Source organism: Micromonospora sp. DH14 (genome assembly GCF_029809455.1).
In the GTDB taxonomy this organism is placed as follows: domain Bacteria; phylum Actinomycetota; class Actinomycetes; order Mycobacteriales; family Micromonosporaceae; genus Micromonospora; species Micromonospora parva.
Window position 1 is genome coordinate 1 of sequence record NZ_JARVKT010000038.1, and the last position, 57,671, is coordinate 57,671.

50 protein-coding genes, 1 tRNA gene, 1 pseudogene and 1 CRISPR repeat array (1 of these 53 running past the window's edge) are annotated in these 57,671 nt (G+C 70.6%); of the genes and pseudogenes, 21 read left to right on the top strand and 31 right to left on the bottom strand.

What is annotated here, in order from left to right:
• The first annotated feature begins 299 nt into the window (after positions 1-299).
• From QCZ28_RS30285 to QCZ28_RS30295, 3 genes and pseudogenes are all read left to right on the top strand, one after another.
• Positions 300-1,534, top strand: a pseudogene (locus QCZ28_RS30285) (IS701 family transposase).
• A 396-nt stretch (positions 1,535-1,930) separates the two neighbouring features.
• Complete coding sequence (locus QCZ28_RS30290; RefSeq protein WP_279519813.1) at positions 1,931-2,398, top strand: transposase; 468 nt, start codon at positions 1,931-1,933, stop codon at positions 2,396-2,398.
• A gap of 148 nt (positions 2,399-2,546) precedes the next feature.
• Entirely contained in the window at positions 2,547-2,969 is a 423-nt protein-coding gene (locus QCZ28_RS30295; RefSeq protein ID WP_279519814.1) for a hypothetical protein, read from the top strand.
• A 350-nt stretch (positions 2,970-3,319) separates the two neighbouring features.
• Here QCZ28_RS30295 and QCZ28_RS30300 read toward each other — a convergent pair whose 3' ends face one another.
• Positions 3,320-3,922 (bottom strand): TetR family transcriptional regulator, encoded by a 603-nt coding sequence (locus QCZ28_RS30300; RefSeq protein WP_279519815.1) that lies wholly within the window; start codon positions 3,920-3,922, stop codon positions 3,320-3,322.
• A 91-nt stretch (positions 3,923-4,013) separates the two neighbouring features.
• Between QCZ28_RS30300 and QCZ28_RS30305 the strand changes: the two genes are divergently transcribed.
• Together QCZ28_RS30305 and QCZ28_RS30310 are read left to right on the top strand one after the other, a co-directional pair.
• The gene (locus QCZ28_RS30305) at positions 4,014-4,847 is read left to right on the top strand and encodes an arylamine N-acetyltransferase (RefSeq protein ID WP_279519816.1); all 834 of its coding nucleotides are present in this window, start codon (positions 4,014-4,016) and stop codon (positions 4,845-4,847) included.
• A 384-nt stretch (positions 4,848-5,231) separates the two neighbouring features.
• A complete protein-coding gene (locus QCZ28_RS30310) occupies positions 5,232-6,338 on the top strand; it encodes an IS110 family transposase (protein WP_279519817.1) in 1,107 nt (368 codons plus the stop codon).
• 522 nt (positions 6,339-6,860) lie between these two features.
• A CRISPR array of direct repeats spans positions 6,861-7,923; the repeat unit is 28 nt; unit sequence CTGCTCCCCGCGCACGCGGGGGTGATCC.
• 79 nt (positions 7,924-8,002) lie between these two features.
• On the opposite strand, the gene QCZ28_RS30315 is transcribed toward QCZ28_RS30310, so the two are convergent.
• Together QCZ28_RS30315 and QCZ28_RS30320 are read right to left on the bottom strand one after the other, a co-directional pair.
• Positions 8,003-8,248, bottom strand: a complete 246-nt coding sequence (locus QCZ28_RS30315; RefSeq protein WP_210864675.1) for a helix-turn-helix domain-containing protein — start codon at positions 8,246-8,248, stop codon at positions 8,003-8,005.
• Between the two features lie 240 nt (positions 8,249-8,488).
• The gene (locus QCZ28_RS30320; RefSeq protein WP_279519818.1) at positions 8,489-9,634 is read right to left on the bottom strand and encodes a site-specific integrase; all 1,146 of its coding nucleotides are present in this window, start codon (positions 9,632-9,634) and stop codon (positions 8,489-8,491) included.
• 577 nt (positions 9,635-10,211) lie between these two features.
• On the opposite strand from QCZ28_RS30320, the gene QCZ28_RS30325 reads away from it, so the two are divergent.
• Positions 10,212-11,261, top strand: a complete 1,050-nt coding sequence (locus QCZ28_RS30325; RefSeq protein ID WP_279519819.1) for a hypothetical protein — start codon at positions 10,212-10,214, stop codon at positions 11,259-11,261.
• 114 nt (positions 11,262-11,375) lie between these two features.
• On the opposite strand, the gene QCZ28_RS30330 is transcribed toward QCZ28_RS30325, so the two are convergent.
• From QCZ28_RS30330 to QCZ28_RS30345, 4 genes are all read right to left on the bottom strand, one after another.
• Entirely contained in the window at positions 11,376-13,877 is a 2,502-nt protein-coding gene (locus QCZ28_RS30330; RefSeq protein WP_279519820.1) for a hypothetical protein, read from the bottom strand.
• Between the two features lie 103 nt (positions 13,878-13,980).
• On the bottom strand, positions 13,981-14,922 hold the full coding sequence (locus tag QCZ28_RS30335) for an NAD-dependent epimerase/dehydratase family protein (RefSeq protein WP_279519821.1): 942 nt from the start codon (positions 14,920-14,922) through the stop codon (positions 13,981-13,983).
• Position 14,923: 1 nt separating this feature from the next.
• Positions 14,924-16,411, bottom strand: coding sequence for a helix-turn-helix transcriptional regulator (locus QCZ28_RS30340; protein WP_279519822.1), 1,488 nt, complete (start codon positions 16,409-16,411; stop codon positions 14,924-14,926).
• Between the two features lie 74 nt (positions 16,412-16,485).
• Entirely contained in the window at positions 16,486-16,899 is a 414-nt protein-coding gene (locus tag QCZ28_RS30345) for a helix-turn-helix transcriptional regulator (protein WP_279519823.1), read from the bottom strand.
• 320 nt (positions 16,900-17,219) lie between these two features.
• Between QCZ28_RS30345 and QCZ28_RS30350 the strand changes: the two genes are divergently transcribed.
• The 12 genes from QCZ28_RS30350 (at position 17,220) to QCZ28_RS30405 (ending at position 26,736) form a co-directional block, all read left to right on the top strand.
• Positions 17,220-17,465 carry a DUF6284 family protein gene (locus QCZ28_RS30350; protein ID WP_279519824.1) on the top strand — a complete coding sequence of 82 codons (246 nt, stop codon included), beginning with the start codon at positions 17,220-17,222 and terminating at the stop codon, positions 17,463-17,465.
• On the top strand, positions 17,465-17,839 hold the full coding sequence (locus QCZ28_RS30355) for an RRQRL motif-containing zinc-binding protein (protein WP_279519825.1): 375 nt from the start codon (positions 17,465-17,467) through the stop codon (positions 17,837-17,839). Before QCZ28_RS30350 ends, QCZ28_RS30355 begins: the two co-directional genes overlap by 1 nt.
• Positions 17,836-18,627 (top strand): ABC transporter permease, encoded by a 792-nt coding sequence (locus QCZ28_RS30360; RefSeq protein ID WP_279519826.1) that lies wholly within the window; start codon positions 17,836-17,838, stop codon positions 18,625-18,627. Before QCZ28_RS30355 ends, QCZ28_RS30360 begins: the two co-directional genes overlap by 4 nt.
• A 93-nt stretch (positions 18,628-18,720) precedes the next feature.
• Positions 18,721-19,050 (top strand): hypothetical protein, encoded by a 330-nt coding sequence (locus QCZ28_RS30365; protein WP_279519827.1) that lies wholly within the window; start codon positions 18,721-18,723, stop codon positions 19,048-19,050.
• Positions 19,047-21,278 carry a cell division protein FtsK gene (locus tag QCZ28_RS30370; RefSeq protein ID WP_279519828.1) on the top strand — a complete coding sequence of 744 codons (2,232 nt, stop codon included), beginning with the start codon at positions 19,047-19,049 and terminating at the stop codon, positions 21,276-21,278. Before QCZ28_RS30365 ends, QCZ28_RS30370 begins: the two co-directional genes overlap by 4 nt.
• Positions 21,279-21,419: 141 nt before the next feature.
• Entirely contained in the window at positions 21,420-21,668 is a 249-nt protein-coding gene (locus tag QCZ28_RS30375; RefSeq protein WP_279519829.1) for a hypothetical protein, read from the top strand.
• A complete protein-coding gene (locus QCZ28_RS30380; protein WP_279519830.1) occupies positions 21,665-21,961 on the top strand; it encodes a hypothetical protein in 297 nt (98 codons plus the stop codon). Before QCZ28_RS30375 ends, QCZ28_RS30380 begins: the two co-directional genes overlap by 4 nt.
• Positions 21,961-22,260, top strand: a complete 300-nt coding sequence (locus tag QCZ28_RS30385; protein WP_279519831.1) for a hypothetical protein — start codon at positions 21,961-21,963, stop codon at positions 22,258-22,260. Before QCZ28_RS30380 ends, QCZ28_RS30385 begins: the two co-directional genes overlap by 1 nt.
• A gap of 30 nt (positions 22,261-22,290) precedes the next feature.
• A complete protein-coding gene (locus QCZ28_RS30390) occupies positions 22,291-23,265 on the top strand; it encodes a bifunctional DNA primase/polymerase (protein ID WP_279519832.1) in 975 nt (324 codons plus the stop codon).
• The gene (locus QCZ28_RS30395) at positions 23,262-24,818 is read left to right on the top strand and encodes a hypothetical protein (RefSeq protein ID WP_279519833.1); all 1,557 of its coding nucleotides are present in this window, start codon (positions 23,262-23,264) and stop codon (positions 24,816-24,818) included. Before QCZ28_RS30390 ends, QCZ28_RS30395 begins: the two co-directional genes overlap by 4 nt.
• 530 nt (positions 24,819-25,348) lie before the next feature.
• Positions 25,349-25,531 carry a helix-turn-helix domain-containing protein gene (locus tag QCZ28_RS30400; RefSeq protein ID WP_347815141.1) on the top strand — a complete coding sequence of 61 codons (183 nt, stop codon included), beginning with the start codon at positions 25,349-25,351 and terminating at the stop codon, positions 25,529-25,531.
• Positions 25,531-26,736, top strand: coding sequence for a site-specific integrase (locus QCZ28_RS30405; protein WP_279519835.1), 1,206 nt, complete (start codon positions 25,531-25,533; stop codon positions 26,734-26,736). The genes QCZ28_RS30400 and QCZ28_RS30405 overlap by 1 nt, the downstream gene beginning before the upstream one ends.
• 84 nt (positions 26,737-26,820) lie before the next feature.
• Here the strand turns inward: QCZ28_RS30405 and QCZ28_RS30410 are convergent.
• The 9 genes from QCZ28_RS30410 to ald form a co-directional block, all read right to left on the bottom strand.
• Positions 26,821-26,894, bottom strand: a tRNA-Pro gene (locus QCZ28_RS30410).
• 203 nt (positions 26,895-27,097) lie between these two features.
• Positions 27,098-28,498, bottom strand: a complete 1,401-nt coding sequence (gene der / locus QCZ28_RS30415) for a ribosome biogenesis GTPase Der (RefSeq protein WP_030334870.1) — start codon at positions 28,496-28,498, stop codon at positions 27,098-27,100.
• A gap of 49 nt (positions 28,499-28,547) precedes the next feature.
• The gene (gene cmk / locus QCZ28_RS30420; RefSeq protein WP_279519836.1) at positions 28,548-29,228 is read right to left on the bottom strand and encodes a (d)CMP kinase; all 681 of its coding nucleotides are present in this window, start codon (positions 29,226-29,228) and stop codon (positions 28,548-28,550) included.
• A 194-nt stretch (positions 29,229-29,422) separates the two neighbouring features.
• Positions 29,423-30,193 (bottom strand): pseudouridine synthase, encoded by a 771-nt coding sequence (locus QCZ28_RS30425; RefSeq protein WP_030334874.1) that lies wholly within the window; start codon positions 30,191-30,193, stop codon positions 29,423-29,425.
• Positions 30,180-31,136 carry an SMC-Scp complex subunit ScpB gene (scpB, locus tag QCZ28_RS30430; RefSeq protein WP_279519837.1) on the bottom strand — a complete coding sequence of 319 codons (957 nt, stop codon included), beginning with the start codon at positions 31,134-31,136 and terminating at the stop codon, positions 30,180-30,182. Before scpB ends, QCZ28_RS30425 begins: the two co-directional genes overlap by 14 nt.
• Positions 31,133-32,149 (bottom strand): segregation/condensation protein A, encoded by a 1,017-nt coding sequence (locus QCZ28_RS30435; protein ID WP_279519838.1) that lies wholly within the window; start codon positions 32,147-32,149, stop codon positions 31,133-31,135. The genes scpB and QCZ28_RS30435 overlap by 4 nt, the downstream gene beginning before the upstream one ends.
• Positions 32,150-32,190: 41 nt before the next feature.
• The gene (locus QCZ28_RS30440) at positions 32,191-33,114 is read right to left on the bottom strand and encodes an AAA family ATPase (RefSeq protein WP_030334877.1); all 924 of its coding nucleotides are present in this window, start codon (positions 33,112-33,114) and stop codon (positions 32,191-32,193) included.
• Positions 33,115-33,293: 179 nt separating this feature from the next.
• Entirely contained in the window at positions 33,294-34,292 is a 999-nt protein-coding gene (locus tag QCZ28_RS30445) for a site-specific tyrosine recombinase XerD (protein WP_279519839.1), read from the bottom strand.
• Positions 34,293-34,326: 34 nt separating this feature from the next.
• The gene (gene ald / locus QCZ28_RS30450; RefSeq protein WP_279519840.1) at positions 34,327-35,442 is read right to left on the bottom strand and encodes an alanine dehydrogenase; all 1,116 of its coding nucleotides are present in this window, start codon (positions 35,440-35,442) and stop codon (positions 34,327-34,329) included.
• Between the two features lie 226 nt (positions 35,443-35,668).
• Between ald and QCZ28_RS30455 the strand changes: the two genes are divergently transcribed.
• Positions 35,669-36,007, top strand: coding sequence for a TM2 domain-containing protein (locus QCZ28_RS30455; RefSeq protein WP_347815142.1), 339 nt, complete (start codon positions 35,669-35,671; stop codon positions 36,005-36,007).
• A gap of 88 nt (positions 36,008-36,095) precedes the next feature.
• Here QCZ28_RS30455 and QCZ28_RS30460 read toward each other — a convergent pair whose 3' ends face one another.
• The 9 genes from QCZ28_RS30460 to recN form a co-directional block, all read right to left on the bottom strand.
• Positions 36,096-36,701, bottom strand: a complete 606-nt coding sequence (locus QCZ28_RS30460) for an NUDIX hydrolase (RefSeq protein ID WP_279519841.1) — start codon at positions 36,699-36,701, stop codon at positions 36,096-36,098.
• Positions 36,702-36,774: 73 nt separating this feature from the next.
• Positions 36,775-38,526 (bottom strand): CTP synthase, encoded by a 1,752-nt coding sequence (locus QCZ28_RS30465; protein WP_279519842.1) that lies wholly within the window; start codon positions 38,524-38,526, stop codon positions 36,775-36,777.
• Between the two features lie 163 nt (positions 38,527-38,689).
• Positions 38,690-41,104 carry a hypothetical protein gene (locus QCZ28_RS30470; protein WP_279519843.1) on the bottom strand — a complete coding sequence of 805 codons (2,415 nt, stop codon included), beginning with the start codon at positions 41,102-41,104 and terminating at the stop codon, positions 38,690-38,692.
• Positions 41,104-42,273: a glycosyltransferase family 4 protein gene (locus QCZ28_RS30475; RefSeq protein WP_279519844.1), complete on the bottom strand. Its 1,170-nt coding sequence runs from the start codon at positions 42,271-42,273 to the stop codon at positions 41,104-41,106. Before QCZ28_RS30475 ends, QCZ28_RS30470 begins: the two co-directional genes overlap by 1 nt.
• Positions 42,270-43,955 (bottom strand): lipid II flippase MurJ, encoded by a 1,686-nt coding sequence (locus QCZ28_RS30480; RefSeq protein WP_279519845.1) that lies wholly within the window; start codon positions 43,953-43,955, stop codon positions 42,270-42,272. Before QCZ28_RS30480 ends, QCZ28_RS30475 begins: the two co-directional genes overlap by 4 nt.
• A gap of 1 nt (position 43,956) precedes the next feature.
• Positions 43,957-44,823, bottom strand: coding sequence for a hypothetical protein (locus QCZ28_RS30485; protein ID WP_279519846.1), 867 nt, complete (start codon positions 44,821-44,823; stop codon positions 43,957-43,959).
• A gap of 67 nt (positions 44,824-44,890) precedes the next feature.
• Positions 44,891-45,832, bottom strand: a complete 942-nt coding sequence (locus QCZ28_RS30490; protein WP_279519847.1) for a copper transporter — start codon at positions 45,830-45,832, stop codon at positions 44,891-44,893.
• A 27-nt stretch (positions 45,833-45,859) separates the two neighbouring features.
• On the bottom strand, positions 45,860-47,038 hold the full coding sequence (gene steA / locus QCZ28_RS30495; protein WP_030334899.1) for a putative cytokinetic ring protein SteA: 1,179 nt from the start codon (positions 47,036-47,038) through the stop codon (positions 45,860-45,862).
• Positions 47,039-47,157: 119 nt separating this feature from the next.
• Positions 47,158-48,915: a DNA repair protein RecN gene (recN, locus tag QCZ28_RS30500; RefSeq protein ID WP_030334901.1), complete on the bottom strand. Its 1,758-nt coding sequence runs from the start codon at positions 48,913-48,915 to the stop codon at positions 47,158-47,160.
• An 89-nt stretch (positions 48,916-49,004) separates the two neighbouring features.
• Between recN and QCZ28_RS30505 the strand changes: the two genes are divergently transcribed.
• Positions 49,005-50,024, top strand: a complete 1,020-nt coding sequence (locus QCZ28_RS30505) for a helix-turn-helix domain-containing protein (protein ID WP_279519848.1) — start codon at positions 49,005-49,007, stop codon at positions 50,022-50,024.
• Between the two features lie 73 nt (positions 50,025-50,097).
• On the opposite strand, the gene QCZ28_RS30510 is transcribed toward QCZ28_RS30505, so the two are convergent.
• The 5 genes from QCZ28_RS30510 to QCZ28_RS30530 form a co-directional block, all read right to left on the bottom strand.
• The gene (locus QCZ28_RS30510; RefSeq protein ID WP_279519849.1) at positions 50,098-53,820 is read right to left on the bottom strand and encodes a S8 family serine peptidase; all 3,723 of its coding nucleotides are present in this window, start codon (positions 53,818-53,820) and stop codon (positions 50,098-50,100) included.
• A gap of 158 nt (positions 53,821-53,978) precedes the next feature.
• Entirely contained in the window at positions 53,979-54,863 is an 885-nt protein-coding gene (locus tag QCZ28_RS30515) for an NAD kinase (RefSeq protein ID WP_279519850.1), read from the bottom strand.
• Positions 54,864-54,954: 91 nt separating this feature from the next.
• Positions 54,955-55,815, bottom strand: coding sequence for a TlyA family RNA methyltransferase (locus QCZ28_RS30520; RefSeq protein ID WP_279519851.1), 861 nt, complete (start codon positions 55,813-55,815; stop codon positions 54,955-54,957).
• A gap of 38 nt (positions 55,816-55,853) precedes the next feature.
• Positions 55,854-56,168 carry a hypothetical protein gene (locus QCZ28_RS30525; RefSeq protein WP_347815140.1) on the bottom strand — a complete coding sequence of 105 codons (315 nt, stop codon included), beginning with the start codon at positions 56,166-56,168 and terminating at the stop codon, positions 55,854-55,856.
• Complete coding sequence (locus QCZ28_RS30530) at positions 56,165-56,743, bottom strand: hypothetical protein (protein WP_279519852.1); 579 nt, start codon at positions 56,741-56,743, stop codon at positions 56,165-56,167. The genes QCZ28_RS30525 and QCZ28_RS30530 overlap by 4 nt, the downstream gene beginning before the upstream one ends.
• Before the next feature lie 111 nt (positions 56,744-56,854).
• On the opposite strand from QCZ28_RS30530, the gene QCZ28_RS30535 reads away from it, so the two are divergent.
• A complete protein-coding gene (locus QCZ28_RS30535; RefSeq protein ID WP_030334914.1) occupies positions 56,855-57,193 on the top strand; it encodes an SCP2 sterol-binding domain-containing protein in 339 nt (112 codons plus the stop codon).
• Between the two features lie 28 nt (positions 57,194-57,221).
• On the opposite strand, the gene QCZ28_RS30540 is transcribed toward QCZ28_RS30535, so the two are convergent.
• Positions 57,222-57,671, bottom strand: partial view of an HAD-IIA family hydrolase gene (locus tag QCZ28_RS30540; RefSeq protein WP_279519853.1) — the end only. Its footprint extends 582 nt past the window's final position; 450 of the gene's 1,032 nt are visible here — the last part of the coding sequence; its start codon lies off the right edge, out of view — the gene reads right to left on this strand; the stop codon is at positions 57,222-57,224.

The window sequence follows — 57,671 nt, forward strand, 5'->3', positions numbered from 1 at the left end:
TGATCAGCCAGCGGAGCTCCAGGTTCAAGGGCGTCTTAGAGTGACCACCCTCTATACCGGAGCTCCGCTGCTTTCCGTCTCAGACACGCCTTGACACCCACACCCGCCGCTTAACTGAACGGCGTTGCAACTAGTACTCCAGCAGGAGATCCGTTCTGACCTGCCGGGGCGGTGTGGTTTTGTCCGTGGGCGTGGAGCAGCCACCGCTGAGTCTCGTGGTTGTGTGGACCAAAGATACGGCGGTGGCTGCCGCCTACAGAGTAGACGCCCAGCGATGGTCTGGGCTGTTCGACGAGCTGATGGATGCTGTCGGGTCGCGTTTCAGGCGGCCTGAGCCTCGCCGGCGGGTGCGGGACTTCATGGCTGGGCTGCTGGCGCCGTTGCCGACCAAGAACTGCTGGACGATCGCCGAGCACGCCGGTGACGAGGGTCCGTCAGGGATGCAGGACCTGATCGGTCGGGCCAGCTGGGACGACGCGGAAGTCCGCGCTGACGTGCGGGACTTCGTCGCGGTCAAACTCGGGCATCCGGACGGTGTGCTGGTGATCGACGAGACCGGGGATCTGAAGAAGGGTGTGCACACCGTCGGGGTGCAGCGGCAGTACTCGGGCACTGCCGGGAAGATCGAGAATTGCCAGCTCGCGGTGCATCTGTCGTATGCCTCACCGGCCGGGCACACCCTGGTCGACGTCGCCCTCTACCTGCCGAAATCCTGGACCGATGATCCCGCACGACGGGCAGAGGCGGGAGTGCCCGACGCGATCGGGTTCGCCACGAAACCGCAGCTGGCACGACAGCTGATCGACACCGCCCTTGCGGGCGGGCTGCCATGCCGATGGGTCGCCGGCGACGAAGCCTACGGCGGTGACCCGCACCTGGCCACGGCGTTACGCGACCATCGACTCGGCTACGTCCTCGCCGTCGCCCGCTCGCACCGGGTCCCGACCGGCATCGGTGTCCAGCGGGCGGATCAGATCGCCGCCGGCCTGCCGACCCGGGCGTGGCAGCGGATCTCCGCCGGCCCGGGGGCGAAAGGCACCGCTACTACGACTGGGCGTTCGTCACCCTGCCCCAGGCCGCCGACCAGCGCGGCGGTCACCACTGGCTGCTGATCCGCCGCAACCGCACCACCGGTGAGCTGGCGTTCTACCGCTGCTGGTCACCCGAATCGGTTCCGCTGCGCCATCTGGTCGCCGTCGCCGGCCGACGATGGAGCATCGAGGAATCGTTCCAAGCCACTAAGACCGGCCTCGGCCTGGACCAACACCAACACCGCCGCTGGCGGGCCTGGCACCGCTGGACCGCCCTCGTCATCGCCGCTCACGCGTTCCTCGCCGCCGCAGCGGCCAGCACCACCAGCCCACAGGACCTGGCCCCGATCACCGTCAACGAACTCCGACGGCTGTTCCACGCCCTGATCATCGAACCCACCCGACGCGTCGGCGACGTCATCGCCTGGTCCATCTTCCGACGGCGGCATCAAGCCGAAGCCAAGCTCAGCCACTACGCCCGGCAAGCCCTGACGGAGCCCTGAAAATGATCTCCTGCTGGAGTATTAGGTCAGCCGCGGCAATGTTGGAACGTAGGTGATGGACGCTGGTGGTGCCGGGGATTGGGATGACCCGCACGCCGTGTGCCTGCTGTCGGTGGTGCACCCAGGCGAGTGCAACTTGCCCGCTCGTGGCGTCGTGTCTACCTGCGATCTCGCCCAGTGCGGCGGGTAGGCCGCTCGCTACGTGCTCGTCGGCTGTGCTCGCAGGTTGGTGGAGCTGTCCATGACCGTTTGGGGAGTGGGCTACGACGATCACTCCGAGGTCGGCCGCGGTAGGCAGCAGCTCCCGCTCGATCAAGGCTGCCGAGAAGGACCTCAAGGAACTGGTGATCGCCCGCGGCTCCACCCTGATGGACCTGCACGGCATTGGCCCGTCAGGTGCAGCCCCAACTGCTGGCAGACGTCGGCGACATCCGCCGCTTCGCCGACCGCAACCGGTTCGCGTCCTGGAACGGCACCGCCCCGCTCGACGCCTCCTCCGGCGACCAGAAGCGTCACCGGCTCTCCCGCGCCGGCAACCAGCGGATCAACCGGGCACTGCACATCATGGCCGTGGTCCAACTGCGCAACCGCACCGAAGGCCGCGCCTACTTCGACACGAAGAAAGCCGCCGGGAAGACCTCCATGGAAGCCATGCGGGCGCTAAAGCGGCGACTGTCCAACGTCGTCTACGCCCGCATGCACGCAGACCAACAACGACGACAGGCGGCGGATCCGGGAGGGCACTCGGGGACGACTCTGCAATCCAGCGTGACCGACCTGACCCCGGACATCGGCCCTTCAGACAAGCCACTTCCCGGACCCGCCACCACCCAGCCTGAACCCGCCCTCCGAGCGGTGTCTTGACACAAAGGGGTGCCATGAGCGCGCACCCGATCAAGCGAGCACCCTCCCGCCACTGACAGCCTGAGCGTGCATCCTGGTCGTCACGAGGACGGCGCTCGTGACTGGCTCAGGGCGATGAGTACGGGTCGATGAGAGGCTCCGGCGCGCCATGAATGGCATTGAGAAGGCCGTCCCACACGTCTTCCGCGGCAGCGCGAACGGCTGGGTCAAGGTTACGGTGCACGATCCACTTGGCATCGGCCAGCCCTGTGCCGGTCGCGTCGGCAACAGCTCCGATCACGGCGATCGGCGGATCACCGCGCCGCAGCAGGTGCTGCGCCATCTCGTCCGGGCTCGCCCCACTGCGGCGGGGCAGGTGCCCGTCCTGCGGTTCCGGCACGCAGCGGAGGTCGACGCCGCTCGGGAGGCTGCGCCCGGCGTTGCCTGGTTGGCTGTCACCCAAGCCCAGGCGGTGATCGCCGCGGCGATCCTGCGGCACCTGCACGCCGTCATCACCACCGGCCAACGCTGGGACCCGGTCATCGCCGCCCACGGCACTACACATCCCGCGGCGATGCCCATCGCCGCCTGACATCAGCAGGCAGCCCGTCAAGCAGGGTTGGGCAAGCCCCACGCGGCATTGAGGAACCACGGTCACCTCGACGCACATCATGGGCAGCCCCGCCCGTCGTCTCACCAACCCGATTACACGCTGCAGGGACCACCCCATTACGGCTATTCAGGGACAGACGACGGACGAGGCACCGACCAACGCATGACCCAAACGTCTTACGCTGATGTGAGGACATTCGGCCTGGGATGGCCGTGGTCGGGACGTGGGGTCCGCATGCCAGGCCGACTCGCTGCCGAGGACGTGACGGCGGTGTCCTTGCCGTCCACGCCGGGGGATCCATCGTCGCAGGTCACTGCCCTTGCCTGTGGTCACTCCCGTTGCCGGGTTGCGATGTCGATGGCGCGCCGCATCGTGGTACCGAGGGGTTGGCTGGTGCGCAAGGCTGTTTGTCCGGCGGCGAGAACGGCTCCGGTGACGGCGCCGACGATCGCGGCGGCGCCGATGTCGTCGAGTTCGTCGGTGTAGGTCTGCCGGAGGGCGGCGGCCAGTTGTTGCTGGGCGTCGAACGCCCGCTGCAGCATCGTCGCTCGCAGCGCCGGAACCGAGGTGATCAGGTCAAGCCGGATCCTCTCCAGCTCGCCGGCCGGGTCGCGGAGTCCTGTCCCGGCCTCGGTCAGCATCTGATGCATCGCGCGCCGCAGGACGTCGAGCGCCGTCTCGCCGGAGTGACGCTCCGCGATCACGTTTAGTCCGGCGCGCAGGATGTGCTCGCCGTCCTCGGTGAGGACCAGGTCTTCTTTTGTCGCGAAGTGGTTGAAGAACGTCGCGTTGGACACCTCGGCGGCCGCGGCGATCTCGGCGGTGGTCGTCTGGTCGTACCCCTTCTGAGCGAAGAGTCGGTACGCCGTCTCGATCAACGCCCTCCGGGTGCGCTGCTTCTTCCGTTCTCGCAGTCCAACAGGCTCGGTCATGCGGACAGAGTACTAGAGGCACCTCAATGTTATAGTTACCTCAATTTTAGAGCTTGTGTAGTTATGTGCAGGGCGTGGGGAAGGAGCAACCATGACGATCGACGCGTTCCTCGAGCGACTGGAGTACCGGGAGCCCGTCCGGGCCGATCTGGCCACGCTGCGGGGGTTGCACCGGACGTGGCGATTGCGGGTTCCGTACGAGAACATCGACATCCAGCTCGGCAGGCCGGTCCTGCTCACACCGGACGCACTGGTGGACAAGTTCGCGCGCCGTAGGCGCGGAGGCCTCTGCTACGAGATGAACGGCGCACTCGCACTGCTGCTGCAGGCGGTCGGGTTCACGGTGACGATCGTGGAGGCAGGAGTGCTTCGCGCTACCCGCGGCGATCGGCAATGGGGCAACCACATCGCCCTGCTGGTGGATGTCGAGGGAGAGCACTGGCTGGCCGACACGGGAATCGGGGACGCGTTCCTCGAGCCGCTGCCGTTGCGGGAGGGTGCACATCGGCAGGGGAGGCTGACCTACCGGACGGAGCGCCTCGATACCGGAACTTGGCGAATGCACCATCATCCGGAGGGCACGGCGTCCTCCTACGATTTTCGTACCGTGCCGCGCGAACTCGCCGAGTTCGCCGACCGGGCGCGGAACAAGTCGGCAGACTCCCCGTTCGTCAGGGTGCTCGTGGCACAACACCACCACGACGACCACGAGCTGGCCCTCCGCGCGCGCACGATCACCCGCACCGGCCCTCACGGTGCCGACCGACGCACGTTGTCCACCCTCGACGAGTTCGCCGAGGCGCTGGCCGAGTTCCAGATATCGCTGGACGACATCGAACCCGAACAGCTGACCGCGCTGTGGGAGAAGACCGCCCACCAGCACGAGGCCTGGCTGGCCATCCAGGAACGAGCCGTGCAGACCTGAGCATGAAGAGCCGGGGCCCGCGCACCATCAGAGACCGGCCCAAACCATCGAGCCACCTGGCCATGACCTGAACATCCGCTCATCGGCTACTTGTTTCATTGACCTGCGACCGTGGCCCGGCCAGGCTTCGGTCGAGGCACCCGGGCTGTCGCTCTCACATCGGCTGCCCGCGCTGGTCGTGTGGCTCTCATTTGGCCTGCGCAGTTCCGGGTGCCGCCTTAGGGCGGGGAGAGGCTCAAGAGGGGTTTGCTCGGCTCGAAGTAGCGTTGCCCTCCCGGCTCGACAACCCAGGCGGATCGAGCATCGGAGGACGCGGTGAGTAGCACGTCAGATCGTGTGGTCATCGGGATGGACCCGCACAAGCGCTCTGCCACGATCGAGGTCATGGCCGGCGACGAGACGATTGTCGGCGGCGGCCGTTCCGACACCGGCCGGGACGGCTTCGCGGCGATGAGGAAGTACGCCATGCAGTGGCCGAACCGGGTTTGGGCGATCGAGGGCTGCCAGGGCATCGGCCGACACATCGCCAACCGGCTACTGGCCGATGGCGAGCATGTCGTCGACGTCCCGCCGAAGCTGTCCGCCCGGGCGCGGGTGTTCGCCACCGGGCAGGGCCGCAAGACCGACGCCACCGACGCCCACTCCATCGCGCTGGTCGGCACCCGCATGGCCGGCCTGCGCCCGGTGGTCAACGATGAGCAGCTGGCCCTGCTGCGGATCCTGGTCGACCGGCGCCGCTCCCTCGGCGAAGACCACACCCGGATGGTGTCCCAGCTGCACCAACTACTCCTCGAGCTGATCCCTGGTGGGGCGAAGAAGAGCCTGTCCGCCGCCCAGGCCAAGGCACTGCTGGCCACGGTCAGACCCCGTGACGCAGTCGGCAAAGCCCGCCGCGGGGTCGCCGCGGAGCTGATCAGCGACCTCGAACGGGTCTACCGGCGCTCCAAGGAGGCAGACAAGGAACTGAAGGAGCTGGTCGCCTCCACCGGCACCACGCTAATGGACCTGCACGGCATCGGGCCGTCCGGCGCCGCCCGGCTGCTGGTCGAGGTCGGTGCCATCACCCGCTTCCCGAACCGGGCCCACTTCGCCTCCTGGAACGGCACCGCCCCCATCGACGCCTCCTCTGGCGAGCAGGTACGACACCGGCTCTCCCGCGCCGGCAACCGGCAGATCAACCGCGTGCTGCACATCATGGCCACAGTCCAGCTGCGCAACCCCACCGAAGGACGCGCCTACTTCGACCGCAAGAAAGCCTCCGGCAAGACATCGATGGAAGCGATGCGCGCCCTGAAACGACGCCTGTCCGACATCGTCTACCGGCGAATGATCAGCGACGCGGTGGCCACGGCGGCGGGCCCGGGAGGACAACGGGGAACGGCAACTGGCTCCAGCGTGACCGGCTCTCATCCCCAAGCCGGCTCTTCGGAGAAGTCACTTCCCGGACCCGCCGAGACCCAGGATAGGACTCTCCTCCCGGCGGCGTCTTGACACAGAGGGGAGCCAGATCCGGATGCCTGCGCTGGCCCGTTTCGGCTACGGTCCGTGATGCGCTTCGGCAGTGGGCGGCCCCGGCGAAGAAGAACTCGCTCAGAACGAATACGCGCTCTTGCCAGTCAGGTTTCTACCCTGGTCGCACCGCAGTGATGGTTCGGCCCCCGCAGGACCCGACCGACCCGGGTTTCCGAGGTCGGCAGGGCGGCATCCGGGCGCCGGAGGTGTGATCCCGTCCGCCGGTGAGGGCGATGTTTGAAGGTGGCAATGCCCGAAGCGGCATCGATAGCCGCACACAATGCCCACGGCTTAATCTTCATCAGCGGGTGTTCGACCTTGCCCCCGTGCGGCGATGCCTGTTCGCCGTGCGCTCCACTTAAGCCTCATCATTTATCCTGTAGCGGAGTCCGCTCGCCCTCTACCTACCTACGACGCGAACGCGAAAAAAGTGAGACGGCCTTGCGGGACCTAGTGAATGAAAACTGCGAAGTCGATCTCTAACGCCCCAGGTCAAGAAGCCTGCTCCCCGCGCACGCGGGGGTGATCCCGCCCGCTCCGCGGCGTTCTGCGCTGCCGTTGCCTGCTCCCCGCGCACGCGGGGGTGATCCCAACTCAATATTGAAACCCCAGGAGGGTTCGATCTGCTCCCCGCACACGCGGGGGTGATCCTCAGAAGGACAACGGCGTCTACATCCTGTGGTACTGCTCCCCGCGCACGCGGGGGTGATCCCTGCGATGATCGTCCGCGCAGCCTCTTCCGCTTCTGCTCCCCGCGCACGCGGGGGTGATCCCAAGCCGAACAGCACCTCACCCACCTGATGTGGCTGCTCCCCGCGCACGCGGGGGTGATCCGAACCGCAACGGTCCGAAGGACACGGTGACAGTCTGCTCCCCGCGCACGCGGGGGTGATCCCGATGAGGGCCAGGTGGTGGCAGAGCGGTTCCCCTGCTCCCCGCGCACGCGGGGGTGATCCGGCCAAACCGACCGCCTCCAGACCCTGGGCCTGCTGCTCCCCGCGCACGCGGGGGTGATCCCGAGCCCGAGGACACCGACACCGATCGGGTGACCTGCTCCCCGCGCACGCGGGGGTGATCCGGTCCGCCAACTCGTGGCCCAGGAGCGGTACGCCTGCTCCCCGCGCACGCGGGGGTGATCCCCGGGCCGGCCGCGGGTTGGGTGTGCGCCGGTGCTGCTCCCCGCGCACGCGGGGGTGATCCGGACTTCGCCAACGAGCCGGAGATTGCCGCGCTCTGCTCCCCGCGCACGCGGGGGTGATCCCGTCCGGGCGGACGGGCCCGTTCCAGGGGCTCTGCTCCCCGCGCATGCGGGGTGATCCCCAGTGATTGACCTGTGGTCACACAGTGACCTACTGCTCCCCGCGCACGCGGGGGGTGATCCCGCGACCAGGCGCGAGCGGATCGGGACCAGGCGCTGCTCCCCGCGCACGCAGGGGTGATCGGGCCAGCCGGGTGGCGAGGTCGTGGACCTCGGGCTGCTCCCCGCGCACGCGGAGGTGATCCTCGTGGTACTCGGCCCGGAATTGCCACCCACCTCTGCTCCCCCGCGCACCCGGGGGCGATCCGTCGGCGGTCGAGAAACCGGTAGGTAACCGGGGGACGGCCCAGCCGTAAGAGCGATTTATCAGAACCTGCTCAGCCGACTACTCAACGCCAAGCAGCTTGAGGATCGCATGAACGGGCACCACGTACCGCCGGCCCACACGCAGAAGGCGCACCGGGAACTCGTTGGTTTTGGCGAGATCGTAGGCCTTCGTGCGTCCGATTCCCAAGATCGCTCCAGCGGTCTCAATATCGGTGGTGACGCCCAGGTCACGCACCGCATCGATCGTCCACACCTGATCTTGCAACCGACTCGACTGGCGTCCGTCGCTTGTGGTGGTTGCCATCGTCCGCGCCCCCTAAGGTCGTGAGCACGCCAAAGTCGGCGTCAGTCCTCACGATGCGGGCAACCGATTGCCTGGGGCGTTCCCAACGTAAGCAACCCAACCGGCAACGACATCAGCAATAGCAATCACGTGGTTAGAGCCCCTCCTGGAGGCCGGTACACCGGCCGACTCGAAGTCGGAAGACAGCAGGCTGTAAAGCTGGAGACGGAAGCCAGGTCTGAACAGGCGCTTCCAGCACGGCTACGCCCTGGGGGACCAACTTGCGGCGTCGCCGAGCACCGCTTCCATCAACTCAGCGGCCTTCCGTTCGCTCTCCGGCAACACGTGGGTGTAGACCTCTCGCGTCGTGCGGCTGTCGGCGTGACCGAGCCGCCGCTGCATCACGTGCTCGGGAACGCCAGCGTCAGCGCCGGTGGTAGCGGAGGTGTGCCGCGCATCGTGAAGGGAGATGACGGGAACGCCGGCGTCGGCACAGGCCTTCGCCCATTGATCGGTGAAGTACTTCGGGTAGTACGGCTCCCCGTCCTCCCGGCAGAACAGGTAGCCGCCGTCGTGGTACAGGACTCCGGCATCGACCTTCTCCGCATCCTGGCGCGTTCGGTGAGCGTCCAGCTCCGCTACCAGGGCCGGCCCGAGCGCTGCCGCCCGCTTGCTCTTGCCCTTGGGCGCCTTCTCCACGACTCCGTTGCTGGTAGTCGTGCGTTGCCAGTGCAAGAGCAAGACGCCTCGGTCGAGATCCACACGCGGCCACTTGAGACCGGCCAACTCTCCACGTCGGGTGCCGACGACGATCGCCAGGACCCAGGCGGCGCGCAGCCGATGATCGGCGTGGTGCTTGAGGAACTTCGCCGACTGCGCGGGTGTCCAGACGCCCTTACGGCCCATCGTTTCCCGCTCGGCCGGCCGGGGTTGCCGCACACCATCGACGTTGACCCCGAGGTCGCTCAACGCCTTCATCAGGACCCGGTGCACGATCCGGACGGTGGTCGACGAGAGCGGGCCGCCGTTCTTGCCACCGCTCTTCAGCAGCTTCTTGTACAGCTCGTGGATCACTCGCTTGTCGAGGGCGTAGAGCTGCCGCGCGCCGATGTGCGGCACCACGTAGCAGCGCATGATGTCCCGGTAGTTGCTGAGCGTCGTCTCTTGGACATCCAGCTCGCGCTCGTTGAGCCAGCTCTCCAACTCGGCAGCGACGGTGCCGTCGGCCCCGAGGTCCGCTCCCCCGTAGGCGGCGCGGGCGTCCTGCTCCGCCTTCAGGGCGGCAGCCTGGTTGGGGAACCCCTGCCGCTTGTGCTGGCGACGCCGCCCATTGGCGTCGGGTGGGAGGTCGATGATGAAGAACCAGCGGGTCTGGCCGTTGGCGAGGCGGTAGTTGTAGACAGCCATGCGGCTGCACCTCCGCAGTAACGGGATCGAGGGATGCAACCCACGTTAAGCGATCTCCGTTACCGCCAGTGTTACCGCAAGATCACACATGATCTTCTATATCCGCTGGTGAATACCAGTCGGGACGGCCGGATTCGAACCGACGACCCCTTGACCCCCAGGACGATTTGCTAAGCGGTCCCGCACGTCACGCACGCTGTCCCAACATCAGGCCGTGTAGTCGAGGGCATGTCGTCCACCATCACGCACGACGTGTGGTCCCCTCCTGGTCCCCGGTCGCATCTCCAGGAGCTGACCGCTGTTGACCCTCGCCAAACGCCCCATCGGGCACGGAGCGGGGGCGCCTCCCTCCCCTGCATTGCTAAGACCAAGACGCCTGTCGGCCGGCGTCTGCACGTGTCGCTGACTTGCTCGTCCCGTCGGCTCGCGTCCGGTGATGCCTGACTCGGTCGGCCAACTGGTCTGCACGAATGGCTATACAGCCCATATCGGGGCAGACGCCAGTGCGCGACGCGCCGAGGTCAAGTTGAGGTCAGTTAATCGATCAGCTGTGGTGCATGGTCTTAAGGTTGGCAGGGTGCTCACCTCCCTGCTTCCCGGAATCCGGCATTTGCGCGCCCCTCTGGCAGCGGGGTACATCCTGCTGGTTGCAGGCTGGATAGGTTTCGGCCCGTGGTTACGCGATCAGGGAGCCGCGTCACCGGTAATCGAGAACCTGATCGTAGTTGGCGGTTGGCTAGACAAAGCCGCAATCCTTGCTGCCGCGACCTTCTGTGCTTACCTCTTGGGCATCATCTCTACGACCACAAATGGGCTCTTCCGCCCAGATGTTGAGCAACATGCGTACTTTAGAGAGATCGGGTCAATGCTCGAAGGCGGAGGTGAACCGACGCATTGGCTCTGGCTCAAAGCGCACTACACCGGCCCTCCCACAGTAGTCGCCCCTATCGTGAATGCAGTGACCGGCGTCCTTGACGACCAATTCAAGGAGAATGACGAATACGCGGCCGAACTACGAAGGGAGTTCTGCCGAACATACGAAGCCTATCAACGCAGCCACCCTGAACTGACGCCAGTCCTTCCCCAAGATATCCCAATCATGGAGCATTTAGCCGAGCAGACCACTCTTCGATGGATACTGCCGAGCCTCGACCAGCAGGGGTTCAGTAACTCCCGACAGGTACTTGAAGACCTAGACCCCACGGCTCAACGACTCATAGGAGTCGACCAAGAGCTATATAATGAATTCGACAGAGTGCGCTCGGAAGCCGAATTCCGACTCAGTCTTATTCTCCCCCTTACCCTCCTCTTCGCTGTGACGGCCTGGCGATCATCGCAGTGGCTCCTGCTGGGTTTGGCGGTCTGCTTCCTTCTGGCCAGGATCGGTCGGCGGGAGTACGTCCATTCTTATGAGCTACTTACGCAGTGGATCCTTGCCGGAAGGATTAAGTCTCCGGCGCTGGAGCGTGCGCGTACCGAAATTGTCAGACCGGACGTGTCCATCGAGGGTCTCTACTTCATTGCAAACAATTTGTTCTACGAAGAGAATGCGAATCGGTTAAAGCGAATGCGGAATTGGCTTCGCCGGAAACGCTTTGGCCCTTTCCGGCACTACCAACTGCTCTAATTTGAGGTTAGGCGACTCGGGACAAGACGCCTTGCCGCCCCGGACCAGCCGAAACAGCATCGACTCCCTGCGGGCAGCTGTAACCGACGCCCAAAATGCTGCCCGACAGAGGCGCTAGTGAGGAGCCATCCGATCAGTCAAATGAATCTGCTTTAGATCGCGCCAGATCCATTGCACTACTCTTTTGGTCGCTGGCATTCGATCCAATGGAGAAAACGAACTCCCGTCGGCGAACGTCGTCATCGTCCACGAAGGCAGGCTCGGCCGGTACGCCCGACGTCGCTGGCGGAACTCGTCTAGGAACTCATCTGAGTAGCCGTCAAACTCGACCCCTTCGCGAGCAGGCGAAATCCGAACCAGATTTTCGGACCCGGCCGGCAACGGAAGGGTCGTGTACCGGACGTGCGCCCGCCTCGATACGACTCGCACCTGCCCAGTCAGTTCCACGGGCCTCAGGCCATCCAGGCTTAGCACGGGCCGCAGATCCGGGAAAAACTCGGATACGATTTCGTCATAGGCTTGAAGCGCCGATCTGTACACCTCTGAGATACGACGCGCCAACTGATCCGGGGAATAGCCGCTCCATCCCTCTAGGTCGACCAGGGGCATGTCTGAAGTCGGGTACGGACCGTCGATGGTGCTCGCCAACTCTTCGAGCGAGGAGCCGGCAAGTGCTTGGAGTTGTTCACGATCGTACCCCCTCCGACCCCCCACCTCGATAAAGTCACCACGGTGCTCGTCCAATACCTCAAGGAGACGAACGGCTTCGGATTTGACCTTCGCGGCCCACACGCGGGGCCCATCTATTAGCGGTGCAGCGAACCCCCCGGGAACCAATGAACATGCAAGGTCGTGCTGCCACTCTGCCCTGAGGGATGGAACATCAGGGTTACCCATAAGAGTCTTAAGAAAATCTTCGAACACATTAATTAAGACCGTCTGAATGAATCTCCACGGCCACGCTGGATGGGTCGCGCAAGCAACAGCGTAGTGCCACAGCATTCGAGTCGACTCACTTGAACGAGCGGAATCACCGGAGGGAGCCGCTACCCAGAGGGAGAAGTCAGCCATGTTCCCGGACACCGCTACTCTGACGTCAAGCTCTTCCCACGTATAACCGTACCGTGCAGCGAGTAGGTGAAAGGGTGCCGGAAGCGCTCTGCGCCACAACTCCAGTGATATCCGTATCCGCTCCGTCATGACCTCAGTGGGTGGCAGCGCTAACGGGTCGCCCCCGCTCGCTCCCCCGGAATGCCATTTCGGCACCGCCTCGCCGATCAACCACGATGCTGTACCCGGGTTGACGGATAACAAGGGCGCAATCAGAGCGAGCGTTTCATCCCAGCTTCCCACTGCCACCGAAAGCATCCACGCTAGCCGCCATCGCTCCCACAATGACAGCGATTCGATCTGCCTACTGACCGGGACCTCACCCCTTAGTAACGCCTGCGCAGCGAAATATTGTTCAATCGTCGGATTCGGAAAACTGAGCAAGCGGTTCCGACGAACAATCAGGCGCGTGGCGGTCAGGGCATCGCGAACCTCGGGTGGGCCCGCCTCTGATTCGGGCACTGGCCCCCCGTACTCAGTCGTCTTGCTCGCCAACTTGCGTAGAGACTGATAGACATCAACGCCGCTTCGACTCTCCCTAGCTAGAACGTCTTCCACCAGAATTGCAAGAAGACCAGCAGGGGTCACTGAGCGCGGACGGTCGAGAGCAAAGTAACGAGCTGCGAGGATTGCGAACAACGGCTTGTGCAGTTCAGAACGTAACGGTTCAGGGAAGTCGGTCGGAAATAGTCGCCTGTCCGCGACGATCTCTAAGATCCGAGAAGTCTGCATCTCGGATAATGGCGGCATTGCAACCGGATCGCGCCACCTGACGAAACCCGGACGCGAGAAGAGCACAGTTCGGGAACCTGGAAAACGATGAGCGAGAGACCGAGCCGATTTTGCAATTCCCTCTGCCGCGTCTCTGTCGACCTCATCCAGACCATCAACTACTAATGAGAAGGTTCGGCAACCCTCCGGGATGGCTTGCTTGACAAAATTCTCAAAGTCGACTTTCGAAGCACTTCGACCGTCTAGCATTATTGGCCAGCGTTCGTCCGAATCGGCCGCCGCCGCAGTGATTGCCCTGCGGTGTATGACCTCAGCAAGGGTGGATTTTCCGGATCCGAGCTCACCCGTAATCAGCGCGACCTCCGACTCTGCAATATCCACATCAGCAACCAAATCCTCAACCTGCAGTTCTAGCCTGTCAACTACTTCCGCAGGGAGCTGAAGGGATTCCCATCGCTCCCGCACCCGGATCGCCGAATCCTGGCTCAGCACCTCTAAAAGTTCTCGCCGGCTAGGAGCAGTGATCGGGTTGAGGTTGGTCAGCTCGCTATGCTTCTGCGGGTGCTCAAGAAATAGCACGCTAACCGCGCTAACGATCACGTGTAAAAATATCACGCCCGCAAGCAGGGCAAGCGTAGTTATTCCAGGATTACCTGTTGCGACGTTTACCACCACGGCCACTGCCGCTACCGTCAAAACCTCAGAAACAACCTTGGTCAGCCTTATATCTGAAATTGCAAGCAGGAACTTCTGCTTTTTCGTCAAAATCATCACATCCGAGCGATAATGAATAAGGCAAAGGATTTGCCCTCTACCGGGCATGGCTCGCGCTCACGGGTTACGTCGCCCCGAATGGGCCTGACACGGCGGGTAGGACCTAGCCTCGCGGCCATGCCTCCCATGCGTCCGCAAGGATTTCACTCAGCTTCGACCTTGCTGGGGTCCACCTAAGACTGGTCTGCGCGCGGCTGACGTCGGCGACAAGCTCCGGCGGTTCGGGCTTGGGCGGTTGACGGTGGACGGTCACCGGGCGGCCGGTGACCTGTTCGGCGGTGGCTACCACGGTGGCCATGCTCGTTCCGATGCCTGAGCCAAGGTTGATGGTCTGGCTGGCACCTGGCTTGCAGACGGCCAGGGCAAGCCGGACTGCGGCAGCAACATCGGCCACATGCACGAAGTCCCGCACTGCCGCCCCGTCGCCATTGAGGGTTACGTGGTCGAGTTCTCCGGTGATCGCGCGGAACACGTTCGGGATGATCCGTGCGCGGTCGGTGTCGGTAACGCCGTCGACGGCCCCAGCGATGTTGAAGGGCCGGAGGATGACCGCGCCGATTGCTCCTGTCGCCGCGTACGCCGCGACCATGTGCTCAGCCGCGACCTTGGACGCCGCGTACGGGCTCTCGGGGTGCGGATCGAGGTCTTCGGACAGTGCGCCTTGGTGCTGCGACCCATAGACGATGTTGGTGGACGCGAAGACCAGAGAGGCCGGCGCGGTGCTCGTCCGTGCGGCGTCCAGGGCCATAAGCAAATTCAGGGTGCCGGTCGCGTTGACGTCGAAGTAGCCCAGCGGGTCAGCGAACGAGTCCCGTCCGCTGGTCAGCGCCGCAAGGTGTACGACTCCGTCGTACCCGCTCTCTTGGACGATCTCGGAGACTCGCGCACGGTCCCGGATGTCTCCCGTCACCAACTCGACCCCTGACGGGGCGGTGCGGTCACCGCAACCCCGGGTCATGACCGTGACCCGGTCCCCGGCGGCAAGCAGGTCGCGGGCTACGGCGCGGCCGAGAAATCCCAGGCCACCAGTTACCAGTACGTGCACGTCAGCTTCTCCCCAGGATCGTGCGGCGGTGTTCCCACGCGAGTTCAAGGCATCCGGCCGCCGCCGGTGCCAGCCGCCCGCTGGCGGTCAGTTCGTCGATGGTGTGCCGGGTGAACGGCAACGCCGAGGTTGGCCGTACCCGCCCGGTCTTGACCACGGTTCCCTCAGCGTTGGAGTCGACCATGTCGGCGAACAGGTGGTCATAGGTGGGACCGTCAAACACGGCGACGGTCAGAATCTCGCCCCACAGGGTGAGTGCGTCGAGCGCGACGCCGAGACAGAACACCCGCACCCCGCCGGACGCATACGCCCGGTCGAACGCCGCCAGCGGTTCCGCGCTGTAGTCCGCCGGCTCGCCGTCGCCGCCGTGCTCGGCACTGCCAAGGAATTCCTCGCTGTACTCCCGCATCATGTTGCGCCACAGGTCGAAGTCGGCCACCTGGGCGGCGGGCAGGACGCTCGATGGCTGGAACACGCCCGCCGGCATGATGTGCAGCATTCCCCCGGCTACGGCGACGTTGCCAGCTGCGCGGTTGTGCAGCACGAAGGACGCTCCGTCGTCGTCTACCCGCAGGGTGAGCGTGTCGGTTGACGGCGCTGTCGGTCGGCGGCTGGGCGTGAACGGGTCGCCCACGAGCCGCCGGAAGCTCAGGTGTCGCCAGGATGCCGGCAGGATGCCGCTTCCGTCGCCGGCTACGTGGTACATCGCCATTTCGTGTGCAAGCGCTTCCGAGACATCGACACCGCCGAAGTACGTGCCGGTGGTGAAGGTGAGCGCATTGTCGGGCTGGCTCCAGTCGACTCCCGCGAGGTGCCACGCGAGCCGGTTCTCAAAGAGCCGCGGCTGTTCAACATCCCGCAGGGCGAAGCTGTAGCGCTGGTGCCGCCGCCCGTCCGACGCCAGCGGCCGTACGCCGGCCGACGCGTCCTCGGTCCCAGTGACAAGGGGCGCGGTTCCCTCCGGGGCAAGCCCAATTCCGAACCGTGCCAACTCGATCGGGGTCGACGGCAACCATTGCGGCGCCGCAATCAAGCCGCTGTCACCTACCCGCTGGTCTACGTCGTAAAGGCGTGCCGCCTCGCGTGCAAGCTGCACACGGTGAGCGTTCAGCTTCCGCCGGACCGCTCGCCACTCTTCCTGGCTGTTTTCGGCCTGTGGGTGAGACACCGGATCTTGGTAGATCGCGAAACCTCCGGAATCGTTCTTTGGACTGTCGCGCTGCCTGGGCGTGACGCGCTGCCTAGTGAGTCCAAGATCCTGCACAGATACGCCGAAGTGCTCGGCAAGAAGCTGCCGGTAGAGCGCAGACGGATACGTGATCCCTCGCTCCCACCTGCTGACCTGATTGGCGGTCACAGCCAGTCTCTTCCCGCGCGCCGCTCCCAGGCGGTTCAACCCATCCGCCACGTCCTGCTGAGTCTCGCCCGCAGCGTCGCGGAGGTTGTACAGGGCGAGATTCGGGGTGGCATCCCTGGCGTGAGCAGGCACGACGGCCCCTCCTTTGCTGGCGTAGACACCCGCTGACGCGCAACCGCGCCTAGTCGATGCCTAGTCGACGGCGTTTACCCGGCTGGTGAACGGCGTTCGGGTGCGCGTTCGGAACTGGTGTCCTTATCGCCATGACCGACATCGACACCCATCCGCTCTACGGCATCCGCGAGCCGCCGCACCTCGGCGTGCAGTTGGTCCAGCCGCGCGAGTACCAGCGACGAACTGTCCGCCCGCCCTACTCCCCCGCCGCTGTTGGGCGGTGTGGCCCCGGTCAGCACGGCATGAAGGTAGTCGTCCGGCCAGCCGAGAGCCTGCGAGATCGCGGCGAGAGTGCGCTGCGACCGCTTCCGGGTCGCGGTCGCCTTTTGCAGCTCACGCAGGGTGGCAACCGACACCTTGGACCGCTCCGCCAACTCCTGCTGTGACAGCGGCAAATCGGCCATCCGGCCGTTGATTGCGCTGGCCACAGCCTGCCAATCCTCCACCCGATGCCTCCCTGTCTGACTGCTTGATCCGCTGATCCTAGTCCCCCGCACCTCGTTGACATCGCACAACTTCAGCGCTAATTTTAGCGCTGAAATCAGCCATCCAGCCGCCGGGAAGCCGGGGAAGGCAGCCACCTCGCTGCGCGCCCACGAGCCCGTCGTGTCTGGCCGTTTCCCTGACAACTCAATGGGGCCGCACCTCCCCGAAAAGGTCGCCACGCACGGCCAAGGTCCGTGCAGCTCATATCCCGAATTGGCGTGGCGGCGCGGCTGACCCTTGCCCGCGCAGCCACACCCATCGACTTACCGGAGGTTCCCCCGTGCGTACGCACCTTGCCCCCGTCACCGCCGGACCGACGGCCGCCGACCTGGCCGCGATCGACAGGGAGTGGCCGCTGATCGCGGCCGAACTGGACCTGTTGGACGCCGAGATCACGCTCATCTACGCCGAGGACCACGGCGGACCGACCGCGCTGGACTGGCGTCGGCTGCGCCGGGCCGAGGCCCGCGTCACCCGCGCCGCCACCGACACCGCGACCCGCACCGACCCGCGCCGCGCGGCCTGATGTCGCGCACCCGCGCCGCCTTCCACGACCCGGACGGCACGCGGTACGGCATCCCGACCTATTGGTGGAAGGGTGCCCCGCCCGGCTACGCCACCCGCCGTCAACTGACCGCCGCCGGCCTGCGCCCCGGTGGTCAACCCGTCGCCGCTCAGGTGCTCTGGCAAGGGGTCGGCGGCACCCGCACCGCGTACCTCTACCGGGTCGACCTCGCCGCGCCGAAGCGCACCGCGACCCCCGCGCAACGCACCGCCATCGGCAAGGCACTCACGGCCCGCCGGACCTGCCGCACCTGCCACCAGGTGCGGCCGTACTTCATCCCGCGCTCGCTGGGCGAATGCCTCGCGTGCGCCTTCCCCCAGGAGGACGCAGCATGACCGCCCCCACCATCAACGGCACCCGCTACCCCCAACCCATCGAAGACCTGCTTCCGGCGGCCCGCGCGCTGGACCTGCCGGACGGGGAGGTCTTCCCGTCGCGCAACCGGCTCATGCGGGAGTTCCGCATCGGCGCACCGAAGGCCGGCGAACTGCTCGCACTGCTCAAGACCACCCCCGCCGCACCGCCGGCCGACACCACCGAGGCAGCCACCCCGGACCCGGCACCCGCCCCGGCCGCACCCGAGCCCGCGCCGCCGGTCGTACCGGACCCGACGCCCGCGCCGGAGATCACGCCGCCGACGCCGCCGGCCGAGGTCGCGCCGGTCAGTCGCCCGGACACGCCCGCCCCTCCCGCGCCGGCCCGGTCGGCGGTGGTGTGGCCGGTGGTGCTGCTGGCCCTGCCCGCGTTCGTCGCTATCTGGTCCGGCTGGGTCGGGTTGGGCGGACTCACCGGGTTCGGCATCGTGCACCCGCTCCCGGGCATCTGGGACAGCTTCTCCATCAACTCGGCGATCACCCTGCCGATCGGGGTGGAGACGTACGGCGCGTACGCCCTGTACGTGTGGCTGTCCGGGCGGGTGCCCGAGCGGGCACGCCGGTTCGCCAAGTGGTCCGCCCTCGGCTCCCTCGCTATCGGCGCGCTCGGGCAGGTCGCCTACCACCTGTTGGAGGCCGCCGGGGTCACCTCGGCCCCGTGGTGGATCACCACCGCCGTTGCCTGCCTGCCGGTGGCGGTGCTCGGCATGGGCGCGGCGCTGGCGCACCTGGTGCGTACGCACGACTAGTTCCGCCCGGCGGCACGGCCCCTGGCCTGGAAACCGATGCCGTGCCGCCGGTCTCACCCCATCCGTCTTGCAGACATCAAGGAGAGGTCACTGATGTTGTCACCCCTGCGGGCGCTGCGGAAAGCGGCAGCCCGGCTGAGGCCCCGCCGGCCGATCTGGCTCGGTACGCCGCTGCGCGCCACGATCACCGCCGCTGCGTGCGGCGGCTACATCCTGCTTATCGACTACAACCAGGGCACCGAGTGGGTCGACCTGCCGCTTCGGATGCAGGAGTACGACCGGCCCGATGAGCGGGAGTTCACCGCCGTAGCTGCCGCGCTCGCCGCGCGTGGCCTGATCCGCACCACGCCGTGGCAGATCGACGCCTACGGCCGGTTGTGCGCCCCGATCGCTGTCATCCGCACCGGGAAGGAGTCCCGATGAGCGCCCCGATTAACGAGCCTGGCGACCGTTTCGACTGGCAGGCCGCCGAGAACGACCTGACCGAACCGACCACCGGCCCGGATGCCGAGGTGGTCGACCTGGACGACGCCCGCGCCCGGCGGGTGCCGCGCCCCCGCCCGCCGGCCGAGGCGGACGACACCACCGCCGAGGACGACGGCACCGAGGACGCCGAGACGGTCGACGACGGGCCGGAGCGGGTTGGCGGGTTGGTCGACGCGGCTGAGGACATCCCGCCGGAGGTGTCGGCCCGGCAGCGGGAGCGTCGGCCGATCCTGGCCGAGTGGGCGCGTTCGTGGCGCGGTCTGCGCGCGGCGGCGCGGCACCAGAGCAAGGATGCCGGTTACGTCACCGCTTACCACGCGGTGCGGCTGCCGAAGTACGCGGCGAAAACCGCTGTGTGGGCACCGGTTGGCCTGTTCCGCGGCCTCGGCCGGGCGGTGCACTGGGCCAGCGCCGAGGAGGGTAACTGGCACCTGCGGCAGGCCGCCGCGACCCGGGGTGAGGCGGACGTGTGGCTCAAGCTTGATGCCCGCCGGCAGCGCCAAAGCGTGTGGCGGTGGTGGGTGCTCGCCGCCGGTGTCGGCGCGACCGTGACCGGGGCGATCGTCCTGTCGGTCGGTCCGCCGTGGTGGCGGTGGGTTGCCCTGGCGGTGGTGGTGCCGCTGCTGGCGACGCTCGGCCGACCGGCGGACAAGCCGCTCACCGACCGGGTTACCGAGGGCACCCGCTACCGCAAGCTCACCGCCGAGCTGGTCCGCCGGGCGCTGACGTCGCTGCAACTGTCGGCGATCAACTCGGCGGTTGCCAAGGACCCGAAGGCGATCAGCTTCCCCGTCGACATTCACCGCGACGGCCCCGGGCACCTGGCCGTGGTCGACCTGCCCTATGGGGTGGAGGCCGCCGAGGTGGTCGCCCGGCGCGGCCGACTCGCGTCGGCGATGCGGCTGCCGCTGGATCAGGTGTGGCCCGAACCCGCACCCGGCCACACCGGGCGACTGGCGTTGTGGGTCGGGTATGAGCCGGCGTCGCAGATGAAGCAACCCGCGTGGCCGCTGCTGTCGGAGTCGGCGAAGGTGGACGTGTTCAAGGCGTTCCCGTTCGCCACCACCCCGCGCCTGGACACGGTTGCGGTGGACCTGATGTTCCGCAACTACCTCTTCGGCGGGCAGCCCGGGTCCGGGAAGACGTTCGCGCTGCGGGATCTGATCCTGGCCGCCGCCCTCGACGCCCGCACCGAGATTCGCGGGTACGAGTTGAAGGGTGTCGGTGACTTCGCCGTCCTTGAGCCGGTCATGGCCGAGTACGGCAACGGCTTTGATGACGACACCCTCGCCCGCTGCTTCGCCTTCATTGAGTGGCTGTACGAGGAGTGCCGCCGCCGGTCGAAGCGCATCGAGCACTACGCGAGGTTGGGCAAGGCACCCGAGAACAAGGTCACGCCGGAACTGGCGTCGCTCAAGGGGTCCGGGCTTCACCCCCTCGTGGCGTGGTTCGATGAGCTGCAAGAGCTGATGACCAGCAAGTACGGCAAAGACGCCGGAGACATCCTGGAAAAGGTCATCAAGCTCGGCCGGGCGCTCGGGGTGATCATCCTGATCGGCACGCAGATCCCCGACAAGGACAGCCTGCCGACCGGCATCACCCGCAACGTCAACTCCCGGTTCTGCCTCTCCGTGGCGGACCAGACGGCCAACGACATGATCCTCGGGACGTCGGCGTACAAGAACGGCTACCGGGCGACCGTGTTTCAGCCGGTGGCTGAGGCCGGGTGGGGCATCCTGCGCGGCTTCGGCCCGAAGGCGTCGGCGGTGCGGTCGTTCTACGTCGACACCACCGCCGCCGCCCGCATCGTCGCCCGCGCGGTAGCGCTGCGGACCACGGCCGGGACGCTGCCGAAGCTGGACGAGCAGACCCGCGACGTGGCCCCGGTCGCCGACGTCCTCGGCGACCTGGCGCGGGTGTGGCCGGGCGATGAGAAGGCCGTGTGGAACGAGACGCTGTGCGCGCTGCTGGCCGAGCTGCGACCCGACGTGTACGGCGGGTGGGAGGCCGCCCAGCTCACCACCGCGCTCAAGCCCCACCCCCTCGTGAAGGTCGGCGACGTCGGGCGGCGCATCGACGGCAAGGCCACCACCCGGCGCGGCATCAAGCACCCCGACGTGCTCGCCGCGATCGCGGAGCGTGACCGGAAGCGGTCCGCCGGCTAACCGCCGCGAGGGTGCTAGCGCTAGCGGCCCGTCCTGCTAGCGCTAGCACCCTCGCTAGCACCCGATCCGAATCATGAGCTGCGACCTAGCAGATAGCAGCTCACGGCCGTTCGCACCCAAAATCCGGCCCGGGAGGCACTTGTGAACCCCCACCTGACCGCCGCTATCGTCCTCGCCGCGATCCCCGCCCTGATCACGTTCGGTTACGCCGGGCTGTGTTGGGTCAAGCCCGTCAAGACCTGCCAGCGGTGCGCCGGCACCGGCCGCATCACCACCCGCGTCCTGCGCCGCCCGCGTGCCTGTCGGCGCTGCGACCGAGGCCACCGGCTGCGCACCGGCCGACGCGTCTACAACCACTTCCACCGGCTACGCGCAGAGGCGAACCGATGAACCGCCGCACCCGCGACGGGCACACCGACTGGTGCGGCAAAGACCACCGCTGCAACCTCGGCGAACACCGCTCCGACGAGATCGTGGTCGACGTCGCCGGCCGCTCCCGCGCCGTCCTGGTGCGGGTGCGCACCGCCGCCGGCCGGGAGCACGCCGAGGTGCGCGTCAGGGTCGCGCTCGCCCCGACCGAGGTGGCCGCGCGCCGGCAGTTGGCCGGGCTGCTCGGCGACCTACGGCACGCCGTCACCCGCGCCGCGATCACCGCCCGTCCCCGACCGAGGCGGGCCAGCTGATGCCAACCTCGCGCCGGGATGGCCCAAGTCCGCGTGACGCCCGGTTGTCCGGGTTGGAGGTGTGGCTTGCCGGCACGCCGGCCGAGCTGGACGCCGCCATGGCCGCGCTGGTCGACGCCGGGCACCTCACGCAGCACGGCACCCGCCGGCCGCTGACCGGTGCCGACGCCAGCCGCTACCGGCTCTATCTACGCCTGACCATCACCGCCGACCGGCGGCGGCCCACCGGCACCCCGGACACCTCCGGCGGCGCGCTGATCGACCTCACGGCCGCCCGCGCCGCCCGCCGCCCGGCCTGACCCGATTCCCCCGAACCTTTGGGAGATCCCATGCCCGACCTGTTGACCGCCGCGCTCGCACACGCTGCGCGCGGCTGGCACGTCTTTCCCCTGCGTCCCGACGACCGACCCAACGACCCGGACAACGCCAAGCGGCCAGCGTTCCCGAACCGCTGCACCGCCGAGCACTGCCCCCGCACCGACCTGCGCTGCCGCGCCGCCGGCCGTCACGTCGGATGGGAGGAACGCGCCACCACCGACCCCGCGCGCATCCGCCGGGCATGGTCGACCCGCCCCTACGGCATCGGCATTGCCTGCGGCCCGTCCGGGCTGGTCGTGGTCGACCTCGACGTGCCCAAGCACGCCGACGACACCCCGCCCCCACAGTGGGCCGGGGCGTGTGACGGCCTGGACGTGTTCGCCACCCTCGCCGCCCGGCACGGCGGGATCGACGCCACGTACACCGTGACCACGGCCAGCGGCGGCAGTCACCTCTACTACCGCCACCCCACCGGCACGGCGTTGCGCAACACCACCGGCGACCGGGGCGGCCTGGGATGGAAGGTCGACACCCGCGCGCACGGCGGCTACGTGGTGGGCGCCGCAAGCACCGCCGCCGGCCACCCGTACGCGGTGGCGTTGGACTGCGACCCCGCGCCGCTGCCCGCGTGGGTGGCCGGGCTGCTCACTCCCGCCCACCGGCCCGCGCACCGGCCCGCCTCGGTGGCGCTGCCGCCGGACCGGCGCGGCGCGTACCTCGCGGCAGCGATTCGCCGGCAGGTCGACCACCTCACCGCCGCCCCGGAGGGGCAGCGCAATCACGCCCTGTTCGCCTCGGCGGTGGCGCTCGGGCAGCTCGCCGCCGGAGGTGCGCTCACCGACGCCGACGTGACCGCCGTGTTGCAACCGGCCGCACTGTCGCTCGGCCTGCCCGCCGGGGAAGTTGCCCGCACGATCGCATCGGGGTTGCGGACCGGGGCGAACAACCCGCGCACCCTCGCCGGGGTGGGGAGGGCGGCGGCATGACTCGGTTGCAGATCGGGTCCGGCCCCGAAACGATCCGCGTGCTCAAAGCGGCGCTGGTCGACGGGCTGCTCCCCGACACCTACGTGTCCGCCGGTTCCCTCGTGCACATGGAAGCCGTGTCCGGTGGGCTGGCCACCGCCGCCGATGAGGACTCCCCGCTGCCGGTGTCGGCCAGCATGGTCAACCCTGCCGGGCTGGCCGGGCTGTTGGCCGAGCACGCCTACGTGTATCGGCTCAAGACCCGCAAGAGCGACACCGGAGATCCCGAGGTCTACGAAGACGAGGTGACCCCGCCCCGGGACATCCTGTCGTCGGTCTTAGCTGGGAAGACGTGGCCGGGCGTGCCGCCGCTGCGCGGGATCATCGGTGCCCCGGTGCTGCGCCGCGACGGCACCCTGTTGCAGCAGCCCGGCTACGACCCGGCGACCGGCCTCTACCTCGCATCCAAGGTGGCGCTTCCCCCGGTGCCAGACGAACCGACCCCGGCGCAAGTCGACGAAGCGCGAACGTTCCTACTCGATCGGTTCCTGCGGGACTTCCCGTGGGCATCCGCGGCTGACCGGGCCAACTACGTGGCGCTGCTGGCCACGCCGATCCTGCGGCACTTCACCCGCTCCCTCACGCCGTTCGCGCTGATCGACGCCACCATGCCATCCAGTGGTAAGACGATCCTCACCGCCGGGCCGGGGATGCTCTATGGCCAGCGCGTCATGACCTGGGCCTACTCGGACGAAGAGCTACGCAAGTCCATCACGGCGGTGCTGGCCGAACAGGTCGGTGTGGTGATCTGGGACAACCTGGCCGAGGGAACCGTCATCGACTCCGCCGTACTCGCCCAACTCGTCACCTCCGGCGTCTGGTCAGACCGCCAGTTAGGCGCGTCGCGCAACGTCGCCACGGTCAACGACCGGCTGTGGATGGCCACCGGCAACAACCTCCAGGTCGGCGGGGACATGGCGTCCCGCACGGTGCGGGTTCGCCTCGACCCGGACATGCCCCGCCCCGAACTGCGCGACCAACGCGGATTCGGCATCCCGCACCTCGACCAGTGGATCACCGACCCGGCGAACCAACTCACGGTGCTGTGGCACCTGTTGGTGCTGGTGCTCGACTGGACGCGGCGGGGTGCACCCCGAGTGAGCGGGTTGTCGATGCGGCAGTTCACGCCGTGGGCACAAGCCCTCGGCGGGTTCCTGGCCCATCACGGCATCGACGGATTCCTGACCAACGCGGCCGACATTCGAGAGATCGATGAAGACGAAACACGCTGGCGCGCGTTCCTCACTTGCTGGCACGACCGCCACGGCGGCCGTGCGATGACCGCCGCCGAACTGCGGCAAGACGGCGAGCCGATGCACCTCGGCAGCGACATCAGCGACCCGTGGGATGGGCAGTTCATCACCACCCACAACGGCCGGCTACCCAACCCCCTGCAACTCGGGCGACTGCTCACCGGGCAGGCCGGTCGGTGGCGCGGTGAACACGTCATCCGCGCCGGCCGCAACGACCGAGGCGACCGGTCCGTGTTCTGGGTCGAACGCCACGAGGGGTGAAACCCGCTGAACCATCTCCGCATCTCCGCAACGCCGCACCGACCCCCTACCACCAGGGGAAACACCCTGCGGAGATCAGACCAGAGAGGATCATCGATCTCCGCATCTCCGCAACCAACTGCGGAGATCCCGGCTCTTTGCGGAGATGACCCCTCACCACCCCGCTCTATCTCCGCAAGCATTTGCCCAGCTCACAGGCATGTTTGCGGAGATGCGGAGATGCGGAGATGGTTCAGCCGCTCTGACGCAGCACAACCGATCGGCCGCGACGGACCACGAACGCGGCCCACTGAGAGCCCCACAGCCGCTTCGGCCCTATGCCTTACCCCAACCCCGCCCGATCTTGCGTCTACGGCGCTCTCAGCGGCCCGCCCTACGCCTCTCTGCCGCATCGCCACCCCGACCCTCTACAAACGACCAGCATCGACCGAAAGGCCCTCACCGTGCGACTCGTGACGCAGAATCCCACACCAGAAAGGCACGTCCCCACGGAAAGGGACGGCACTATCCGGCTTTCGCCCAAGCTATTCATGTCCACTGAGGAACTTGCCGAACTGCTCGACGTCGACCCGTCGACCATCCGGCGGTGGCGTACCGTCCCACCCTTGCAGGGTCCGCCGTTCATCCAGATTTCCGACCGCGTGGTGAAGTACGCGACGGCCGACGTAGAACGGTGGCTTTCCGCCCGCCGGGTCCATCCGAAGGCGGCCTAATGACCCCTCCGCAGCAACCGCCGATCGGCGTGCATCTCGCCTCCGACGTGGAGATGCGAGCAGGTCGGGAGCGCCCCTACCGGGCGCGGGTCCGGTGGGTCGACCCAACAACCAAGCGCCGCCTGTCCAAGTCAACGTCGGTGGCGACACCGGAAGAGGCGCAAGCATGGATCGACGCAATGGTCAGCGCAGCGCAAGGAGGCGTCGACCCGCTCGCGGCAACGAAGCGACTGGCCGAATACGGCGAGAGCGTGATGACGCTGGCGCTGCGCGGCCTGGAGCGGAAGACGCTAGACCCGTATCTTGCCGGCTGGCGTAAGCGGGTGGTGCCGGCTCTCGGGCACATTCCGATTCGCATGATTACCAACGGTGCGGTAGATCGGGCCGTCCATGGGTGGATCGCCGACGAGTGCAGCCGATCGACGGTCAAGAACAGCCTTGCCGTGCTGGCCCGAGTAATGCAACAGGCCGTACGGGACGGCATCATTGCGCGAAACCCCGCTCAGGTCACCGGGTGGCAGCGCGAATACCAGCGGGCAGAAGACGAGTTGGACAACCCGCGCACTCTGGCTCTGCCCCACTGGGAAGCCCTGACACGGCTCGCCGCCGCACTGGTCGATCGGTCCACGAACGGGTTCCCCGGTTGGGGCGACGTGACGATTTTCGCCGCGTGCACAGCCGCCCGTATCGGCGAGGTTTCCGGCGTCCGCGCCGAGGACATCGACCGGGAAACGTGGATGTGGACCGTGCGCCGGCAGACCACGCCCGGCCCCGGTGGCCTAATCGACAAAGGCACCAAGGGAAAGCGTGCCCGCATGGTGCCACTGATCGAAGAGGTGCGACCGATCGTCGCTCGCCGCCTGGACTCGGTTGCCGAGCCGCACTCTCGACTGTTCACCGGGCCGCGCGGCGGACGGATCAGCACTGCCGTTCTGCGGGACGCGACCCATTGGGATGAGGTGGTAACGAAGCTGGGCTACGAACATCTGCGCCGGCACGATCTGCGGCACACGGGGCTGACTTGGATGGCCGATGCCGGGGTACCGGTGCACGTGCTGCGGAAGATCGCCGGTCACGGGTCACTGACCACAACACAGCGATACCTGCACCCCGACCGGCAGTCGATCGCAGATGCTGGAACAGCCCTCAGCGCTCACTTGAAGGCTCGCAGGTCCCCAAGTGGTCCCCAGCTACGCGCCGTCTAGATCAGCAAACCCCTACTGTTCCAGTACGAATTAGAGGCCGTTGACCAGGGAGAATATCCCGGTCGACGGCCTCTTTTCGTGCTGTCGGGACGGCCGGATTCGAACCGACGACCCCTTGACCCCCAGTCAAGTGCGCTACCAAGCTGCGCCACGTCCCGCCCCCGCGTGGTTTCCCCCGCGGCAGCCGGTACAGCTTAGCGCAGCAGTCCCGGGTCTCCCGCACAGGCCCCACCAGCGTTGCGGGGCAGGCGACCCACGCCACAACCCCTACAGCGTCCTAGGAGGGTGGGGTGGTGGGTGGGCAGGAAAATGCCGGATGGGCGGGGCCCATCCGGCATTTTTCAGGGAGAACTGGACGGGGTCAGCCGTGCGCCTTGCCTCGGCCGCCAGGGCCGAGCTTCTTGCGCGGGCGGACCGAGATCTCGATCGGGCTGCCCTCGTACCCGAATTCCTCGCGGAGCTTGCGCTCGACGAACCGCTGGTAGCCGGCGTCCAGCGGGCCGGTGGTGAAGAGCACGAACCGTGGCGGCGCCACACCGGCCTGCGTCGCGAACAGGATGCGCGGCGCCCGTCCACCACGCACCGGGTGCGGGGTGGCCTGCACCAGCGCGGTCAGCCACTGGTTGAGGTGCGCGGTCGGTACGCGGGTTTCCCAGCTGGCCAACGCCTTGTTCAGGGCGGGGGCCAGCTTGTCGACGGCACGGCCGGTCATCGCCGACAGGTTCAGTCGAATCGCCCAGGGGATGCGGCGCAGCTCCCGGTCGATCTCCTTGTCCAGGTAGTACCGACGGTCGGCGTCGACCAGGTCCCACTTGTTGAACGCGATGACCAGCGCCCGGCCCGACTCGGTCACCATCGACAGGATCCGCTGGTCCTGCTCGCTGATGGGTTCGCTGGAGTCCAGCAGCACCACGGCCACCTCGGCGGCCTCGATCGCGCCGGCGGTACGCAGGCTGGCGTAGTACTCGGTGCCGCTGGCCTTGCCGACCCGCTTGCGCAGCCCGGCGGTGTCCACCAGTTGCCAGGTCTGACCGCCGATCTCGACCAGGCTGTCCACCGGGTCCACAGTGGTGCCCGCCACCGAGTCGACGACCGCCCGCTCCTCACCGGAGAACCGGTTGAGCAGGCTGGACTTGCCCACGTTCGGCCGACCGACCAGCGCTACCCGGCGCGGCCCCCGCGGACGGTTCTCCACGATCGCCGGTGCCTCCGGCAGCGCGGCGAGGATGGCGTCCAGCAGGTCGCCGGAGCCGCGTCCGTGCAGCGCGGACACCGGGAACGGCTCACCGAGACCGAGCGACCACAGCGAGGTGGCCTCCATCTCGATGGAGTTGTTGTCGGCCTTGTTGGCCACCAGGATCACCGGCTTGGCGCTGCGCCGCAGCATCTTCACCGCGGCCTCGTCGACGTCGGTGGAGCCCACCATCGCGTCGACCACGAAGAGCACCACATCGGCGGTGACGACAGCCGTCTCGGCCTGCGCCGCGATGGCCGCCGCACGGTCCTTGGCGTCCGGCTCCCAACCGCCGGTGTCCACCACCGTGAACGCCCGGCCGTTCCACTGCGCGTCGTACGGGACCCGGTCGCGGGTCACGCCGGGAACGTCCTCGACGACCGCCTGCCGGCGACCGATGATCCGGTTGACCAGCGTCGACTTGCCGACGTTGGGGCGGCCGACCACGGCCACCACCGGCTGCGGGCCGCTCGGCTCCTCGACGGCGACGTCGGGCTCGCGCAGCTCCACCCAGGAACCCTCGCTCATGCCGCTCCTCCGCTTCGCTCCGGACCGTCATGAGACACGACCGCGATACTCATGCCACGCCCCGCTCGGTGAGCAGGTCGCGCATCCGCGCCACGACCTCGTCGATGCCCAGCTCGGTGGTGTCCAGCACCACCGCGTCGGGCGCCTGGGCCAGCGGGTTGACCTTGCGGGTCGAGTCGAGGCGGTCCCGCCGCGCCAGGTCGGCGGCCGTGGCCGCCACGTCGGCGGCGTCCTCGGCGCTGCGCCGGGCCGCACGGGCCGCCTCGGAGGCGGTCAGGAAGACCTTCAGGTCGGCGTCCGGGGCCACGACCGAGCCGATGTCGCGGCCCTCGACCACCATCCGACCGGCGTTGGCGATCATCTCACGCTGCCGGCGGACGAGCAGCTCACGAACAGCCGGTACGGCGGCGACGGCGGAGACCGCTCCGGTCACCTCGGCGCCACGGATCTCCGCGTCCACGCCGGCCCCGTCGACGGTCACGCCGTACCCCTGCGGGTCGGTGCCGATGCGCAGGTCGACCTCGCCGGCGACCTTCGCCACCGACGCCGCGTCGGTGAGGTCCACGCCGGAGCGCAGCACGGCCCACGTGATCGCCCGGTACATCGCCCCGGTGTCCAGGTAGCGCGCACCGAGGGCGGCGGCGAGCCGCCGCGACACGGTTGACTTCCCCGAACCGGACGGCCCGTCCACAGCGACCACACATCGCCCGAACCGTACGTTTTCCTCCACCGTGTCCTCCTCAGCCCGTACCTCACGATCGCCCGGTGAGCTGGCGCCGCAAGCGGTTGTCAATCGTCATCAATCATGCCCGGGTCGTCTGGCGAACCCGCGCGCGACGCCGCCGGAGGCGATTCACGCCACCCGGGCGACCGCGCCTCGGCCGTCGGTGGAGCCTACCGGCTGCCGTACCCCGAACTTCGGGGTCAGTCACCCACCGCGTGGAACAGGGCCGCGACCTCCGCGTTGGTCAGGCGCCGCAGACGCCCGGTGCGCAGGTCGCCCAACCGGATCGGGCCGATGGAGGTACGCACCAGACGGGTGACCGGGTGCCCGACCTCGTCCATCAACCGCCGGACGATGTGCTTGCGCCCTTCGTGCAGGCTCAGCTCCACCTGGGCGCTTTTGCCCAGGGTGCCGACCACCTTGAACGAGTCGACAGTGACCGGCCCGTCCTCCAGCTCGACGCCCGCGAGGAGCCGCTTGCTCAGGTTGCGCGGGATCGGCCCGACGACCTCGGCGAGGTAGGTCTTCAGCACCTGGTACGAGGGGTGCATGAGCTTGTGCGCGAGGGTGCCGTCGTTGGTGAGCAGCAGCAGGCCCTCGCTGTCCGCGTCGAGCCGCCCGACGTGGTACACCCGCTGGTCCAGCCGCCTGCCGATGAAGTCGGCCAGCTCGTTGCGGCCCTTGTCGTCCGCCATGGTGGTGACCACCCCGCGCGGCTTGTTCATCGCCACGTAGACCAGTCGGGTGTCGACCTGGAGGCGCTCTCCGTCGACGTGGATCACGGCCTTGGCCGGGTCGACCTTGTCGCCGAGCTTGGCGACCCGCCCGTCCACCGTGACCCGGCGGCGGAAGATCAGGTCTTCGCAGGCGCGCCGGGAACCCACGCCGGCGGCGGCGAGCACCTTCTGCAGGCGCTCAGCCCCCTCGAACACGGGGGCGTCGGGTTTGGGGACACGGTTATCGGGTCGCATCAGCAAGCTCTTCTACGTCGTCGGGCAGGAAGGGTGCGAGGGGCGGCAGCTCGTCGACGGTGTTCAGCCCGAGCTTCTCCAGGAACAACGTGGTGGTCCGGTAGAGGAACGCCCCGCTGTCCTGTTCGGTGCCGCACTCCTCGACGAGGCCACGGGTGACCAGCGTACGGATGACCCCGTCGCAGTTCACACCCCGGATGGCTGAGATTCGCGAACGGGTCACCGGCTGCTTGTAGGCGACCACGGCGAGCGTCTCCAGCGCCGCCTGGGTCAGCCGCACGGACTGCCCGTCCAGCACGAACCGCTCAACGTACGTAGCGTATTCCGGCCGGGTGTACAGCCGCCACCCGCCGGCCGCCCGGCGCAGCTCGAACCCGTGCCCGGCCGTGGTGTAGCCGGCGGCGATCTCGTCGAGCATCGGCCCGACCCGCTCGGCGGGCTGGTCCAGCACCTGGGCCAGCACCAGCTCGCTGACCGGCTCGTCGACGACCAGCAGGATCGCCTCCAACGCGCCGCGCAGCTCGGCGTCGGACAGTTCGGGCGCGGGCTCCGGCGCGGCCGTCGCCCGCCGCCGCCCCGCCGACTGCCGTCGGGGTACGTCCCCCGCCGCGCCCGACTCCCCCGCCGTGTCCTCCGTCACCGCGCCGAGGTCCGGCCCGGCCGTGGGCGGCGTCACCGCACCGACCTCGGTCGCCGCAGCGTCCACCTCGTCCGAGGCCACCCCGTGCGGGTCTGGCTCAGCCGGGCCCAGGTCCGGCTCGCCGGGACCGGCGGCGGATTCGGCGTCCGGTAGGGCCGGTGCCGCTCCGGGTTCGTCGGTGTCCGCGGCCGGCTCGTCCGGCGGCGCGGACGGGTCAGTGGCGGGCGGGCGCGGGCGGGCCCACGGGGGCACCCAGGCGGCGGCCTGGTCGGCCAGCGAGTCCCGGCGTTCCTCGTCACTCATCCCGCGCACCCTCCGTCGTCTCCGTCCCGTCCGGCCCGTCGGCCTCCCCCCACCGACCCGGGCGCAGCGCCCACCGGCTCAGGCGCGACCCGCACCGTTTCAGGCCCACCCGCCGCTGGCGCAACCGTGGCCCCCGTCGGCTCCGGGTCGTCGGCCGGGGTGCCGGCGTACTCGTCGACGTGCAGCTCGGTGTCGCCGTCGGCCGGGCCGGTCCAGCGCACTGTCAGCTCCTCCAGGGCCTGCTCCTGCACGAACGACACCAGGCCCTCCCGGTACAGCTCCAGCAGCGCGAGGAACCGGGCCACCACCTCCAGGGTCGCCTCGCAGTCGGCGCAGAGCAGCGAGAAGGTGGCCGTGCCGGCCCGGCGCAGTCGCGCGGTGAGGATGGCCGCGTGTTCCCGGACGCTGACCCGGACCATGTGCACGTGGGCGATGGACACCTCCGGCACCGGCTTCGGGGTCATCGCCTTCACGGCCAGTTTCAGCAGCCGCTGCGGGCCGATGCCGAGCACCAGGTCGGGCAACGCCTCGGCGTAACGGGGTTCCAGGCTGACCGCGCGCGGGTACCGTCGGCCGCCGACGGCCTCCAGCTCGGCGATGTGGGCCGCCGCCTCCTTGTACGCCTTGTACTGCAACAGTCGGGCGAAGAGCAGGTCCCGGGCTTCCAGCAGGGCGAGGTCGTCCTCGTCCTCGACCTCGGCGGCGGGCAGCAGGCGGGCCGCCTTCAGGTCGAGCAGGGTCGCGGCGATGAGCAGGAACTCACTGGCCTCGTCCAGGTCCCAGTTGTCGCCCATCGCCCTGATGTAGGCGATGAACTCGTCGGTGACCGTGTGCAGGGCCACCTCGGTGACGTCGAGCTTGTGCTTGCCGATCAGTTGCAGCAGCAGGTCGAACGGGCCGGTGAAGTTGGCCAGCCGCACCGTGAAGCCGGTGGCAGCCGGGTCGGCGGGCGGCCCACCGTCGACCACGGCCGCGGTGGCGGTCTCGGGTGGGTCGATGGGTGGCGCGGTCACCGGAGCACCGTAGTCCACGAGGCGGGCACCGGGCGTTCCGGCTACCGCTCCGACTGGGCGGCGATCACCTCGCGGGCCAGCTGACGGTAGTTACGTGCCCCGGAGGATGCCGGGTCCATCGTCGTGATGGGGGCACCGGCCACGGTGGACTCGGGGAACTTCACCGTCTTGGTGATGACCGTCTGGTAGACCTTGTCGCCGAACGCCTCCACCACCCGCTGCAGGACCTGGCGGCAGTGTGTGGTGCGGCTGTCGTACATCGTGGCGAGGATGCCTTCGAGCTCCAGGTCGAAGTTGAGCCGCTCGCGCACCTTGTCGATGGTGTCCAGCAGCAGTGCCACACCGCGCAGGCTGAAGAACTCGCATTCCAGCGGGATGAGCACACCGTGCGCGACGGTCAGCGCGTTGATCGCCAGCAGGCCGAGTGACGGCTGGCAGTCGATCAGGATGTAGTCGTACTCCTTACGGACCGTGCGCAGGACCCGGGCCAGGGCCATCTCCCGGGCGACCTCGTTGACGAGCTGGATCTCGGCGGCGGAGAGGTCGATGTTGGCCGGCAGCAGGTGCAGGCCCGCCACGTCGGTCTTGATCAGGACGTCCTCGGCGGTCACGTCGTCCTGCATGAGCAGGTTGTAGACGGACAGGTCGAGGTTGTGCGGATTGACGCCCAGGCCCACCGAGAGGGCGCCCTGCGGGTCGAAGTCGACCAGCAGGACCTTACGGCCGTATTCCGCGAGGGCCGCGCCCAGGTTGATGGTGGTGGTCGTCTTGCCGACGCCACCCTTCTGGTTGGCCATCGCGATGATGCGCGCGGGGCCGTGCCGGTCGGTCGGCATCGGCTCGGGGATGGGCTTGCGCATCGTGTAGGCAGCCGGGTCCGCAGGACCGAGATCCGCGCCGAGCGTGGCCTGCTGCTCGCGGAGCTCCGACGTCCAGGTCTCGGCACGGTCACCGTTGCCAGCCATGTGCTCGTTGCCCCCTCCCGACGACCCACCCGGCGTCGGAGCCGTCCGACGTCCTTCGCGGCGCCGCTGCGCACCCCGGTCGTGTCGCTCCAGGAGGTCCGCGCCGATGCCGACTGTACGCCACCGACCAGCAGGGGGTTCGGCACCGGCCCGGCGTGTCGGCGCCGACCGCGACCGGTTCAGCCCCGGGCGCGGGGATGGGCGGTGGCGTACACCTCGCGCAACCGCTCCACGGTGACCAACGTGTAGACCTGGGTGGTGGTCACCGAGGCGTGCCCGAGCAGTTCCTGGACCACCCGGACGTCGGCGCCGCCGTCGAGCAGGTGGGTGGCGTACGAGTGGCGCAGGGTGTGCGGGGAGACGGCGGCGGGCCCGTCGACGGGCAGCCCGGCCCGGTCGGCGGCGCGGCGCAGGATGCCCCAGGCGCCCTGGCGCGACAGCGCGCCGCCGCGGGCGTTGAGGAACACCGCCGGGGTGCCCCGGCCGACGGCGGCCAGGCCGGGGCGGGCCCGGACCAGGTAGGCGCGGACCGCGTCGACGGCGTACCCGCCGATGGGCACCAGCCGCACCCGGCCGCCCTTGCCGCGCAGCAGCACCGTGCCCTCGCTGGTGTCGAGGTCGTCCACGGCGGCGCCGACCGCCTCGGAGATGCGCGCGCCGGTGCCGTACAGGAACTCCAGCAGCGCCCGGTCGCGCAGCGCCAGGGGCGCGTCGTCGCCGGTCGCGGTGATCGGGCCGGCGGTCTCCAGCAGCCGGACCACGTCGTCGACCGGCAGCGCCCGGGGCAGCCGCCGCGGCGGCGTGGGCGGGCGGACGTCGCGGCTCGGGTCGGCGCCGGTCAGGCCCTCGCGCAGCGCGAAGCGGTGCAGGCCGCGGACCGCGCTGGCGGCGCGGGCGGCGGAGGAGACAGCCAGGGGCGGGTGGGCGTCGTCGCCCGCGCGCAACCGCGCGAGGTGCGTCTCGACGAGGCCGGCGCCGACCGACGCGAGGTCGGTGACGCCGGCGTCGACCAGGGTGGCGAGATAACGGTCCAGATCCCGGCGGTACGAGGCGAGGGTGTTCGCGGAGAGGCCACGTTCGACGGTCAGGTGGTCGAGGTAGCCGCGAACGGCACGGCGCAGCGCCGGCGTGGGTGCGGTGCCCACGCCGGCGCCGGCTAAGTCGTCGGTCAGTGCCATGCTCCTCGGCTCGCTACCGCTCGGCCGCCACCGTTCAGGCCAGCACGTCGGCCAGCGGCAGCACGTCCATGCCGTGCGCCTCGGCGACCGGGCCGTAGGTGACCTGACCGGCGTGGGTGTTCAGGCCCAGCGCGAGGGCCGGGTCGTTGCGCAGCGCCTCGCGCCAGCCCTGGTTGGCCAGTTCCAGGGCGTACGGCAGGGTGACGTTGGTCAGCGCGTAGGTGCTGGTGTTCGGCACCGCGCCGGGCATGTTCGCGACGCAGTAGAAGATCGACTCGTGCACCTTGTAGACCGGGTCGGCGTGCGTGGTGGGGCGCGAGTCCTCGAAGCAGCCACCCTGGTCGATGGCGATGTCGACGAGCACGCTGCCCGGCTTCATCCGGGACACCAGCTCGTTGGAGATCAGCGTCGGAGCCTTCGCGCCGGGCACCAGCACCGCGCCGATGACCAGGTCGGCGTCGAGGACGGCCCGCTCCACCTCGTACGCGTTGGACGCGACGGTCTGCAGGTGGCCCCGGTAGATCGCGTCGGCCTGCCGCAGCCGGGCGACGTTCTTGTCCAGCAGCAGCACCTCGGACTGCAGGCCCAGCGCGATGGCGGCGGCGTTCATGCCGGAGACGCCGGCGCCGATGACGACGGTCTTGGCCGCGTACACGCCGGAGACACCGCCGGGCAGCACACCGCGCCCACCGCCGGTGCGCATCATGTAGAAGGCGCCCACCTGCGGGGCGAGCCGGCCGGCGACCTCGGACATCGGGGCGAGCAACGGCAGCGACCGGTCGGGCAGCTCGACGGTCTCGTACGCGATGCCGGTGACCCGGCGGTCGATCAGCGCGTCGGTGCACTCCTTGGAGGCGGCCAGGTGCAGGTAGGTGAAGAGCACCTGCCCCTCGCGCATCCGGTGGTACTCCTCGGCGATCGGCTCCTTGACCTTGAGCACCAGCTCGGCGGTCTCCCAGACCTCGTCGGCGGTGGCGAGGATCTTCGCGCCGGCGGCGGCGAACTCCTCGTCGGTGATGCTGGAGCCAACCCCGGCGCCGGACTCGACGAAGACCTGGTGGCCGCTGCGGGTGAACTCGTTGACGCCCGCTGGCGTGATCGCCACGCGGTACTCGTGGTTCTTGACCTCGCGTGGGATTCCGACCTTCACGATGCAGACACCTCTCTTCGGGGCTGCTCTCCCCCGACTGCTCGGTGCCGCGGCGGCCCCTTTGCCACCGCGGTACACCGGTCCCGCGGCGGCAGTCTAGGCGCGCCCGACGCCGCCGCGAGCCAGCACAGTGGCATCCGGTGCGCGGGTGTCCTGACGAAGTGTCAGGGCACCGCCCGGATCGAGCGGTCGAGCGTCACCTCAGCCGACAGGACAGTGTTCCACCATTATCGTCCCATCTGCCGGGTGGCGGTGCGGACAGCCGACGAGTGGATCACTAAGGTGTCCGGCCATGACCACTCCTCCTTATCAGCCCGGCTACCCCCAGCCGGGGTACCCCCAGGGCGTTTCCGACAAGAGCAAGATCGTCGCGGGCGTCCTCGGCATCCTGCTCGGCTTCTTCGGGGCCGGCCGGTTCTACATCGGTGACGTCAAGACCGGCGTGCTGCAGCTCGTCGTGAGCGTGGTGACCTGCGGCGTCGGCAGCATCTGGGGCCTCATCGACGGCATCCTCATCCTGGTCAACGGCGGCACTGACGCGCAGGGTCGTCCGCTGCGCGACTGACGGACCGGACAGCGACAAGGGGCCCCGCGGCTGACCGCGGGGCCCCTTTCGCGCGTACTCCCCCGCCGGCTGGACCGGCGGGGACGCCTCAGCGCGGCAGCGGCGCTTCCGCCCGACGCAGCCGCGTGAAGCCGGTGTCCCGGGCGTGGACGGCGGCCAGCAGCCCGGCCACGGCGGCGGCGTTGGTGACCTCACCGGCCAGGACCATGGCGACCGCCTCGTCCAGGTCGATCCGGACGACCTGGAGGTCGGCCTCCTCGTCGTGGCGCTCGTGCCGCTCGTCGGCCGGCACGTCGGCGAGGTCCCGGGCCAGGAACACCCGGACGATCTCGTTGGTGAACCCCGGCGAGCTGTGCAGGTCGACCAGCACGTCGACCCGCCCGGCAGTGAGGTCGGCCTCCTCGGCCAGCTCCCGCAGCGCCGCCGCCGGCAACTCCTCGCCGGACACGTCCATCAGCCCGGCCGGCAGCTCCCACAGGTGCCGCCCGACCGGGTGCCGGTACTGACGGATCAGCACCACCTGGCCGGCGTCGTCGAGCGCCACCACGGCCACCGCCCCGACGTGCCGGACCAGGTCCCGCAGCGCCGTCCCACCGCCCGGCATGCTCACCTCGTCGGTGACCACGTCGAAGATGCGCCCCTGGTACCGCTCCTGCCGGGACCGCACCTCGTAGCGGTGCTCGAGCCCGCTCACGCCGCCGCCCCGCTGCACGCGGCGTCGGGGTGCGGCACCCGACTGAGCCTGCTGGTTCGCTCGCTGCGCTCGCTCACGACGGGGACGCCGCCTTCGTCGCGGCGCCGTTGCGGGCGGCCTTGCGCGTCGTCGGCGCCTCCGCCGCCGCGTCCAGGTCCACCGGCAGCTGGTCGGCCTGCGAGTACGCCACAGCGGCCTTGACGAACGAGGCGAACAGCGGGTGCGGGCGGGTCGGGCGGCTCTTCAACTCGGGGTGCGCCTGGGTGGCCACGAAGAACGGGTGCAGGCTGCGGTCCAGCTCGATGAACTCGACCAGCCGGCCGTCCGGGGAGGTGCCGGAGATGTGCAGGCCCGCCTTGGTCAGCGCGTCCCGGTAGGCGTTGTTCACCTCGTACCGGTGCCGGTGCCGCTCGCTGATCTCGGTGCTGCCGTACGCCTCGGCGACGATCGAACCCTCGGTCAGCGTCGCCGGGTACGCGCCCAGCCGCATGGTGCCGCCCAGGTCGCCCCGGCCGGCGACGATGTCCTCCTGGTCGGCCATCGTGGCGATGACCGGGTGGGTCGCCTGCTCGTCGAACTCCAGCGAGTTGGCGCCGTCCAGACCAGCCAGGTGCCGGGCCACCTCGATGGTCATGCACTGCAGACCGAGGCAGAGGCCGAGCAGCGGGATGCCGGCCTCCCGGGCGTACCGGGCGGTGCCGATCTTGCCCTCGATGCCGCGGACGCCGAAGCCGCCCGGGATGAGGATGCCGTCCACGCCGGCCAGGGCCGCCGCCGCGCCGGCCGGGGTGACGCACTCGTCGCTGGGCACCCACTTGATCTGCACCCGCGACCGGTTACCGAACCCGGCCGCCCGGATCGCCTCACTCACCGACAGGTACGCGTCGGGCAGGTCGACGTACTTGCCGACCACCGCGACGGTGACCGTGTGCCGGGGGCGGTGCACCCGCTCCAGCAGGTCGTCCCAGCTGGTCCAGTCCACGTCCCGGAAGGACAGGCCGAGCCGGCGCACCACGTACGCGTCGAGCCCTTCGCGGTGCAGCACCTTCGGGATGTCGTAGATGCTCGGGGCGTCCGGGGCGGCGACGACCGCCTCGGCGTCCACGTCGCAGTACAGCGACAGCTTCTCCTTGAGCTTCTCCGGGATCTCCCGGTCGCAGCGCAGCACGATCGCGTCCGGCTGGATACCGATGTTGCGCAGCTGCGCCACCGAGTGCTGGGTCGGCTTGGTCTTCAGCTCACCCGACGGCGCCAGGTACGGCACCAGCGAGACGTGCAGGTAGAAGCAGTTGTCGCGGCCCAGGTCGTGGCGGACCTGGCGGATCGCCTCCAGGAACGGCAGCGACTCGATGTCGCCGACGGTGCCGCCGACCTCGGTGATCACCACATCCGGCAGCTGACCGTCCTCGTCCGGGTCACCCATCCCCACGATCCGGGACTTGATCTCGTTGGTGATGTGCGGGATGACCTGGACGGTGTCGCCCAGGTACTCGCCGCGCCGCTCCTTGGCGATCACGTCGGAGTAGATCTGGCCGGTGGTGACGTTCGCCTTGCCGGACAGCGCCCGGTCGAGGAAGCGCTCGTAGTGCCCGACGTCGAGGTCGGTCTCGGCGCCGTCCTCGGTGACGAAGACCTCACCGTGCTGGAACGGGTTCATCGTCCCCGGGTCGACGTTCAGGTAGGGGTCGAGCTTCTGCATCACCACGCGCAGCCCGCGCGCGGTCAGCAGGTTGCCGAGGCTGGAGGCGGTGAGGCCCTTACCCAGCGAGGAGGCGACGCCCCCGGTGACGAAAATGTGCCTGGTCGTCCGTGCTGATGGGGCCAAGGCCTGCTCCCGTGTCGTCTGTCGCGGTCATGCAGACCGCCGTGCTTGATCAGCAAAGTGATCACGCGATCCACGGGATTCGACGGTAACACCTCCCGGGCGGGTACCCGCAGGCCGCACCCCGGCTGCGACACCTGCGGGACATCCGGACGAGGCCCGGCGCTCAGGACGCGGCAACCTCCGTCGATGACCGGGAGACCTGCCGGGGCGGCACGGGAACCGGCGGCGTGCCGTCCGGCGTCGATCCGCTCGCGGTCGGCCCGGCCGGGTCGTCGGCGTCCCCACCGTGCTCCCCCGGAGCGTCCGAGCCCGCTCGGGTGACGCTCGCCGGCGTCCCCGTCGGTGGGTCGCCGACCGGCGCGGGGTGCGCGGCGCCCAGTGGCCCGCCGCCGCCGGTCGGGCCGTCGCCCCCGTCGACCGGGCCCACCCCACCCGGCCCCGACTCGTCGTCGGCGCCGTTGGCCCGGGAACGGGCCGGTGCCGGGCGGGTCCGGTCCGCGGCGTGCCCGAGCACCCGCAGCGACGCCAGGGCCGCCATCGGCACCACCAGGGCGGCGGCAGCGCCCATCACATCCAGTGCCGCGCCGTCGAGCACCCCACCGAGGACCGCGGCGACCACAGTGCCGGCCAGCGCCGCCCGGACCGCCGGGTAGATGCCGAACAGCCGCATCAGCCCACCCCACGGCTGCAACAGGGCGAACCACACCAGCAACCCGCCGGCCAGCGCCAGCACCGTCAGCGGGCTGTTGACCAACGTCTCGAAGTTCTCCGTGCTGGACCGGTGCACGGCGAACCCGCCGGTGCCGTCACCGAGCGCGGAGAGGAACCGGCCCAGGCTGCCCCGCTCGCCCGGAGGGCGCCGCAGGTCCACCACGGCGAACCCGATACCGACCGCCAGCGCGGCCATGGTGGCCCAGGCCAGCCGGCTGATCGTCAACCAGCCGCCGGCGCTGATCACGGCGGCGACGCTCACCCCGGCGGTGAGCGCGATCGCGCCGACCGGGTCGGCGCCCAGGTACGGGCTGCCGACCACCACCACGGCGAGACCACCCACCGCCACCATCACCGCCGGCCGCCAACCCCGGTGCACCCGTTGGGCGAACCAGCCGCCGGTGACCAACGCGCCGGCGAGGAACACCCCCAGCCCCACCGTGCTCAGCCCGGCGTAGCGGCCACCCTGCAACGCCGAGTAGCCGACCACGCCGTTGAGCTGCAGGCGCGCCCCGGTGAGCACGTCCAGCCCGACCACGAGCGTGGTGAGGCCGGCCACCGCGCCGACCGGCCCGAGGGTGTTCGCGTACCCGGGGGCGAACCGCACCGCCGCCGTGCCGGCGGCCACCAGCAACGCCGTCACCCCGGCGAAGATCCACCCGGGGTGCTCACCGCGCCACCAGGGCACCGCGTCGGCCAGCAGCGCCGCCGGCACCGTCAACGCCGCGGCGACCAGCAGCAGCTCCACCACCGCCACGATCCGCCCGGAGACGGGCGTCGGACCGGCCGGGCCGGCATGCGGGCGGGCCCGGCGCAGCAGCGGCAGGATCGCGAGCGCCAGCAGCACCTGCACCCCGGCGAGCAGCCCGAAGAACCCACCGGAGACCGCACGCTGGGCGGCGGCCTCCCGGTCGGCGTTCGCCGGCGCGGCGATGGCCTCGGCCAGGTCGGTCGGACGGTCACCGGTGCTGATCGCCGGGCGGCCGAGGAAGAGCCGCTCCGGCATCGGCCGGCCCAACGCGGCGAGGGCGGTCGGCGCGAGGTCGACAAGTTGCAGGTACCCGTCGCGGCCGGTGCTGGCCGAGGTGAGCCACCCCCGCTCCCAGCCCGGCCCGTCGGCGACCGCCACGTGCAGCCGCGACGGCCCGGTGGTGTCGGAGATCCCGGCGACCAGCACCAACGACCGTGGGGGTCGCGCCGCCAGCACCCGGGCCAGCTCGGCGTCCGCCGCGCGGGCCTCAGCGGCGCGGGTCGCCGGGTCGGCGCCCCCGACCGTGCCGAGGTCGACGATGCTCAGCACACAGGAACCGAGCAGCGGCCGCGGGTCGGCCGGCAGCGCCGGCGCGTACCGGTCGACGCGGCCGAACGGTCGGGCGGCGGCCACCGCCGCGCCCGGGCCCACCGCGACGGAACACCGCACCGACTCCGACAACGAGCCGGGCAGCGCCCCCCACGGCAGCCGCTGCTGGTTGTACTGGACCACGCTCTCCTGGTCGGGCAGGTTCGCGCCGATGCCGTCCGGTTGTTCCACAGTCACCGCCGTCGCCGGGCAACCACCGGCCGCCCGGCTGCCGTTCCACGCGGCGAAGCTGCCCGCGCCCACCGTCAACCAGCCGTCCACCGGGCAGGTGGGTCGGTGCGCGGAGCGCACCGACAGGGAGCCGATCGACCCGTCCTGGGCCATCCGCCACAACGTCGGGGTGCGCTGCGGATCCACGTCCTCCCAGCGCAGCCCGGCGATCCCGGCGAGCACCACGAAGTCGGCGGTGCGTTGCGGGGTGCCCTGGGGTGGGCGGGCGGCGAGCGCGGTGACGCCCAACGCCACCACGAGCACTGTCAACAGGGCGGGGGCGATTCGGCGCAGCATCACCGGTGTCCCGTTCTCGGGGCGTCGGAGCCCGGGGCGGCCGCCGGGCCGTCCGGACTCCCGGCCAGCTCGGCGTAGAGGGCGACGAGCGTGGCGACGGTGTCCGCCTCGGTCGGCCACGTCGCCGCCCGTTCGACGCCGCGCCGGCTCAACTCCGCCCGCGCCGCCGGGTCGTCCAGCAACGCGCGTACGGCCGCGTCGACGGCGTCCACGTCACCGGCGGGGACCAGCGTGGCGGCGTCACCGACCAGATCCGGCAGCCCACCGACCGCCGTGGCCACCAGCGGAACACCGGAGCGCAGCGCCTCCTGGGCGAAGAGCTGCCGCGCCTCCCAGTCGCTGGTCACCACCGCCAGGTCCGCGCCGGCGAGCAGGTCGGCCACGTCGGTGCGGTGCCCCAGCAGGGTCACCGGCGCGCGGGCGGCGGAGGTGCGTGCCGCGAGCGGAAGGTAGGCCGGCCCGCTGCCCGCGATCACCACGACCGGCGGTGGGGTACGGGTACGCCAGCGGGCCGCCGCGTCGATCAGCACGTCGTAGCGTTTCTGCGGGTGCAGCCGACCGACCGAGACGATCAGCGGCTGGTCCGGGCGGACCCCGAACTCGGCGCGTACCGCCGACGGGCGTCGACGCGGCGCGGGCAACGTCGGCGCGGCGACCGGGGCGAGCCGGGCGTCCCTGGCGCCCACCTCGGCGGCCCGTCGCACCAGGTCCATGGAAGCGCCGAGCGCCACCCGCACGCCCCGGGCCACCACCCGTTCGACGAGCCGGGACACCCCGCCGCGCAGCCCCCCGGCGAGCACCGCGTTGTGCCAGGTGACGACCAGCGGGGCGGTGGGGCGGGCCAGCACGGCGACCAACCCGGCCCGCAGGCCGTGCGCGTGCACCACGTCGACGCTGGCGGCGGCGAGCACCCGGCGCAGGGCGAGCACCGCCCGGGCGTCGGCCGGAGTCGGACTGGCCGGGATCTCCACCGGCGCGAAACGCGCACCGACACCGGTGAAGTCGAACTGCTCCTGAGTCGCCGCGGGTCCGCAGACCAGCACGCTGGTGCCGCCCGCGACGAGGCCACCGGCCACCGAGCGGACGTGCTGGCCGACGCCACCGGTGCTCGACGCGAGCACCAACGCGACGGTGCCCGACCAGCCGGTAGGCAGAGCTGGCTCAGTCATCGCGTCGCCGTCTCCTTCCCGTCGCCCCGCTCCGCGGCGTCCGCGCCCGGTGTCGGCGCACCGCCGGACGGCCCCCGCCGGCCCAGACGCCGCAGCACCCCGGCGAGCAGTGGCTGTACGTCCCGCCGGTCGACGAACCAGACCACGGCGAGGAACACAACCCCCACCAGAACCCCGGACAGCATGCCCTGACCGAACGCCGCCGCGATCGTCGGGGTGCCGCCGTCCGACGGGGCGAGCCAACCGGCGAGGCCCCACCCGGCGAGCCCGGCGAGCACACCGCCGAGGCCACCGGCCGCCCCGGCCCGCCCCGCGCCGGCGAGGGCGCGACGGCCGGCGCCGCGCAGCACCGCCAGGAGCAGCAGGGCGCCGAGCACCAGCATCCCCGCCGAGTTCGCCGACGTCACCGCGACCACCCGGTCGGCGGTGGGGAGCAGTGCCGCCAACGGCAGCGCCACCGCCGGAACGACCAGCCAGCCGAGCGTGATCGCCACCGTCGCCGGCCGGGTGTCGCCGCGCGCGTACAGCGCGCGGGACAGGATCGCGAACACGCCGTAGCCGAGCAGACCCGGCGCGAATCCGATGATGGCCGCCGCGGTGGACCCCGGATTGTCCGGGTAGAAGAGGGCAGCGACCGGCCGCGCGGTACCGATCAACGCCGCGGCGCCCAGGCAGCTGAAGAGCAGCACGCCCCGCACCGCGCCGGACAGGGTCCGCCGGTAGCCGTCCTCGTCACCGGCGGCGCTGGCGGTGGCCAGGGTGGGGTACGACGCCACCGCCAGCGGCACGGCGAGCACCGCCCACGGCAGCAGGTAGATCGCCTGGGCCAGGTTGAACACCTGCGGGGAGCCGGTGGGGCCGCCGGAGACCCGGTTCAGCACCACCAGCAGCGCCACCTGCTGCGCGGCCACCGTCACCGCGCCGGCCGTGGCGAGCCCGCCGATCCGCGCCCGGGCGTCATCGGTGAAGGCGTACCCGAACCGGGGCCGTAGCCGCAGCCCCCGCAGCGGGATCAGCAGCGAGAGCGACAGCACCACCACGCCCAGCGTGGTGCCGCCGGACAGGAGCAGTTCGCCACTGCGGCCGACCTGGGCGACGGACACCCCCCGCCCCTGGGCGGCGCCGAAGGCCACGTAGACGACGACCACGGTGAGGCTGGACAGCAACGGCGCGATGACCGGCCAGGCGAAGCGTCGGTGCGCCTGCAGGACGCCGGTGAGCACGATGCCGATCCCGTACAGCGGCAGCTGCGGGGCGAACACGCGCAACATCCGGGCGCCGGCGGCGAGTTCCGCCGCCGAACGTCCCTCACTGATCAACGAGATGATCGGGTCGGCGAACACGGCGACGAGCACGGCGAGGGGAACCAGCAGGCTCACCGTCCAGGTGAGCAGGGCGCCGGTGGTCGCCGCCACCGCCCGCCGGTCCTGCGCCGCGACCGCCCCGGCCAACAGCGGCACGACCAGGCTGGCCAACGCCCCACCCGCGACGATCTCGAAGACGATGTTCGGCACCGTGTTCGCGATGACGTACATGCCGCCGAGGTCGCTCTGCTCGACCACCCAGGTGAACACGGCGGTACGGCCGAAGCCGGCGAGTCGGCTGGCCACGGTGAGGACGGCGATGAGCGCGGCTGCCCCGGCCAGCCGGCCGGCGCCGGCGAGGGGTGCCGGTCTGTTCACGTCAGTCGGCGCGTCGGCCCAGTGCGTCGAGTTCGCGGAGCCCCGGGGTCCGCTGGATCACCGCCGTGAAACTGACCTTCTCACTGGCGGCGGTCAGCCCGGCGAGGACGGCGAGCAGACCGGCGCGGCCCAGTGGGCCGGTGCGGGCGGCGAGCGCGACGCCGAGCAGCGCCCCGAGTGCGTTGGCGCCGCTGTCTCCGAGCATCACGTCCTCGGCCAGGTCGTCGCGGAGCAGGCCGGCGGCGGCGCCGGCCGCACCGGCGGCGATCCCACCCTGCGGGCCGCCGGTCAGCGGCGCGGCGAGCAGCAGCCCGGACTTGATCGCCCGGCCCGGTCGCAGGTCGAGCAGGTTCAGCAGGTTGGCCGTGCCGGCGATCACGCCGGCGCCGAGCAGCACGTCGACCCCCCGGCCGAACGCCCGGTGCCGCTGCCGGCGCGGGTGCGCGGCGACCCGGGGGTCGGCGGCGAGCAGCGCGGCGGCGCCCAGACCGGCGGCGCCCACCCCGACGACCTTGACCAGACCGGCGGTGATCCGTCCCTCGCGCAGCGCGGCGAGGTGTCCGGCGAAACCCTTGGCGGCCTTCTGCTCCGGGCGCGCGCCGACCACGTCGTCGTAGAGCCCGACGCCGCCCGCGCCGAGCCCGGCGACCAGTGCGGCCCCACCGGCGGCACCGCCGGTGGCACCGAACGCGCCAGCGGCGGCAGCACCGGCGGCGAGCGCCGGCCCGGCGGCCAGGCTGACCGTGCGGCCGCGGAAGTTGGTGCGCTCCAACGCGGGCCCGGCCGGTGAGGTACGCGCCTCACGCAGCGCGTACCGGGCGGCGGCGGCACCCGCACCGGCGATCAACAGCCGACCCAGTGCGCTCACGCCGCCACCTCGCTCGCTCGGTCACGCGCCGACTGCTGGGATCCGGACACGGGGGTACGTCGTTCGCTCACTGGGGCAGTTTAGGCAGCAGCGACGGGGCGTTGTCGCCGACGCCGTACTGTCCGGCTTTCTTCTCGGTGAGTTGCTCCACCAGGGCGAGGGTGGTCACCACCTGCCCCTGCACCGTGTTGGCGTTGTCGACCGTGGAGATGGTCTGGGTGAGCACCGGGTCGCCGCGCACCACACCGACCAGGTTGCCCCCGACTGAACCGTTGCCGGCCACCACGATCGACCCGGTGCGGTCGAACTGCTCGGCGATCTTGACGACCGACTCGTCCCGCTTGTCGGAGTCCTTGTCGACGTACGGCTGGCCGCTGACCACGACGACGGCCTCCGCCGAGGCGGTGACCTTGTTGCTGTCGGTGGTCAGGTAACCGGCGTTGTTGTACGCGGCGAGCACCGCCCGCCGGTCGGCGTCACTGACCGGCGCGACGCCCTGGGCCCGGTCCAGCAGGACGCTGGCCAGCAGCGCGCTGGAGGTCTCCACGCCGTGCCCGTTGCCCGGCAGGCCGGTGGTCTGCGCGGTCGGTCGGGCCGCCGTGACCGCCAGCTCCAGCAGGTTGGAGTTGTTGTCCGGGTTGATGAACTTGTCCTGCAGGTCGACCTGACCGGTGATGGTGGCCCCGGCCTGCTGGAGCTTCTTGAGCACGCCCTCGGTGTGGTCACGGCCGTTGGGCAGGCTGAGCACCACCACCCGACGCCCGGTGAGGGTGCCGGGCAGGACGACCTGGGAGATCTCCTCGGCGAACTCCTCCTCCAGGGCGAGTTGCTTCTCCATGTTGCTGACCGTCTGGCGCCAGTGCTGGTTGTCCTTGCGCAGCCCGGTGACCTGCCCCTCGAGCGAGTCGGCGACCGGGCCGTTGAGGGCGGCTGTGCCGACCACCAGGCCGATCGCCAGAGCCAGGAAGACCGCGGTGAGGGACACCACGTGGTAGCGGAAATTGATCACGCTTGCAGCCTCTTGATCGGTCGGGAACTAGAAGAGCCGGTACAGCTGGAACACGAAATTGTCCCACCACTCGGCGACCACGCCCAGGTACGCCTTCCCGACGGTCGACACGGCCACCGCGGACGCCATCGCCGCGATCGCCGAGAGCACCAGCAGCAGCAGCGACGAGCCGGAGATGCTCTGCCGGTAGAGCCGGCTCACCCCCTTGGCGTCGACCAGCTTGCCGCCGACCTTCAGCCGGGTCAGGAACGTCGAGGCCATCCCGCCCCGACCCTTGTCCAGGAACTCGACAAGGGTCGCGTGGGTGCCGACCGCAACGAGCAGCGAGGCGCCCTTCTCGTCGGCGAGCAGCATGGCCAGGTCCTCGCTGGTCGCCGCGGCCGGGAAGGTGATCGCCGGCACACCGAGGCCGTTGACCCGGGGCAGGCCGGGCGCCCGCCCGTCCGGGTACGCGTGCACGATCACCTCGGCGCCGCAGCGCAGCACGTCGTCGGTGACCGAATCCATGTCGCCAATGATCATGTCGGGGGTGTAGCCGGCCTCGACGAGCGCGTCCGCGCCACCGTCGACGCCGATCAGCACCGGCTTGAACTCCCGGATGTACGGGCGCAGCACGTCCAGGTCGGCCTTGTAGTCGTAGCCGCGCACCACGATCAGGCAGTGCCGACCCTGGATCTGGGTCTCGATGTCCGGCACCCCGACACCGTCGAGCAACAGGTCGCGCTCCTGGCGCAGGTAGTCCATCGTGTTGGCGGCGAACGCCTCCAACTGCACCGACAGACCCTCCCGGGCGTCAGCCATCGCCTTGGCGACCGTCTCGGCGTCCTGCAGGCTGCCGTGGGCCACCGGCTCGTCACCGGCGAAGACCGTGTTGCCCTCGATGCGCACCTGGTCGCCCTCGCGGATCCGCTCGAAGACGCCCTCACCCAGGTCGTCGAGGAGCGGAATGCCGGCGGCGACCAGCACCTCCGGGCCGAGGTTCGGGTAACGGCCGGAGACCGACGGCTTGGCGTTGAGCACCGCCGCGACCCCGACCGCGACCAGCGAATCGGCCGCCACCCGGTCCAGGTCGACGTGGTCGATGACCGCGATGTCACCGGGTCGCAGCCGACCGACCAGGCGTTTCGTCCGGCGATCAAGGCGCGCGGTGCCGAGGACTCTGCCCGGTTCGGAGTTCCGGTTCCGGCGCAACGTGGGTAGACGCATCGTGACCATCCTGGCATGTGAGGCAGGCTTTTCTGTCGCGACATGCCTGAGCAGGGCCGCCTACCCAGGGAAGCACACACCGGCACAAGCCGGTGTGCTTGCGCTCACAATACGCGGCGTCACAACCGCCTTTCCTTGGCGGCCACCGCCAGCAACTCCTCGGCGTGGGCGATACCCAGATCTGAATCGGGCAAACCCGCCAACATGCGCGCCAACTCCCGGGCCCGCTCGGTGTCCTCCACCACCCGCACCCCGCTCGTCGTCACCGCGCCGCCGGTGTCCTTCGCCACCACCAGGTGCCGGTCGGCGAACGCGGCCACCTGCGGCAGGTGCGTGACCACCAGCACCTGGTGGCTGCGGGCCAGCCGCGCCAACCGGCGGCCGATCTCCACCGCCGCCTGACCACCGACCCCCGCGTCGACCTCGTCGAAGACCAGTGTGGGCGGGCCGCCCGAGCCGGCGAACACGACCTCGATGGCGAGCATCACCCGGGACAGCTCACCGCCGGAGGCGCCGCGCTGCAACGGCAACGACGGCGCGCCCGGGTGGGCCAGCAACCGCAGCTCCACCTCGTCACCGCCGTCCGGTGTGACACCCACCTCGACGCCGTTGACCGCCAACGTCGGCTCCGCGCGACCGGCCGGACGGGGCAGCACCGCCACCTCGATCCGCGCGTGCGGCATGGCCAGCCCGGCAAGCTCGACGGTGACCTGGTCGGCGAAGCGGATCGCCGCCTCCTGCCGGGAGGCGGACACCCGGCCGGCGAGGTCGGCCACCTCGACGGCGAGCCGCTGACCCTCCCGCTCCAACTCGTCCAGCACGTCGTCGGACATGTCCAGGTCGGACAGTCGGGTGCGCGCCCGGTCAGCCCAGGCGATCACCCCGTCGACGTCGTCGGCGTACTTGCGGGTCAACGCGCGCAGCGCCGCCCGCCGCTCGTAGACGTGCTGCAACCGGGCCGGGTCCGCGTCCAGCGTCGCCAGGTACGTCGACAGCTCCGCGGACACGTCGGTGACCAGGGTGGCCGCCTCCTCCAGGCGGGCCGCCAGCTCGCCGAGCGCCGGATCGGTGCCGGACTGCGCCTCCAGGGTCCGCCGGGCGGTGCCCAGCAGCGCCGCCGCGTCCGGGGTCTCGTCGGTGGCCTCCGCGCCACCGGCCACGCACTGCTGGGCGATCTGCGCGGCGGTCCGCAGGCCCTCGGCGTGCTCCAGCCGCTGCGCCTCGGTCTTCAGCTCGTCGTCCTCGCCGGGCTGCGGGTCGACCCGGGTGATCTCGTCGAGGCCCAGCCGCAGCAGGTCGGCCTCCTGGTTGCGCTCACGGGCGTTGCGCCGCCGGTCGGCCAGGTCGTCGACCACCCGACGCCACCCCGTGTACGCCTCCCGCAGCGCGTCGAGCAGCTTCTCGTGCGCGGGGCCGGCGAACCGGTCCAGTGCGGCCCGCTGCTCGGCCGGGCGCAGCAGCCGCAACTGGTCGGACTGGCCGTGCACGGCCACCGCCTGCTCGCCGACCTCACCGAGCATCGACACCGGCATGCTCCGGCCGCCGACGTGGGCGCGCGAGCGCCCCTCCACCGTGACCGTGCGGCTCAACAGCACCGTGCCGTCCTCGTCGGGCTCGCCACCGGCCTCGGTGATCCGCGCGTGCACGGCGTCGGCGACCCGCCCGTGCAGCCGCAGCCGCCCCTCCACCACCGCCCGGCCGGGTTGGGCGCGGACCCGCCCGGCGTCGGCCCGGCCGCCGAAGAGCAGGCCGAGGCCGGTCACCACCATCGTCTTGCCCGCACCGGTCTCGCCGGTGATGACGTTCATGCCGCCGGTCAACGGCAGCGTGGTGTCCTCGATGACGCCCAGCCCGGTGATGCGCAGCTCTTCCAGCACAGCCACCGACAGTAGACGCGAGGCCCGACACTTGACCAGCCGACGGGCCCGGGCACGGCCCGCACCCGGCCGACGTACAGTTCTGCCCCGTGTTGGACGTGATCGGCCTGACCCCGGCTGAGGAGGAGCTCTACCGCTGCCTGCTCCAGCTCACCACGGCCCGCATCGACGAGCTGGTCCATCGCCTGCACCGCCCCCGTGAGCAGGTCGTCGCCCAGGTCGAGGCGCTGCGCGGCAAGGGCCTCGTGCAGCCCACCGACAACGACCCGGACGCCCCGCTGCGCCCGACCGCCCCGGACGTCGCCCTCGGCGGGACGCTGCTGCGCCGCCAGGAGGACCTGGAGGCGGCCCGCCAACTGGTCACCCAACTGGCCGAGGAGTACCGCTCCGGGCTGCGCCGGCACCACGTCGACCACCTCGTGGAGGTGATCACCGGCGGCCGGGTCCTCCGGGACCGCCTGCGTGACCTGCAGAACTCGGCGCGTACCGAGGTGCTCTGGTTCTGCCGGGCCAATCCCCTGGCCATGGCCGGCCCGGAGAACGTCGAGGAGTTCGACGCGCTGGCCCGTGGGGTGAGCTACCGGGCCATCTACGAGCGTGACCTGCTGCTGGAGCCGGGCGCGTTGGCCGACCTGGCCAAGGGCGTCGCCGCCGGTGAGCAGGCCCGCGTCCTGGACCGGCTGCCGGTCCGACTGGCCATCGTGGACGCCCGCACCGCCATCTGCCCGCTGGTGCCCGACCGTGCCGGCGGCGAACCGAGCGCCGCCGTGATCGGGCGCAGTCAACTGCTCGACGCCCTGCTCGCCCTCTTCGAGAGTCACTGGCGGGTGGCCACCCGGCTGCGGCTCGACGACCCGCTCGCCGTCGCGGCCCCCGAGGGTCGACGGCCGGAGCCCGAGTGTCACCCGGGCGACGGTTACCAGCCCGACGCCGACGAGGCGCGGCTGCTGTCGCTGTTCGTGGCGGGCGTACCGGACAAGTCCATCGCCTCCCAGCTCGGGGTGAGCCGGCGGACCGTGCAACGGCGCATCGCCGACCTGATGGCCGCCGCCGGCGTGGACACCCGGCCCGGGTTGGCGTTCCAGGTCGCCCGCCGCGGCTGGCTCTGAGGCCGCAAGGGTCCGCCGTCGACCGACGGCGGACCCCAGGGCGGGACGGCCGGGCCGCCCCGCCCTCGCCGCATCAGCGCAGCCCGTACGCCTGGAGCACGGTCTGGTCGACGGTGTTCCCGGCCCGGTCGGCGGCGTGCACCCGTAGCGACACCGTGCCGCGCCCCGCCGGCACTGTCGCGGTGTACCGGGTGCCCGACCCCTTCGTCGGCGCGTTGCGCCAGGTGACGCCCCCGTCGAAGGAGACCTGCACCCGGACGCTGGTGCCGGTCGGCGCCGGCACCCCGGCCGGCTGCCGCAGGGTCAGCCCCACCTGGTGCGACCGGTTGCCGCGGACCGTGCCGGACAGGTCGGCCGGCACCCGGTAGTCCACCTGCAGCAGCGACAACGGGGTGGCGGCGTCGCCCGCCGGTCGGGCCGAGGTGAACTCCCACGCGGTGTCGGTGCGCGTGCCGTAGCGCCACTCGTCCGAGGACCGCTGCGTCGTCAGGTCCAGTCGGTAGCGGGCCGACTTCGCAGTGGTGGGCACCGGCGCCCACCCGCCGGAGAGGTCGGCGATCTGCTGCCCGTCGCGGCTGACCCGGATCGCGACAGTGTCCGACTCCTCGCTGCCGCCGGCCTCCCTGAAGTTACCGTCAGCGTCGACGAACTCGGCCACCCGCAGGTTCAAGGTGTCCCCGGTACGGGTCGGTACCGGGACACCGCCGCCGGCCGGCACGGCCGGTCGGATCACCGGAGCGTGCCAGGTTTCGGCGACCCGGTCGTCGGCGGCGTACTGCCGGGGCTGCTGGGTGAGCCCGCCGAGCAGCCGCCCCCAGGACCAGGTGACCTTGTGCAGGACCTGGTGTTGCCACCAGTTGTCCCCGGCGCTGACGAACTCCTGGCGGGTGGTGCCGGTACGCACCGGGCGCTGGTCGTCGTTCCAGGAGGTCTCCTGCCACGGGCGCCAGCCGAACCGCTGCTCGCTGGCCCACGGCGTACCGCCGACGTCGCCGTAGCTGGCGGTCACCTCGGCCGTGTTCTTCCCGGTGACCGTGTGCGTGATCCGCTCCGGCACGCGGCCCTTCGACACCTGCCACACGTCGTACAGGTACGGGCTGTCCACCGTCAACGTCAGGTCCAGCGTCGCCCGGCCCTTCCTGGCCGCCGCGATCAGCCGCTGCCCGTCGTCGTTGGCCACCACCATCGACGGGATCGGCAACCGCTCCCCGAGCGGCTGCCACACCGTCCACGCGCTGAAGTCCGCCGGCCGGACGATCAGCACCACGGCAGCGCCGGCGGCGGCCGCCGCCGCGATCTGCTCCTCCTCCGAGGCGTCCGGGCTGCTGGTGAGCAGCGCCGCGGCGCCGCGTACCCGGGTCAGCTCGGCGGGGGTGCCGGTGCCGGCCCAGACCAGCGGCAGCTTGCGTCGGTCGGCCGGCGCCGGCGAGTAACCCAGCAGGTTGATGTCCAGCGGACCGGACACCCCGCTGATCTTCGCGTCCACCATCGGAGCGACCAGTTGCCAGCGGGACGCGAACTCGAACTCGCCCTGGCGTACCGGGCGGGTCGGCGTGACGTTGACCTGCTGGATGGTGCTGTAGGTCATCACCCCGTGATTGACCTGCCGGCCGTTGCCGAAGACCCGGTGCTCGTAGAAGCTGATCGTCGACCGCTGCTCGGTCGGCTTCGGCGTCTCGATCCGTACCGGGGTGCCCTTGCGCGGGTCGAGCACGACGGTGAGGTCCCGGTCGACCAGCAGCTCCGGGTCGGTGACCAGGGTGATCTGCTCGTCCAGTGGGGCACCGTGCTCGATCAACGCCTCGACCAGGTAGGGGCCGTCCTCGACCTGGAGTTGCACCTCGCCGCCGACCCACCCGAGCCAGTCGGATTCGGGCTGCTCACCGAAGAGGGTGAGCACCGACGCGAGACCCGGCTGACCTTTCATGTCCAGCGCCTTCACGGTGACGGTGCGCAGCGGGCCGCTGAGGGTCAGCGCGACGGCGGTACGCACCGCGACGCCGTCCGCGCCGGTGGCCACCAGCCACCCGCCGTGCACCCCCCGGTCCAGCTTCGCCGGGTCCGCCCGCAGCGGCACGGCGACGCTGCCGCCGGCCGGCACCGTCACCTCGGCGCCGCCGACCGCCACCCCGTCGGTCTCGACCGCGCGGGTGTCCAGGTTGCGCAACTCCAGGGCCAACCGCAGGGTCTGCGGGGTGGTGCCGCCGTTGGTGTACGTCACGGTCCGCTCGACCGTCGCGCCACCGGTGCTGAGCCGACCGAAGTCGGCGGTGGCGGAGGAGTACACCCGCTGGCCGAGCGCGCGGGCCACGTCGACCCGGCCGGCGCCCTGCTCGAAGACTGTCAACGCCGGGTTCGCCTTCGTGGTGCTGACCAGTGCGTCCTTGAGCTTCACGGCGGACCAGTCGGGGTGTTCCTGGGCGAGGATCGCCGCCGCTCCGGCCACGTGCGGGGTGGCCATCGAGGTGCCCGACGCGGTCGTGTAGGCGTCGTCCACCGGCGTACCCATGGTGGTTCCGGCGGCCCGGGCGGCGATGATGCCGACCCCCGGCGCGGTGATCTCGGGCTTGAGGCCGTTGTCGCCGAGGCGCGGGCCTCGGCTGGAGAACTCCGCCAGGTTGTCGGCGCGGTCCACCGCGCCGACGGTGAGCGCCGCCGAGGCCGCGCCGGGCGCGCCGACGGTACGCGCGGCACCCGAGTTGCCGGCGGCGACCACGAAGAGCGCGCCGGTCTCGGCGGTCAGGTCGTTCACCGCCTGGCTCATCGGGTCGGTGCCGTCGGTCGGGTCGCCGCCGAGGCTCATGCTGACCACCTTCGCGCCGGAGTGGGCGGCCCACTCCATACCCGCGATGATGGACGAGCTGTAGCCGGAGCCCGCGTCGTCGAGCACCTTGCCGACCAGCAACCGCGCGCCCGGGGCGACACCCTTGCGTCGCCCGTCGGACGCCGCCCCGCTGCCGGCGATGGTGGCGGCCACGTGGGTGCCGTGACCGTGCCCGTCGCGGGCGCTGCCACTGTCGGAGAAGTCCTGCGCCTCGGCGATCCGACCGGCCAGGTCGGGGTGGGTGGCGTCGACGCCGGTGTCGAGCACCGCCACCTTCACGCCGGCACCGTCGCGGCCGGCGGCCCAGGCGGCCGGGGCGCCGATCTGCGGCACGCTGTGCTCCAGCGTCGGGCGGACCTTCCCGTCCAGCCAGATCCGGGCGACACCCGCGCCGAGCCGGGCGGGTGAGCCGGCGGTGACCCGCTGCCCGGGCGCGCCGCGCAGCGACGTCCACAGAGCACCGAGTTCGCCCTTGCCGACCCGCATCGCGGCGCCGTTGATGCTCTCCAGGGGACGCGCGCCGGTGGCGCCGGCCAGCGGCCTGACCCGTCCGGCGGCCGGCTCCTGGTAGCGCACGATCAGCGGCAACGTGGCCTGCGCGGCGTCGCCGTACCCGTCGGCCGCCAACTCCTGGACGTCGAACAGGTCGGGGTCGAGCACCCCGGCGGAGAGGTACGGCACGACGTCGCTGGGCAGCACCCGCAACCCGCCGTCGGCCTCGACGGTCTGGAAGGTGATCCGGTTGCGCCCCGGGCCGGGGTGGACGGTGGCGGCGACCCGACCGGGTGCCGCCTGGACCAGATCGACCTGATCGCCGGTGATCAGGGTGATGCGGACGGGTGCGTGCTGGGCGGGCGTGCCCGACGTCGGGCCGGTGGGCCGGGCGGGCGGGTCGGCGGACGCCGGTGCGGCGACGCCGACCACCAACGCGCCGACCGCGCCGACGGCGAGCCAGCGGGGGGACCAGTGCATGCGATGCGCTCCTCTACTCCTCCAGGCCCACCATCCGTAGATGAGGGCCGATCGGAGTCTGCGACGGCGCGCGTCACCAGGTCACTAGTCGCCAGCCGCCGCAGCGGCGACATGTCGTCAGGTGGACACCGCACATCCACCGACAGTGTGTGCCACGGTCACCGGCGGCTGCCGCGCCACCCGTGCACGGGGAGGTCGAACTTGGCCACCAGCCGGTCGGTGAACGGGCGGGGGCGCAGCCGCACGATGCGCACCGGCAGGGCGCCGCGGCGCACCGTCACCCGCGCGCCGGGTGGCAGGTCGTAGACCCGCCGGCCGTCGCAGGAGAGCACCGCGAGGGTGGTGAACGGGTCGACGGTGATCACGAAGGTGGACGTCGGGGCCGTGACCAACGGGCGGCTGAACAACGCGTGCGCGCTGATCGGCACCAGCAGCAGCGCCTCCACCTCCGGCCAGACCACGGGACCGCCACCGGAGAACGCGTACGCGGTGGAGCCGGTGGGCGTGGCGCAGACGACACCGTCGCAGCCGTAGCGGGACAGCGGCCGGCCGTCCACGTCGACGAGCAGCTCCAGCATCTGCGCCCGCTCGCCCTTCTCGATGCTGATCTCGTTGAGCGCCCACGACTCGATGGTCGGCCCGCCGTCGAACTCGGCGGTGACGTCCAGGGTCAGCCGCTCGTCGACGGTGTAGTTGCGGCCGACGACGTCCCGGACGGCGGTGTCCAGGTCGTCGATCTCCGCCTCCGCCAGGAAGCCCACCTTGCCGAGGTTGATGCCGAGCAGCGGCGCCTTCGCCGGCCGGGCCAGCTCGGCGGCGCGCAGGAAGGTGCCGTCCCCACCGAGAGCGAAGACGATCTCGGCGCCCTCGGCGGCCTGCGGGCCGGCGACCGGCACCACGCCGGGCAGGTCGAGGTCGTCGGCCTCGTCGGCGACCACCCGTACCTCGAAACCCGCGTCGATCAGGTCGGCGGCGACCGACCGGGCGTGCTCGGTGCTGCGCCGACGACCGGTGTGGGTCACCAGCAGCGCGGTCCGGCTCATCGGGTCGCCCGCCCGTCCTGGACTAGGCGGCACCGCGACACCGTCGCCCCGCCACAACCGCGTGTCGTCGCGGCGCCCTCGCTGCGCGCGTTCACCCTGCGACCTCCTCCGCCGCCCCGTCCGGCACGTCGCCGGTCGTCGTCGAGCCGTCCGGCCCGGCCGCCACCACGGCCCGCACCCGCTGCGGGTCGGCCGGTGGTGCGCCCCGGCGCAACCATACGAAGAACTCCACGTTGCCGCTCGGCCCGGGCAGCGGGCTGGCCGCCACGTCGGCCAGGCCGAGGCCGAGCCGCGCGGCCGCCGCGGCCACGTCCAGCACCGCTTCGGCGCGCAGCTCCGGATCGCGGACCACACCGCCGGCGCCGACCCGCTCCTTGCCGACCTCGAACTGCGGCTTGACCATCAACGCCAGGTCACCGTCGTCGCGGGTGCAGCCGGCCAACGCCGGCAGCACCAACCGCAACGAGATGAACGACAGGTCGGCCACCGTGAGATCGACCTGGCCGCCGATGGTGTCCGCGTCGAGGGTACGAACGTTGGTGCGCTCCAGCACGCGGACCCGCTCGTTCGTGCGCAGCGGCCAGGCGAGCTGCCCGTACCCGACGTCCACCGCCACCACCTCGGCCGCGTCGGCGCGCAGCAGCACGTCGGTGAACCCGCCGGTCGACGCGCCCGCGTCCAGGCAGCGCCGCCCGGCGACCCGCAACCCTCCGGGGGCGAACGCGGCCAGCGCCCCGGCGAGCTTGTGCCCACCCCGGGAGACGTACTCCTCGGCGGGGTCCGCACCGGTCACCAGGAGCGGGTCGGCGGGGTCGACCATCGCGGCCGCCTTGCGGGCGACCACGCCCCGCAGTTGGACCCGGCCGGCCTCCACCAACGCGGCGGCCTGCTCACGGGAGCGGGCCAGACCGCGCCGGACGAGTTCGGCGTCCAGCCGGTTACGACGTGCCATGGGTGGTTCTCCGGTCTGCTCAGGCCTGGTCGTCCCGCTCAGGTCTGGTCGATGGTGGCGAGGGTTTCCCGCAGCGTCTCGTAGGCCGCCTCGTACTGGGCGATCTGGTCGGCGGGGGCGAGCGTTGCCGCGTTCGCCAGGGACTGCACGGCCGCGTCCACCGCCGGGTGTCGCGTCTCGTCGTCGTCCCCGAACTCCGGCGGCGGCCCGGGCCGGGCACCCGCCGGCGGCCCGGGCCGGGCCGGGAAGGAACTGCCCGCCGGTGGGCCGGGGCGGGCCGGGAAAGAGCTGCCTGCCGGTGGGCCGGGGCGGGCCGGGAACGAGCCGCCGGGCGGTGGGCCGGGCCGGGTCATTCGGCGTCGTCCGGCCGCTGCTTGCGGACCGCCTTCTTGGCGGGCATCGCCGCCGGCGTCGGAACGTCCTCGTCGGCGCTCCGGCTGACCGCCGCCGGCGGCTTCTTCGCGATGGCCTTCTTCGCGACCGCCTTCTTCGCGACCGCCTTCTTCGCGACCGGCGCGGAGACCGGCGCACCGGCGGGGGCGTCGGACGGCACGAGGCCGGTGCCGGGCCGCGCGGCGGCAGTCGGGTCGGGTGCTGGCGTCGGGCCGGCGGTCGACGCGTCGACGGACCGCGCCTGCCGTAGCTGCCGCTCCAGGTCGTGCACCCGTCGGGTCAGCTCGGCCACCTCGTCGGCGGTGGCCAGACCGACCGCACCGAGGGCCCGGTCGACCTCGAAGCGGACCAGCTTGGTCAACGCCTCCCGGTTGGCGGCGCTGGTGGTGAGCAGTTCCTCGCCGAGGGCCTGGAGTTGGGCGGCGGTCGCGCCGCCGGAGCCGACGAGGCGACGTGCCACGTCCTGGGCCTTCTTCCGGGGCGCCTCCGTAAGGCCCATGGCCAGCTCGAGGTAGGCGCGCCACGCGTCCTGCATGCCTGAGTCCTTCCACGGGGCGGGGTGTGCAGGTGTCACGCTACCGGGCACCCCGGACCGGTCCGTGCGGTACGGTGCCGAGGACGGCGTGGCGATCAACGAGGGGGAGATGTGGCCAGCGTGGACGAGTGCCGCCAGGCGTTGCAGGAGCTGGCCGCCCGGTTGGATCGCAACGCCGAGACGGTACGCGAACGGATCGACCTGGACCGGACGCTGGCCTGCCGGATCACCGACCTGGACACCGCGTTTCACGGCCGGATCACCGGCGGCCGGCTGGTCGAGCTGACCGACGGCGACGACCCCAAGGCCAAGATCGCGCTGAGCACGTCCAGCGACGACCTGCTCGCCCTGGTCCGCGGCGACCTGGACGTCACCAACGCGGTGACCTCCCGCCGGGTGTCGATCAAAGCCAACCCGTTCGACCTGCTGAAGCTGCGCAAGCTGCTCTGACCGTTGCCGTCTGCTCTGACTGTTGCCGTCACCCGGCAGCGGTCAGACCGAAGCTCTCCATCGCGTGGGCCGCGTCCGGGCCCACCGGACGGATCTTCGGCAGCGCCGGCGCCGGCGCCGACCAGGCCACCGCGCAGAGCGCCGCGAGGGCGTCCAGCTGTCGACCGGTCCCCGCCAGCTCCAGCGTGCCGTCCCGGTCGGTCACGGACCAGCCGCCGGCGTCCGCCGGGCCCGGCACCCGCACGGCGGCAGCCGGGTCGAACAGCCCCGCCAGGTCCCTCGCGACGTACGTGGGACGCCGCTGCGGCTCGGCGGCCAGCAGATCCGGTACGCCGTGCACGCCGGTGAGCACGAGCAGACTGTCCAGCCCAGCCCGACAGGCGCCCTCGATGTCGGTGTCCAACCGGTCACCCACCACCAGGCTCCGCCCACCGCCACTGCGCCGCGCGGCGGTCTGGAACAGCGCCGGCTCCGGCTT

Coding starts and splice junctions, on each gene's coding strand:
- QCZ28_RS30295 (WP_279519814.1), top strand. CDS start 2,547: ATGAATGGCATTGAGAAGGCCGTCCCACACGTCTTCCGCGGCAGCGCG.
- QCZ28_RS30300 (WP_279519815.1), bottom strand. CDS start 3,922: ATGACCGAGCCTGTTGGACTGCGAGAACGGAAGAAGCAGCGCACCCGG.
- QCZ28_RS30305 (WP_279519816.1), top strand. CDS start 4,014: ATGACGATCGACGCGTTCCTCGAGCGACTGGAGTACCGGGAGCCCGTC.
- QCZ28_RS30310 (WP_279519817.1), top strand. CDS start 5,232: ATGGCCGGCGACGAGACGATTGTCGGCGGCGGCCGTTCCGACACCGGC.
- QCZ28_RS30315 (WP_210864675.1), bottom strand. CDS start 8,248: ATGGCAACCACCACAAGCGACGGACGCCAGTCGAGTCGGTTGCAAGAT.
- QCZ28_RS30320 (WP_279519818.1), bottom strand. CDS start 9,634: ATGGCTGTCTACAACTACCGCCTCGCCAACGGCCAGACCCGCTGGTTC.
- QCZ28_RS30355 (WP_279519825.1), top strand. CDS start 17,465: ATGTCGCGCACCCGCGCCGCCTTCCACGACCCGGACGGCACGCGGTAC.
- QCZ28_RS30360 (WP_279519826.1), top strand. CDS start 17,836: ATGACCGCCCCCACCATCAACGGCACCCGCTACCCCCAACCCATCGAA.
- QCZ28_RS30365 (WP_279519827.1), top strand. CDS start 18,721: ATGTTGTCACCCCTGCGGGCGCTGCGGAAAGCGGCAGCCCGGCTGAGG.
- QCZ28_RS30370 (WP_279519828.1), top strand. CDS start 19,047: ATGAGCGCCCCGATTAACGAGCCTGGCGACCGTTTCGACTGGCAGGCC.
- QCZ28_RS30380 (WP_279519830.1), top strand. CDS start 21,665: ATGAACCGCCGCACCCGCGACGGGCACACCGACTGGTGCGGCAAAGAC.
- QCZ28_RS30385 (WP_279519831.1), top strand. CDS start 21,961: ATGCCAACCTCGCGCCGGGATGGCCCAAGTCCGCGTGACGCCCGGTTG.
- QCZ28_RS30390 (WP_279519832.1), top strand. CDS start 22,291: ATGCCCGACCTGTTGACCGCCGCGCTCGCACACGCTGCGCGCGGCTGG.
- QCZ28_RS30395 (WP_279519833.1), top strand. CDS start 23,262: ATGACTCGGTTGCAGATCGGGTCCGGCCCCGAAACGATCCGCGTGCTC.
- QCZ28_RS30400 (WP_347815141.1), top strand. CDS start 25,349: ATGTCCACTGAGGAACTTGCCGAACTGCTCGACGTCGACCCGTCGACC.
- QCZ28_RS30405 (WP_279519835.1), top strand. CDS start 25,531: ATGACCCCTCCGCAGCAACCGCCGATCGGCGTGCATCTCGCCTCCGAC.
- der (WP_030334870.1), bottom strand. CDS start 28,498: ATGAGCGAGGGTTCCTGGGTGGAGCTGCGCGAGCCCGACGTCGCCGTC.
- QCZ28_RS30425 (WP_030334874.1), bottom strand. CDS start 30,193: ATGCGACCCGATAACCGTGTCCCCAAACCCGACGCCCCCGTGTTCGAG.
- scpB (WP_279519837.1), bottom strand. CDS start 31,136: ATGAGTGACGAGGAACGCCGGGACTCGCTGGCCGACCAGGCCGCCGCC.
- QCZ28_RS30440 (WP_030334877.1), bottom strand. CDS start 33,114: ATGGCTGGCAACGGTGACCGTGCCGAGACCTGGACGTCGGAGCTCCGC.
- QCZ28_RS30445 (WP_279519839.1), bottom strand. CDS start 34,292: ATGGCACTGACCGACGACTTAGCCGGCGCCGGCGTGGGCACCGCACCC.
- QCZ28_RS30470 (WP_279519843.1), bottom strand. CDS start 41,104: ATGCTGCGCCGAATCGCCCCCGCCCTGTTGACAGTGCTCGTGGTGGCG.
- QCZ28_RS30475 (WP_279519844.1), bottom strand. CDS start 42,273: ATGACTGAGCCAGCTCTGCCTACCGGCTGGTCGGGCACCGTCGCGTTG.
- steA (WP_030334899.1), bottom strand. CDS start 47,038: ATGCGTCTACCCACGTTGCGCCGGAACCGGAACTCCGAACCGGGCAGA.
- QCZ28_RS30510 (WP_279519849.1), bottom strand. CDS start 53,820: ATGCACTGGTCCCCCCGCTGGCTCGCCGTCGGCGCGGTCGGCGCGTTG.
- QCZ28_RS30515 (WP_279519850.1), bottom strand. CDS start 54,863: ATGAGCCGGACCGCGCTGCTGGTGACCCACACCGGTCGTCGGCGCAGC.
- QCZ28_RS30520 (WP_279519851.1), bottom strand. CDS start 55,815: ATGGCACGTCGTAACCGGCTGGACGCCGAACTCGTCCGGCGCGGTCTG.
- QCZ28_RS30525 (WP_347815140.1), bottom strand. CDS start 56,168: ATGACCCGGCCCGGCCCACCGCCCGGCGGCTCGTTCCCGGCCCGCCCC.
- QCZ28_RS30530 (WP_279519852.1), bottom strand. CDS start 56,743: ATGCAGGACGCGTGGCGCGCCTACCTCGAGCTGGCCATGGGCCTTACG.